Below are 57,671 nucleotides of genomic sequence, written 5' to 3'. Positions count from 1 at the left end.
CAGGAAGTTTGAAATCCTATTATGGTATTGCTCAAGGTCAAGCTTTAGAGTATGCGAATACTATGGGCGCGATGTTGAAAAATATTGGTGGGAAAAGTGATGCTGAAGCAGCCGAGATGAGTCAGAAGCTGGTTGCTCTTGCAGGCGACTTGTCTGCTATGTTTGGTGGCACAACCGAGTCTGCTGTTCTTGCTTTAACAGGCGCGCTTAAAGGTAATAATGCGATGCTTGACAATTATGGTATGGGTGTTAACGAGGCGACTATTAAAGCTAAAGCTCTTGCCATGGGTTTGCATGATGGTAGAGGCGCGATGAGCTTGCAAGCGAAACAGGCTGCTACTTTGGCTCTTATTATGGAGCAGACTGCTGACGCTCAAGGGCAGGCTGGGCGTGAAGCTGCGGGCGCTTCGGGTTCTATGAAGATTCTAAAAACAGAGTTGCAGAATATTGCTGCGACTATTGGTAATGTTTTACTTCCCGTCATAACACCATTAATGCAGAAAATTTCAGCATGGCTTTCTAAATTTAAACAGCTTTCTCCAGAAAGCCAAAAACTTATAGTGACACTTGGGCTGATTGCTGCGGCAGTCGGCCCTTTTTTAGTGGTTCTTGGAACGTGTATTTCTAAAATAGGTGTTGCTATACAAGGGTTTTCTAAACTAGCTTTGTTTATAGGTAAAATGTTCGCAAGTTTTACTTCCGGCTCTAGTATTCTTGAAGGGTTAGGCGCTGTTTTAGGTGGAGTATCCGCGCCAATACTCGCGGTTGTTGCGGTTATTGGTGTTCTGGTAGCAGCTTTTGTAACCTTATGGAACACTAACGAAGAGTTTAGAAACAGTGTTATTGCTGTTTGGGAGAAAATTAAGGAAACTTTCACCGGTTTTGTTAATGGTGTTAAAGAAAAACTGTCAAGCCTTGGTATTGATTTCACGAGTATTGTTGAAGGGCTTAAAACAGTGTGGAATGGTTTGTGTGCTATTCTAGCTCCACTGTTTGAAGGCGCTTTAAATTTAAGTTTTACTAGTTTCAAAACCGTTCTTGATTTAATCACAGGCGTTTTAGACGTTTTTATAGGATTGTTCACCGGTAACTGGTCTCAGCTTTGGAATGGTGTAAAAGAAATTTTTACCGCTGTTTGGAACGCGGTTAAAAACACGTTCATGACAGTATTTAACACGTTAAAAAACGTTTTTAACGTGTTTTTGTCTTTCTTTGGCACTAGTTGGAACAAACTGTGGTCGAGTGTGAAAAACTTTTTCATGAATGTTTGGAATAGTATCGTATCGTTTTTCACTAACGTTTTAAACGGTATTAAAAACACGGCAACAAGTGTTTGGAATGGTATTAAAACTGCGATCATGAGCGTGGTAAACGGTATTAAAACAAGCATTTCAACAGTGTTTAATTCAGTAGCAAACATGGTTAAGTCTGTGTTTAACGGTATTAAAAACACGGTTGTGTCAGTTTGGAATGGTATTAAAAACGCTATCATCACTCCGATTGAAGCGGCGAAAAACAAGGTTAAAGCAGTAATCGACGCTATAACAGGGTTTTTCTCTAACATAAAACTTAGTCTTCCTCATATTAAACTGCCGCATTTTAGTATTAAAGGACAATTCTCTCTTACGCCACCGTCTGTACCGTATCTTGCTATCGACTGGTATAAGAAAGCAATGAACAAGCCAATGCTGTTAAACGGGGCGACTATTTTCGGTGAGAAAAACGGGCGTATGCTTGGCGGCGGTGAAAAAGGTCCCGAAGTGATCATGGGGCTTGATACTTTGCAGAATATGAGCGCGGGAGCGAACACGCAAATGCTTAATGTTATGAACCAGATTCTAGCGATTATGGACGCGTATTTCCCACAGTTTTCCAACCAGAGTATTGTGCTCGACACTGGCGAACTAGTAGGTGGTATCGCGCACAGGATGGACAGTGAGCTTTTCAAGCTTCAAACAAGAAAAGCAAGGGGGTGGTAAAAGTGTATGGGATGCTAATAAACGGGTTGCATAGTTTTAACGATCTAGGGCTGGTTGCTACAAGCCGTCCGCTCGTTCAACTTCCAGAACCTAAATTAGAGTATTTGCAAATACCAGGCAGGCAGGAAAGTATTGATATTAGTGAAAGTCTTGCCGGTGAAGTGTTATACGAGATGCGTGAAGGCTGTTTCGAATTCATTGTCGCAAACAAAAACAAGTGGAATGAAACATGCCATAGTGTTAAAACGTTAATCCACGGCAAGAGTGTGAAACTGTCTCTTGATGATGAACCATTGTTCTACTATCAGGGTCGAGTGTGGGTTAGTGATTTTAAATCGGATAAAAACTATTCAACTCTCACACTCAACTATAAGCTGCAACCGTATAAGTATAGTGTAGATGATTCGGATGGGGTTCACACAATATGGGGTATGCAAGTAGATGATAAGCGTGAAATAACACTCGTTCACGATTTTGACATGACGCTGATCCCAGAATTTAACAACCTGTCATCTAACAGTATGCTACTGGATTCTAATGGTAAAAACTATGAGATTAAAACAGGCGTTAACCGTTTCCCACAGCTTCGTTCAAAAACAAACATGAGTTTAACATTCGTTGGAAACGGGATGGTAAATATTTCCTATAAAAGGGGGTGGTTGTGAGTGTACAGGATCATGCTTGATGATAATACGATTTACTATCCAAATGATGACAAAGCGGTACTTGATGATATCACGTTAAATTTGGAGCTTAATACTGCAGGAACGTTAACGTTTACTTGCCTGAGTCAAAACCCTTGCTATGAGCTTATTAAAAACCGGAAATCAATAGTAAGCGTGTTGCGTGACGATGAGGAGATTTTCTTCGGCGAGGTTAGAGAACAAGTAAAAGACTTGTATGGTAGTAAGAAAGTAACTTGCGTAGGGTTGTTAACTTACTTAGCTGATAGTATTCAACCTCAGAAAGAATACCATGATCAGAGTTCATACCAGCTTTTAGAAAAACTTTTACAAGCTCATAACAGTCAGGTAGATGATTATAAGAAAATAAGGATTGGTTTCGTCACAGTATCTGACTCGAATGATTCACTCTACAGGTTTACTAATTTCGAGACAACGCTTGAAGCGATTATGGGAAAAATGGTTGAAAAGCTTGGCGGATATTTGCGGCTTAGAAAAGAAGACGGGAAACTTTACTTAGATTACCTGCGTTTGGAGGAAATGGGTAAAGCTACAAGCCAGCATATTAGTTTCGGCTTGAACCTGCTTGAATACGCGGAAAACCTTTCAGCAGAGGATGTTACTACAGCGGTTATTCCTCTCGGAAAAGAGTTGGAAAACGAGAATAGTGAAAACGAGGTTCTTAAAAAGCATGTTGATATTACTTCAATAAACAATGGGAAAAACTATATAGTATCTCGTGAAGCGCAAAAAACATTCGGCTGGGTTTGTAAAGTTGTTAATTTCAATAATGTGACAGTTCCAACTAATCTTATGCGCAAAGCTACTAAATGGTTACAGGATAACCAGTTTGAGCATGTAGAAATAAGCCTTAGCGCGGTTGACTTATCCGAGTTAGGTTTATATTATGCGACGATTGAGTGTGGGGATAGGGTTCGTTGTCTCGCTCCACAATTTGGCATGGATCGCGTGTTTCCTGTAGTAAAACAGACTATACCGATTCAAAAACCAGGCGAAGTTAGAATCGTGCTTGCGAGCAGGATTTCTAAAGGGTATGTGCAAAACGTGTCGCATGCTGTTCAAACGTTAAAAGAAGAAGCGGTTGAAGCTAGAAAAATAGATAACGAGCGTGTTAAAGCTGCGATCGATAATATTAAAGCGCAAATGGGTAATTCTCAAAGCGGCTATAAGATAAGCGAATACGATAGTAAAGGCATGTGGGTTCGTGACCTTTACATGGATACGCCTGATAAGAACACTGCTACAAAAGTTTTACAGGTTAACATGAATGGTATTGCTGGAAGCCATAACGGTTTTTCAGGCCCTTACAATACTGCGATGACTCTTGACGGCATGGTGTATGGTGACAGGATTATCGGACATTCGATTGACGCGGAAAAACTTTCAGTCTCTTACACTTCGCAGGTAGAAAAGCAGATTAGTAAAGCAAAAAACGAGGCTATAAAAGACACTGGTAGGAGGCTTGAAAACTATTACACGATAAGTGAAATCAACACGAAACTGAATGTTACAGACGGTAAGATTGAGGCTGGTGTTGAAAGCGTTAACCATAGTCTTAAACAGAAAAACGGTAACTATTACGGCTCGTATACTCCAAGCCATTTTAACGCTCCTATGAGCTTGTGGCTGACTGATAGTGAAAAAATGCAGCATGTTGGTGATTTTTTCTACGACACGTCAACCGGCTACGCTTACCGGCTTATTGTTAAGCAGGAAAGTTTAGCCGTAAAATTTAATGAGAAGTCGCACACGGAATCAGCTTTTGACGATTTTGTAGACATTTTTTACAAGTATGAGGATAAAATTTACGCTATACCGGGTTTAACTGGTGAAAAAATTTCTGGCGCAACAGTGTTTATTCCATCAAACGAGTTTTGGCTACATTTTAGAACTAACTGGTCTCCGTTTGACAATTATGGTTTTAAGATTGATAGCATTAAAAAAGAGTATTCAGGAGAAATTTCAGGATACGTGTCTAAACTGCCTGAAGATATTAACATTATTGAGGTTGAAGGTGAAAATTATCCTGAGTCTGAACACCCGTATAAAGGTGGAACAAGCAAACTATGGCATTACGTTTCAGCTGACAGTATAAGTAGTTTTAGAACGTTCGCTTGGATCAGAGTTAAAGATAAAGACATTGAGGCTGCTAAATCCACGGCTGATAAGGCTATTTCTAAACTAACCATAGTAGAAGATTCCATATCTTCAATGGTTAAAAAAGGTGATTTTGGTAGTTTCATGCAGCAAAACTATAACAGTTTCCTTCTCGGGTTTAACCATTCGAGTAAATACGTGCAAATAACACCCGGGCAGATAGAGCTTTACGATGGTGAAGTTGATGAGGATCATAAAAGAGCTGTTTTTGATAAAAATGGGAACAACTTCTATCGTAACGGCGTGTATATTGGCTATGTTGGAACCGGCGAGTGGGAAGAAGATAATTCTCACAAGGGTCTAGTTTTTCATCTTACTAACGACGGAAAGTATATGGCTTTCGCGCAGCGTAAATCAGCTGATGAAGAAACATACGCTACTATGCTGTGTTTTTCACGTTCGCAAAGCATTTATAAAGAGTATGGTATTCACGCTGGATGCAACTTTTACATGCATGGTAACAAGATTATAGATCCTGTTTGGCAAGACGGTGCAGGAGTAGACGCGGATATTAACTATGTGCAGATTATTGAAATGAACCAGGATGGTAAAGCTTCAAAATGGGGTTCTAACGCTCACATGGTGTTTAAAAACGGGATACTCATGAAAGTTAAATACTATTAAAAAGCGCGGGTGTAAGCGTTAAGTAGCGTGAAGCGAACTTGAAAGAAGAATAAAGGGAGAATTTGTTATGGAAAAACTAATTATTCACACAAACAAAATAGTGGCTAATAAAGGCACGCGCTTAAAAGACGTGACAGAAAGTATTACGACACCTGTAGTTGATAATACGAAAATTTTATGCGAAATCAGCCACAAGCTGGATATTATTCTAAAAAAGATTGGAGGAGAGTAGTGGTAAAACCGACGATTAGCTACGCGGTAGCTGTGCAAAAATATAAGGCTGAGTTAAACGAAAAAATAGTCGAGTTGAATAAGCAAATACCAATACCTACTTACATGATAGAAGGCATTGTTGCAAGCGTATTATCTGATATGCGTTCGGCAGTGATTGCGGAAAACTCGATGGAATATGAAGCGTATGTGAAACAGTTAGAAGACTATTTTAATTCTAGAGAACGTGAACTTAACGACGAGATTTTGAAAATAAAAGCCGAAAAAGCCGAAAAAACTGAAGCGGCTGGGAAAGGTGTAAAAGATGGAATGGTTGATGAAGGTGAAAAAGATGGTAAGGAGTAGTCATGTGTTGAAAAATAATATCAGTTGAAATGCTGAAATGTTGAAATGCTAGGGCAGGTGTGGTTTAAACCATGCCTGCCCTTTTTTATTACTTTCTACTTTTTGTTTTTTGTTTTTATAAGAGTACTGGCAAATGTTAGGAAAACTTGTAAGGAGAATTATGAGAGGATTTTGGAATATTGCTCAACTGGCTTTCACACTGGTAGGCGGCTGGCTGGGATACTTTTTAGGCGGATGCGACGGGCTTATCCTCGCGCTCGTTTTATTTGTGGTTGCGGATTATATTACAGGCGTGATGTGTGCTGTTACGGATAAGAAACTGTCTAGCAGCATTGGTTTTAAGGGCATTTTTAGAAAGGTGCTCATTTTTATGCTTGTTGGTATAGCAAACATTATAGATTTTCATGTTTTGAAGCAAGGAAGCGTGATTAGAACCGCGGTAATTTTCTTCTACCTATCTAACGAAGGATTATCTTTAACCGAAAACGCGGCTCACCTGGGGCTTCCCGTGCCTGAGAAATTAAAAAACGTTTTAGAACAATTACACGACAAGAACAGGAAGGACAATACTCATGAGTAAAAAAGGAATAGATGTGTCAGAGTGGCAGGGTGACATTGATTTCAACGCGGTGAAAGCATCCGGCGTTGAGTTTGTGATCATTCGAGCAGGATACGGTATCGGATGCAAAGACAAGTGGTTTGAACAGAACTATCGTAAAGCAAAAACATGCGGTCTTGATGTTGGAGCCTACTGGTATTCGTACGCAAACTCTGGTTTTGAGGCGGCTGAGGAAGCTCAAAGCTGTGTGAACATGCTTTCAGGTAAGAGTTTTGAGTATCCTGTTTACTTTGATTTGGAAGAGAAAAGCCAGCTTAACCGTGGGCGAGCTTTCTGCGATTCGCTGATTACCAGTTTTTGCAATAAGCTGGAAGCTTGCGGGTATTATGCAGGTTTTTACACTTCGCTTTCAACTGCTAATAATCTTGTGTCCGCTCACATTAGAGACCGTTACGCTTTGTGGATTGCACAGTGGAACACGCACTGCAATTATCAGGGTTCGTATGGTCTTTGGCAATACTCGTCAAGTGGCAGTGTGCCTGGAGTAGCCGGCAGAGTTGACATGGATTATGCTTACGTGGATTATCCGAGCATTATTAAAAACGCTGGCCTAAACGGGTGTAAAAACGGCGGCTCTGACCAAGCTGCGCGCACGTCAAGTATTGATGAGGTGGCGCGAGAAGTTATTAACGGCGCTTGGGGTAACGGAAATGAGCGTAAACAGCGTTTAACTTCTGCCGGATACGATTATGCGAGCGTGCAAAATAAGGTTAATGAGCTTCTCGGTGTTAAAGCTTATAGAAAGTCGGTTGATGAGCTTGCCCGTGAAGTAATCCGAGGCACGTGGGGTAACGGAAATGAGCGTAAACAGCGTCTAACTCAAGCCGGATACGATTATGATACGGTACAAAAACGAGTAAACGAACTCTTGTAAAACAGTTTGAAACACTTATAAAGCCCGAGGCTTGTTTCTACATTGGAGCAATCCTCGGGCTTTTTTTATTTTTTAAGGTTAAATTGTCAAGTCAAGAGGTTAAAAAACACTGTTTTTTCTTTGCCTGTGATGTAAGGAGGCACAGGCAAATGAATATGGAAGAAAAACAGCAAGTCAAATTACTAAGAGATGAAGGTCTTAGCTATACGCAGATTGCAAACCGTATGGATGTTTCCGTTAATACGATTAAAAGCTACTGCAAACGTAACAGTCTAGGCGTAATCCAGTCCACGAAAATACAGACGGCATTATGTGAATCTTGTTCAAAACCAATCAAGCAAAACAAAGGAAGAAAAGTTAAACGTTTCTGCTCTGACGCGTGTAGAAACACGTGGTGGAGTAAGCATACACAGTTGGTAAAAAGACAGGCAAACTATGAGTGTGCTTGTCTTAACTGCAAAAATTCTTTTATCTCTTACGGTAATAAAACCAGAAAATACTGCTGCCACGCCTGCTATATAGAACATCGTTTTGGAGGTGAGCATCATGCAGATAAGTAATGATGCTCACGGGCTAACGGATGTTAAAGCGAGGGCTTGGACAAAAGAGAGTATGCAGGCGGATTTTCGTTTTGAAATAGCCGAAAAACTTACCGTTTCACTCTTTAAAAAAGGGCTTATCAGCGAGCAAGAAAAAGAAAAAATAAGCCGTCTTAACAGGGAAAAATTTCACCCGTTTTACAAGGAATTATTGGGTTAAAAGCTTGATAAATACTGCTTTTAGAGTGATGAATAGTATTAGCTGAAAGTGAGGGAAATAGTGAAAGAAATAATAAAAATAGACTCTACAATACGAAAAACTGGTTTTGAGAAAAAGACGCGGGTTGCAGCGTATGCGAGAGTTTCTAGTGATAGTGATGAGCAGCTTCTCAGTCTAGAAGTGCAAAAGGAGCATTACGAAAACTATATTAAGTCTAATCCCTGCTGGGAGTATGCGGGGCTTTACTTTGACGAGGGTATTAGCGGCACGAAAATCGGTAAGCGTGAAAGTCTTAAACAACTGCTTAAAGACTGTCAGAGCGGTCAGATAGACAGGATTGTTACAAAGTCTATTAGTAGGCTTGCAAGAAACACGGTTGACTGTCTTGAAATAGTTAGAAAACTTACCGGTCTCGGTATTTATTTGTATTTTGAGAAAGAAAACATTGATACCGAGCATATGAGTTCAGAGCTTATGCTTTCTATCCTGAGTTCCATTGCACAAAGCGAGTCAAGATCCATCTCGGAAAACAACACGTGGGCAATTCAAAAACGGTTCGAAAATGGAAGCTTCGTCATTTCCTGCCCTGCGTATGGGTATAAAAACGAGAATAAGAAAATGATTATAGTTCCCGAGCAAGCCAGGGTAGTGAAAGAAATTTTCAACATGGCTCTTTCCGGCATGGGTGGAGAAGCAATAGCACGAGTATTGACCGATAAAAAGATTCCAACTAAAAAGGGCGGAAGTTGGACTTCAAGTACCGTGAATGCTATTTTGACTAATAAAACATACACAGGTGATGTCATATTTCAGAAAACATACACGGATGATAGTTTTAACCGTCATAAAAACTGTGGCGAGAAAAAACAGTATGTTATTGAAAACCATCACGAGGCTATCATCAGTCATGAAACTTTTAATCTTGTAAAAGAGATTATCGCGTGGAGAAGAAGTGAAAATAACATAGTATGTGGTAGTGGTAAGTACAATAAGCTTTATGCGTTTTCAGGTAAAATTCGTTGTGGTGAGTGTGGAAGCAAGTGTAAAAGACGAATAATTTATCAACATAATAAGGCGTATGGCATATGGGTTTGTATAACGCATCTTGAAGATATTCATGCTTGTTCACAAAAGTCTGTTATGGAAAGTTATCTTAAAATTTCCTTCCTGCAAATGTTAAACAAGTTAAAAGCAGGATACGTTCAAATGTTGACTCCTCTCGTAGAAAGTTTGAGAGGTGTGAATAGTAAAGACGGTTTGAACAAGGTTATCGAACTCGAAGAAAAAATAGCTAAATTGCAAGAACAAGAGCAAGTACTCAGTAAGCTTTTAGCCGGTGGATACATTGAGATGGATTCCTATTATCTGGAAAGCAATCAGCTTAGAACGGAAATAGATACTTGTCTTAAGGAAAAACTTAAGCTTTCCAACAGTTTAAACGGTAACTTAACGCACTTAAACGAGGTGCAAAAACTTCAACGGTTCGTAAGTGTCACAGAAGTATTTAGCGAGTTTAAGGATGAGGATTTTCTGGATTTTGTAGACGATGTCGTAGTTAAAAGCAGAACAAGATTTCTTTTTATTTTGAAATGTGGATTGGAATTAGAAGAAGAGGTGAAAGAAACATGGCACGCATCCCATATGGTTACAGAATAGTAGACGGTAAAGCGGTTATAGATGAAGTAAAAGCTCAAGAAGTAAGAGAGTTTTTTTGTTTCTATCTTGAATTTAAAAATATTTCTCAAGCTGCTAAAAAATCAGGTATAAAAAGGGATTGGCCAGTCACGGGCAAAATTCTTAGCAAGAAATTGTATTTAGGAACAGAGTTTTATCCTCAGATTATCGATGAGGATATGTTTAGACAAGTGCAACAAATAAGGCATGAGAATGCTATCAGGAATCATCGTTATAAAGAGCCTAAGCCAATAAAGGAAATTCGGCTTATTACAAGCTACCAGTTAGAAAAGGTAGAAAAGAAATACGATGATCCTTATCGGCAAGCAGTATACGCGTACAGTCAAATCAAGGAGGTGTAAAATGAATGCCAACGTTACAATTATTCCACCAAGAAAAATAGCGGGGAATACGGTAGATAAGCATGAAGATAAGCCGAGGTTAAGAGTAGTAGCGTATTGTCGTGTTAGTACTGACAGTGAAGAACAGGCAACAAGTTATGACACGCAAGTTCAGCATTATACGGATTATATTTCAAGAAATCCTCTCTGGGAGTTTGCTGGCATTTATGCTGATGACGGTATTTCAGGAACTAGCACGAAAAAACGTGTCGGTTTCAACGACATGATCCACGATTGCATGAGTGGCAAAGTAGACATGGTTATCACTAAGTCGATTAGCCGTTTTGCGAGAAACACTATAGACTGTTTAAAGTTTGTTAGACAGTTGAAAGACAAAAACATTCCGATCATTTTTGAAAAAGAAAACATCAACACCATGGAAGCAAGCGGAGAACTATTACTTACTATCATGGCTTCTTTAGCTCAACAGGAATCAGCGTCGCTTTCTCAGAATGTGAAGCTTGGACTTAAGTTTCGCTACCAGGAAGGCAAAGTGCAAATCAACCATAACTGGTTTTTAGGATACACAAAAGACGATGAAGGGAATCTTGTAATTCTTGAACAGGAAGCAAAAGTCGTAAGAAGGATTTATAGAGAATATTTAGAAGGAGCAAGCCTTAGAGACATAGCGGAGGGCCTTGAAAAAGACGGCATTAAAAACGGTGCCGGGCATTTAAAATGGAATTTATCTAATATTAAAGGCATCTTGCAAAACGAAAAATATATTGGTGATGCTCTTTTACAAAAAACCATCACAACAGATTTTATCAACCATGTTCGTATAAAAAATGATGGAACAGAACCACAGTATTATGTAAAAGATAGCCACACTCCTATTATTCCAAGAGATATTTTCTTTAAAGTTCAAGAAGAAATGTTAAGACGAGCCAACATGTTTAGCGGTGAGGAGAACAAAAAAAGGAGAGTTTATTCCAGTAAGTACGCTCTATCCAGCCTGTGTGTTTGTGCTAAATGCGGGGATGTTTACAGAAGAATTGCTTGGAACAACCGAGGGGTGCATTCTGTTGTCTGGCGTTGTTGCACCAGAGTGGAAAACGGTCCTAGTGCTTGCGATGCTCCGACAGTACAAGAGAACGAACTGCAGTCTGCCATAGTGAAAGCCATAAACAAGGTGTTTAGTATATCGGATGAAGTATTGGATACGTTGAAGAATAATATTAGAGAAATTATCGCGGGCAACAACTTAAACGAGATTGAAACGGTTGATAAAAGAATTGCAGACAAACAAGCGATACTATTAACCTTGCTTAAAGCTAAAAAAGACTACACGAAAACTGCCAACGAGATTGATGAGCTTAAAGGTAAGAAACAGCAGCTTCTTATAGAAAAAGCAGGTCAAGAAGATGCTAAAAGACGAATCAGAGAAATGGAAGATTTTCTGAAAAGTGAGCGTCACGATATTAGTGAATATGACGAGAAGCTGGTAAGAAAGTACATCAAGAAAATAAAAGTTTACGAGGACAGGTTCAGCGTAACTTTTAAATCAGAGATTAGTGTGGATATTGAAAGGGCATCGTAAATTGAAAGGGAATCGTAAAAGCCAAAAGAATGTGAGCATTTGAAATGCTACAAAAGTCAGCCTAGTGGGCATCATCTCTAGGCTGTTTTTATGCTCAGAAATCAAGCTATTAAGCCAATCTTAAACCTTTTAACGATAGCTTTTTCTATCGTTAAAAAGTGCACCCAATATCCATAGTGTGCACTCAAAAAAGTGTAGATATACTACCCGTTCACTCAATCCACGTCGAGAGTGTTGTATTGATGTCAAAGGCTGATTAGGTGGGTGCAAGTTTGCCCTTGTGTAGCAGGGGTTAGCGAGGGCTATCGTTAAAAGGTTTAATGCGAAGCGGCTTTAAGCTGGGTTCTCGCGGTTTTTGAGCGTGATTTTGCTGTATGAGGGAACATGTCGACGCTTTAGGGTCGAGTGCACAGGATGTTAACGTTAAAAAGTGCACCCACTTTGCACCCAGCTGGTGAAGTGGGGAATGTCAATCAACGTTGAAGCTCTAACCCTGCTATCGCGCGATTAGCAAAGCTAATCGATGCGAAGCAGAGGTAGGTCTCATGTCAAGAATCTCCAAGAGAAGCGACCGAATAGGAAGCTTCGATTGGAAAGATTCGACGGCGGAGGCTCTAGTATTGATGACAAGAATAAATTAGAGTTTGTGGAGGACTGGATTGAATATAAAAGTAAAAGAAATTGAGAATAAACTAGAAAAGGAATCTGTATCGAGAGAAGTATTGTATGATCTTCAAGAATGGTTTGGAATGCCAGAAAGTACAGAAGAATATATTCAAGATTCACAGGAAAAGCCTTTTCTTGCTTGTTATATTAATGATAAACTTGTTGGGTTTATTGTGTTAAACGCAACCAGCAAGGATTGTGCAGAGATTTTTGTGATGGGTATAAAAAAGAAATTCCATAGAATGGGAGTTGGCTCGGTACTTAACAAAGCATACGAAGCTATGGCAAGGAAGATGGGTTACACATACTCACAGGTAAAAACTGTTCAGATGGGACACTACAAAGAATATGATATTACAAATCATTTTTATATCGCGATGGGATATAAAGAATTGGAATGTTTTCCAACTTTATGGGATGAGTGGAATCCGTGTCAAATATATATTAAATATCTAGGAGTGTGAGAACTCTAAGTTTATTTGCTTGAAACCTTTTAACGATAGGCAGAGATAATTGTTAAAAGGTTCATGGATATGTTTCTGCATACGAACATGTCGATAAGACATACCTAGTGTTTACTCGTTTAATGTGAAAGCTGCGGCGGAGGCTCTAGTATTGATGACAAACGAATAGAAAAAAAGAGAATTGAGGGAAAGTGTATGTTAGAAAGTAGACCTGAATTTAAAGATATAAAATCATTTGAAGAATTCAACAAATATTATTGGTATCGAGAGGAGTTATCAAAAGTTTGTAAGTCTCTTGGATTAGAATATAGAGGAACAAAAAAGGAACTGAATTATATTATAGAAGAATATTTTAAGGGAAATAAAATAAAAAAATCTTCAAGGAATAAAAATAAAAAGATAACTGATAATATAACATTAAATACTCCATTACTAGAATGTGGATTTTCATTCAATCAAAAATTTAGAGACTATTTTTCAGAGCAAACTGGAATTAAGCCATTTAAATTTAATGCGAATATGGCAGAAGCTTGGCGAAAAGTAAAAAGAAAGAACGACAAAAATTTTACAATTAAAAATATGCTTGATGTATATAATGGAGACTCTGATTACGCAAAATATGATAATACTACTAACCAATGGAACCAGTTTGTAAAAGATTTTAACTTAGATGAACGTAGTGATAAATTTTCTAATAAGATGAAAGTTGCTGCAATTCTTTGGAACGAAGTGAGAGAATCTAACCAAAGTAAAGTATATTCAAAAGAGCTTTTAAGCAAATATGCAGATAAAATAAAAGGATATTGTAAATGAGTAAATTCTACATTATATAATGTGCATTATATATCAAAAATATAAAACTAGATATGTTTCCAAATACGTACTAGTATAAAAAACCTATGATATGTTTACCAATACGAGGAAAACATTAAAAAAAGTCAATGATATGTTCGCGAAAACGAAAAAATGAACTTTTTATCCATAGTGTTGACTCCAGGCAACTGGCGACAATGAGTTTAATGTAACCTACAGTGTAGACCAGCTCATTACAGAGGGAGAAAATACAAAGACCGTCCACTCTGCTTATATAGTGAGTGTCTATGTAGATGGTTCTGGAAATATGGTACTGGTTAAGAATCCGACCATTACCAACATACCTAAGAAATCAAGTTATAAACCAAAAGCCATTGAAAGTGAGGGGACGGTTGATTCCATTACAACCAATGAAATCAATGAGTTTTTAACGACGTTCTTCAAGCTCTATCCTACAGCGACAGCCAGTGAACTTTCCTACTATGTGAATGACGGGATATTAAAACCAATCGGAAAAGAGTACATCTTTCAAGAACTGGTAAATCCTATTCACAATCGTAAGGATAATCAAGTCACGGTATCGCTGACAGTGGAGTATATCGACCAGCAGACCAAAGCAACGCAGGTATCTCAATTTGATTTGGTACTTGAAAAGAACGGGAGTAATTGGAAGATTATAGAATAACAAATATTGGTACATTATTACAGCTATTTTGTAATCACGTACTCTCTTTGATAAAAAATTGGAGATTCCTTTACGAATATGCTCTTACGTGCTATTATTTAAGTATCTATTTAAAAGGAGTTAATAAATATGCGGCAAGGTATTCTTAAATAAACTGTCAATTTGATAGTGGGAACAAATAATTGGATGTCCTTTTTTAGGAGGGCTTAGTTTTTTGTACCCAGTTTAAGAATACCTTTATCATGTGATTCTAAAGTATCCAGAGAATATCTGTATGCTTTGTATACCTATGGTTATGCATAAAAATCCCAGTGATAAAAGTATTTATCACTGGGATTTTTATGCCCTTTTGGGTTTTTGAATGGAGGAAAATCACATGAAAATTATTAATATTGGAGTTTTAGCTCATGTTGATGCAGGAAAAACTACCTTAACAGAAAGCTTATTATATAACAGTGGAGCGATTACAGAATTAGGAAGCGTGGACAAAGGTACAACGAGGACGGATAATACGCTTTTAGAACGTCAGAGAGGAATTACAATTCAGACAGGAATAACCTCTTTTCAGTGGGAAAATACGAAGGTGAACATCATAGACACGCCAGGACATATGGATTTCTTAGCAGAAGTATATCGTTCATTATCAGTTTTAGATGGGGCAATTCTACTGATTTCTGCAAAAGATGGCGTACAAGCACAAACTCGTATATTATTTCATGCACTTAGGAAAATGGGGATTCCCACAATCTTTTTTATCAATAAGATTGACCAAAATGGAATTGATTTATCAACGGTTTATCAGGATATTAAAGAGAAACTTTCTGCCGAAATTGTAATCAAACAGAAGGTAGAACTGTATCCTAATATGTGTGTGACGAACTTTACCGAATCTGAACAATGGGATACGGTAATAGAGGGAAACGATGACCTTTTAGAGAAATATATGTCCGGTAAATCATTAGAAGCATTGGAACTCGAACAAGAGGAAAGCATAAGATTTCAGAATTGTTCTCTGTTCCCTCTTTATCATGGAAGTGCAAAAAGTAATATAGGGATTGATAACCTTATAGAAGTGATTACGAATAAATTTTATTCATCAACACATCGAGGTCCGTCTGAACTTTGCGGAAATGTTTTCAAAATTGAATATACAAAAAAAAGACAACGTCTTGCATATATACGCCTTTATAGTGGAGTACTACATTTACGAGATTCGGTTAGAGTATCAGAAAAAGAAAAAATAAAAGTTACAGAAATGTATACTTCAATAAATGGTGAATTATGTAAGATTGATAGAGCTTATTCTGGAGAAATTGTTATTTTGCAAAATGAGTTTTTGAAGTTAAATAGTGTTCTTGGAGATACAAAACTATTGCCACAGAGAAAAAAGATTGAAAATCCGCACCCTCTACTACAAACAACTGTTGAACCGAGTAAACCTGAACAGAGAGAAATGTTGCTTGATGCCCTTTTGGAAATCTCAGATAGTGATCCGCTTCTACGATATTACGTGGATTCTACGACACATGAAATTATACTTTCTTTCTTAGGGAAAGTACAAATGGAAGTGATTAGTGCACTGTTGCAAGAAAAGTATCATGTGGAGATAGAACTAAAAGAGCCTACAGTCATTTATATGGAGAGACCGTTAAAAAATGCAGAATATACCATTCACATCGAAGTGCCGCCAAATCCTTTCTGGGCTTCCATTGGTTTATCTGTATCACCGCTTCCGTTGGGAAGTGGAATGCAGTATGAGAGCTCGGTTTCTCTTGGATACTTAAATCAATCATTTCAAAATGCAGTTATGGAAGGGATACGCTATGGTTGCGAACAAGGATTATATGGTTGGAATGTGACGGACTGTAAAATCTGTTTTAAGTATGGCTTATACTATAGCCCTGTTAGTACCCCAGCAGATTTTCGGATGCTTGCTCCTATTGTATTGGAACAAGTCTTAAAAAAAGCTGGAACAGAATTGTTAGAGCCATATCTTAGTTTTAAAATTTATGCGCCAAAGGAATATCTTTCACGAGCATACAACGATGCTCCTAAATATTGTGCGAACATCGTAGACACTCAATTGAAAAATAATGAGGTCATTCTTAGTGGAGAAATCCCTGCTCGGTGTATTCAAGAATATCGTAGTGATTTAACTTTCTTTACAAATGGACGTAGTGTTTGTTTAACAGAGTTAAAAGGGTACCATGTTACTACCGGTGAACCTGTTTGCCAGCCCCGTCGTCCAAATAGTCGGATAGATAAAGTACGATATATGTTCAATAAAATAACTTAGTGTATTTTATGTTGTTATATAAATATGGTTTCTAGTTTCTTACCCATTTGGATACAATGAAACTTTTCCTTCTGAACTCTGAAACTGTTGCTTTTGTACTCTGAAACTTTTCCTTCTAAACTCTGAAACTGTTTGCTTTCTGTGTTATATATTCCAACACTCATCACGTTGAGAGTGTCGTGTTGATGTCAAAGGCTGATTAGGTGGGTGCAAGTTTGCCTTTGTGTAGCAGGGCTTAGTGAGGTCTATCGTTAAAAGGTTTAATGCGTGGCAGTTTTAAGCTGGGTTCTTGCGGTTTTTGAACGTATTTTGGCTGTTTGAGGGAACATATCAACGGTGTAAGGTCGAGTGTACAAGATGTTAACGTACTTCGCTTGCGTTGAAAGCACACTGTGCTTTCAACTTTGAGTAAGCTCAGCGAATCGAAGTGCATTCGCGAATTATGCAGCTCGAAATCGTCGACTCGCACGCAAGTTAGCTGCGATCACGTCTTCGCCACGCAGAAGCAGTGCTTCTGCCTTGAGTGGCTCAGCGCTCCGAATTACCTTTTCGCACTACGCTCTAAGCGAAAAGGCAGGTCGTCGCGCACGGCTATTAGTAGCCGTTCGGCTGATTTGGCATGTAAAGTCCACTGGACTTTACATTTGAGCCAAATCACGCTTTGAAGGAGCTTGAAATGCGTTATGCAATTTCAAGCTCTGTCAAAGCGCCCATGCAAGTCGATTCGCCACTTTGCACCCAGCTGGTGAAGTGGTAAAATATAGCTCAAAAGGTAAAGTGAAACCTGATTATTAGTATGTGAACGAGGAGGTGCTTAAGGAAATGGACAAGCTCGTTCGTTTTTGCCGTGAAGTAGCGACATTCGGCTTGACGGTTGCCTTAATCGCGATGCTGGTTGCCTTAATATGGGATGGCACACTTGCTATTAGAATTGGTTTTACCTCTTTTGCTATTGGTGTCACAGTGATCTCGCTTAAGACTGTCCTTCGAAAGACTGATTGAATTTTGTGAGGTTGAATCTGATTCTAATCGAGTGCTCATCACGGATATTGAGATTGGTAAGCTTTATGTAGAAGTGAACAATGGCAAGGTAGAAGTTGTTAATTTGAAGGCGGATGATGTCTTTCTTAAATGTTGTAATGGGTCGGCTTCAGCAACAAACGTAGAAGTAACTCATGTTTGTACGCTTGATACGTTAAATGGCATGAGTATTTTAGAAGGAACAATCACCAAGGATGCAAGCCTTGAAGTAGATTGTGAGAATGGTGTCACCGAGGTTTCAGATAAGAAGAAGGTAAATTGTAAAAACGATGGATTTGCGCATTACATGGTGCACTGTCTTAATGGGAAAGCTATTGCGAAGTAGCAGACATATAGATCAAAAAAGAAGCAATAAAACTTGATATAAGTTGGAATTAGAGCGTATATAGACATACCAAAATGAAGGAGGAAGCCGTATATGCTCTATGTAAAATTTGATGATTTCGAAGATGTTAGCGTCATGGGAAATGAGAAAGATCATGGAATGTTTATTCCGATTAAGGATGGGAATGTGTATGCTGAGTGCGAACGGTGCGGTGTAGTTGAAAGGATCTCCTCACCATGCGAATTCATTGCTAGTACATTTAGGTCAAGAGTGAACTTCGATGAAGGTTATGAACTTTGCGAGAAGTGTTTGCAAGAGGTTGAGTTTGTTACTGTTGCTTTGAGAACTGGAAAATTATCTAATCGAGAATTGAAATAACTGAAAAAGCAAAGCAGTGATAACCGTAGTAATACAGGAAAAACTAAACGTTAAAAGGTGCACACACTTTGCACCCGGGCGGTAAATGATAATTTAGGGAGGCGTTTTATGTCAGTAATTAAAATTGAAAACCTCACTTTCTCATATTATGGATATGTAAAACCCATATTTAAAAATGTATCGTTTTCCTTTGATACAAACTGGAAAACGGGTTTGATAGGAAGAAATGGAATCGGTAAATCAACTCTATTTAAGTTACTTTTAAATCAAGAAACTTATCAAGGTAAAATAAGCAAGGATGTTGAATTTATTAAATTTCCACCAAATATAAGCGATACTTCAAAATTAGGAATTGAGTTATATAAAGAACTAATATCAGATGATGAAGAATGGAAGTTATTTAGAGAACTCAGTTTGCTAAATGTAGATGAGAACCTTGTTTACAGAGAGTTTGAAACGCTTTCTAAAGGGGAACAAACAAAAATCCTTTTAGCTATTTTGTTTACAAGAGAAGATGGCTTTTTACTTATTGATGAACCAACAAACCATTTAGATATGGACGGAAGAAAAATTGTAAGTGAATATCTGAAAAGTAAAAAAGGATTTTTGCTTATATCTCATGATAGAGATTTTTTAGATGGTTGTATCAATCATGTTATTTCTATTAACAGGAATTCTATTGATGTCCAATCGGGAAATTTTACATCATGGTATGAAAACAAAGTGATGAAAGACCAATTTGAAATTAGTCAAAATGAGAGATTAAGAAAAGATATTAAACGATTAAAAGAGTCTGCAAGACAAAGTCAAATTTGGTCTGATAAAATTGAAAATACTAAAAATGGTGTAAAAGTATCAGGTGTAAAACCAGACAAAGGACATATAGGTCATCAATCAGCCAAGATGATGAAAAAATCTAAGAATTTGGAGAATAGACAAAACAAGGCAATAGAAGAAAAACAGAGTTTACTAAAAGATATCGAAACAAAGGAAAGTCTATTATTGCATCCATTACATCATCATAAAAATCCTCTAATATCGGTTAGCAATTTATCATCATGCTATGGAGAGAGACAGATCCTAAATAATGTAACTTTCGAGATAAAGCAAGGCGACATAGTGGCTATATATGGGGGTAATGGTAGCGGAAAATCAACCTTGATTAAAATTTTATTAGGTATAAATCACGAGTATACAGGTGAGATAAAATTAGCAGGTAATTTAAAAATCTCGTATATTCCTCAAGACACATCTAATTTAACAGGTAGCCTAAATGAATATATTCACGAGCAAGATGTTGATGAAACATTGTGTAAAACAATTCTAAGAAAATTAGATTTTTCAAGAGAATTATTTGAAATGGATATGAAGAATTATAGTGATGGACAAAAAAAGAAAGTTTTAATTGCTGTAAGTTTCTCAAAGCCAGCTCATATATTTGTTTGGGACGAACCACTGAATTATATAGATGTAATATCAAGAATACAGATTGAGGAAATTATAAAAGAAGCAAAGCCTACACTCATATTTGTGGAACACGATAAGCGATTTGTAGAAGATATCGCTAATAAAATAATACAATTTTAAGTAAAATCCAAATTCCAGTTTGTAGTGCCTTAGACTTTTATCATCATACGACATTCCCCTTGCCAGCTTCTCTCCTGCAATGAACGTTAAGGCTCTTTTATTGATGCATGGTTATCATAAGGGTAGTCTTGATACATGATGAAGTTGAATATTTTATCGAGGACTTGAAAAAGCAGGACTTGTTAACAGTGTTCGATGAAAACGTCTTGCTTAGCATGGTTGACTATCTAACTGTGCATCAAGATGGAAAGGTTGAGTTTACTTTCCTTGATGGGAGCAAGACAGAACTAAAGCGTTAAGTTTGCAGGAAATGAGATAAGTCAAAATAAAAGCACATCAGCAAGTCACTGACGTGCTTTTTTGTTGTTAAAAGAGTTACACGTTGAGTATAATAGGATTAGTTGAGTATCGATGGAGAGAAGGGGGTGTGGCTGTCTAAAAAAATGTCCGCACCTCCTGTAGACAAATTTGAATTTTTGGAGGAGAAAATGGTGGATGAATTAAGAAAAGAAATTGCAATTCAGCAGAAAAAAGGATTGCCATTTATCATGGCATCGGTGATTATATGGCTTCTGATAGTACTTGTGTCGATTTTAAATATCAATATGGATATGAAAAATTTATTGGTATTTTGCTGTTCATGTCCATTATTACCGCTGGCTTGGCTCATTGGTAAACTTATAAAGGTTGATATCTTTTCAAAACAAAATCCACTTGGACAATTAGGCTTCATTTTCACCTTAAATCAAATGATTTATTTATTAATCGTTATGTGGGTGTTTAGTGCGGTTCCGGAAAAGATGATTATGGTGTATGCAATGGTCTTTGGCGCACATTTACTGCCGTATTCATGGTTGTATAAATCAAAGGGGTATACAGTTGCTGCAATTTCTATTCCGATGATTTCCTTGATTTTAGGATGTGCATTAAACGGGACAACGGTTGCTGTTGCGGCATGTATTATTGAGATAGTATTTGTTTGTGTATTACATATGGAATTAAAGAAAATGGGAGATAACTACAACAAATCCCAGTTTGTAGAGCTTAGCAAGGATCAAGTTTCTATGAAATAGAAATCTAGATCTAAAAGCGTTATGTGTAAATAATTAAGGCGGTAGTAATACCGTCTTTTTTGATGCCTGAAAAAGTTTCAGAGTTCAAAGCTAAGGTTTCATTGTATCCAACACGTAATGAAACTAGACCACTCAATCTCATGTGGAGATGTTATAAAATCCAGACTATTGAATTTTCTTTAGTCTATTCTTATGTTCAAAAATCAACCTATAGAATAGATGGAGTTATCTCCGGCATCATGGCACTTGACTGTGCTATAAAAAGCGGTAATACAAAGGCAATGCGAAGGTAACACGAACACGAAAAACATGTATGGCAGCTGAGGGATCTTATTCATATAAATTGTGTTGCAATATGCGATACAGTATTTTATGATGTGTGTATGGAGGTTGGTTTATATGGCAGTTACTAAGACAGCGAATGTGAATGTGAGAATACAAGAAAATATTAAGCAGCAGGCGGAGCAGATTCTGGAAACGATTGGAGTTCCTAGGGCTACGGCTATTGACATGTTTTATCGTCAAATCATTCTTAATAAGGGTATTCCGTTTTCGCTTACTATTCCAAAGTCTCTTCCAGCACAAGATGATATGGATGAGAAAACGTTTAACGCGTTGATGGCTAAAGGTTATGATCAGGCGGTTCGTGGTGATAGTTATTCGATAGATGATGTTTTTGAAGATCTTGAACGAGGTCTTTAATGGATGAGTATAAGATAAAAGTCACTCGTCAGGCGAAAGAGCATCTTGCACTTATTCGAGAATATATCGCCACGGAGTTACAAGCACCGATAGTGGCTAAAAGAATGCTCGAGCTGTTGAAGTCGGAAATGATGTCTTTGCAGACGATGCCTTATCGTGTGAAGTTAATTAGTGAGCAGCCGTGGTGTGAACTTGGTTTTAGAAGAATACGCGTAAAAAATTATTACGTTTATTTTTGTGTTGATGATAGTAGAAAAGAAGTTCAAATACTCGCGGTTATCTACGTGAGAAGAGACCAGACTAAACAACTGGAAGAATTGTAATGTAACGCGCTATTAAGCCAATCTTAAACCTTTTAACGATAGCTTTCCCTATCGTTAAAAAGTGCACCCACTATCAATAGTGTGCACTCAAAAAAGTGTAGATATACTACCCGTTCTCTCAATCCACGTGGAGAGTGTCGTATTGATGTCTAGGGCTGATTAGGTTGATTTATAAATGCGGCATGATACAATCGTATTAACAGAACCTCTCCACGCTTAATGTAGTTCTTCTACATGCGGACCACGGAGAGGGCTTTTTGTATGAAAGAGTATACGTATGACATTGAAGCCAGCTTTAACGTATGATCAACAAATTGCAAGACTTGTAAATGACCATCATTTAAAAATTTCTAACATTGAATTTGCAAAAGGAATTTTGACGAAAGTCAACTATTACAGACTTTCTGGTTATGGTGTAGGGTTGAAGAATGCTAATAACAAGGAGTATTATCAAGACACTGTTAGCATAGAACAGCTATTTAATCTTTATTGCTTTGATAGTCAATTTAAAAATAATCTAATGCGAACTATAGAGCAAATTGAGATAGAACTTAGAACTCAGATTGCCTATTACTTATCTATCAAATACGGTCCTGAAGTATTGATGAGTGAGACTAATTTTGTTTACAAGACAAATAAACAAGGACAATCTATTTACTCTATTCTTATAAAAAGCTTGAATAAAGAAATTGAACGACAAAAAAATAAACCTTTTGTTAAGCATCACATAGAAAAATATAATAGTCAATTTCCTATATGGGTTTCTGTGGAATTAATGTCTTTTGGGAGTTTATCTTCATTGTTTAGCATTTTAAAAACTGAAGATCAAAAAAATATATCTCGCTATTACAATACTGATCCTAAATATTTAAAAAACTGGATTTTATGTTTAGTAGAAGTAAGAAATATTTGTGCACACTATACCAGACTTTATAATATGCCTTTAAAAGAAAATCCGCGCCTTTATAAAGAGAATCTTCAATATAAAGGGAAACAAAATAAAATATTTCCTGTACTTTTAATTACTAAAAGAATGCTAAAAGCAAATGAACAGTGGTGTTCTCTTTTGAAAGACTTGAAAAATACGTTTGCTAAATATGAAGGTTCGTTTAGATTTGATTTTATGGGATTTCCTAAAAATTGGGAGGAAATCCTTTAAGTGCTGGTTTAAATTGCTATAGATTTAAATTTAGCTAAGAGTGTTATTGTGCTCTAGTTGCTTGTGTTCTTGGGGAACAAATCGGTGGAATAATCGTAAAAAAATTCCCTACACTGTTTGATTTCTCATGGTAATGGCTTGTTGGTTATTCCAGAAAATAAGGTTCCTGAGTTTAAGAAGTTGCTTGTTTGGGATTATGAAGGTGAAGATTCGCAGGTGATTGCTTCGTTTATGAGGGAATATTGTTGGAAGCATTAAACGTGCATGATGATATTGATTCTTCTGGTTCTTCTGTTTCTTCGAATCTTGCTGTTTATAAAAATTATAGTTTGCTAGTGAACGAAGAGATTAGTGTCGATAATCTAGACAAATTAATAAAAAAAAATAATATATTTATTAAGATTATTATAGTAATCAGAGCGAATGGTAGATCTTGTTTGCTTAATAATCTGTTTTATGATCATTTGATACAGAGTCGTGTTAACGAAAAGGAGGCTAGTAGTGTTATGAGAAGTAAAACTATTTTTTGTAAAACCATTTTTCAAAGTTGTCTTGTTGTGCTTCTGCTGCTAGGTTCTCTTTTTTCTCTTGCGGGATGTGCCGGCGATGATGAGAAGGCGGAGCTTGCGTCGTATCATTGGGAGACGGTAGCGGTATCTCGGGAAGAGTTTCGTATACCAGAAAACTATATGAATAAGGATGAGTTGTATCTCTTTGTGTCACGAGATATTCTGGATTCTCATTATGATTTGTCTAAAGTCACTCTTGGAGATAAGCGTATTAAGTTAGTTGAATCATCGTTCAATTTACCTGGTACAGGACTTAAAGCTTTATTTTTAGTTGGTAAATTTGATTTAAAAGACAAGCCAAGCTCTTGTAAGTCAGGCTCTTGTGTTCTTAAAGTGCCAGGGATTAATAAAACAGGTAATGTTGCTATAGGTTATAAGGAAAAGTAGTAGTATTTTGCACTCAAGAATCAAGTTATTAAGCCAATCTTAACCCTTTTAACGATAGCTTTTTCTATCGTTAAAAAGTGCACCCAGTATCCATAGTGTGTACTCAAAAAAGTGTAGCTATACTCGTAAGTTTCCTAAATCTCACGTTGAGACTGTTGTGGTGATGTCAAAGGCTGATTAGGTGGGTGCAAGTTTGTCCTTGTGTAGCAGGGGTTAGTGAGGGCTATCGTTAAAAGGTTTAGCGTTTGTAGTCATGAAAGGCTTCGTGTTAGTTTTTTAAGCAGCCGATAGGAACTACGCAAACACCGTCTTTGCGGAAATACGCAAAATCGCCTGTTCCAGTTAAAACCATAAGGAAAGATGGCTCGTTCATTTTACTGGTGTCGATTTTTTCTTTCATCGCTTTAAGGCTTTTTACTCCTTCTTCAATGAGCTTTTCGCCTCCGAGTTTAATTTCAATAAGACCGTATTTACCGTTTCTTAAATGAATAACCGCATCGCATTCCTGTCCGTCTTTATCTCTGTAGTGGTAAACTTCGCCGCCTAGAGAATCTGCAAAAATTCGCAGATCTCTGATGCAAAGTGTTTCAAATAGAAAACCGAAAGTATTTAAGTCGTTTATTAAGTCGTTTGGTCCAATTCCCAAAGCCGCTGCAGCAATAGATGGGTCAATATAATAACGCGTATCGGATGAACGAATGGCAGTTTTTGATCTTAGATTTGGATTCCAAGCAGGCATATCTTCTACAACAAATATTTTGCGAAGCGCATCAACGTACGACGCAACGGTTTCCTCGCTAATTGTCTTATCTTCATTAGCAGAAATATCTCGCGAAAGCACAGTATTTGGTACTTGTGCTCCTTGATTCCTTGCGTATGAGCGCATAAGACGCTTAACTTTTTCAGCATCTTTTTGTACGCCGTCGGCACGATTAATGTCGGAGTGTACAACAGCATCGTAGTAATCAAAAGCTTGATCTAAAGCAATTTCATTACGCATATCCACCGATTGTGGCCATCCTCCACGGCATACAAGAAAAGCTAGGCGGTCAATACTTAAGTTTGAATCACCCTCAATACTTTTAGTTCCCGCAAAAAGGTTTTCCAAGCTAGCTTCGCCCGTGGAATCACCGGATTCATATAAGCTCATTGGTCTCATTGTTAGCCACGTGAAGCGCCCAGTACCAGAGTGAGTAATTTCTGTAGTGTTTGCAGGAACAGCAGAACCAGTTAGTATAAATTGCCCAAGCTCACTACGATGATCAACCTCAAACCGTATTGCATCCCAAAGTTTTGGAGCAAGCTGCCATTCGTCAATTAATCTTGGGGTAGCTCCCTTCAGTAATCGCTTTGGGCTTAGTTCCGACATAGCGATATTCTGTTCTTTCTTTTCGGGGTTGTCCATATATAAAACGCTTGCTGCAAATTGTTCTGCAGTAGTGGTTTTCCCACACCATTTCGGCCCTTCAATCAGTACCGCGCCTTTGCCTTCTAGCTTTCTTTTCAAAATATCGTCGGCAATTCTTTTCCTATATTTTTTCAACTCTGTCACCCTGTTTTTTTAATTAAGTCTGCTCGTATTTTCTGCTGATAATATGAATTCTATCATCATTTTCCGACGATTGTCGGAATTCTGTCCCGACGATTGGCGAATTTTCATTCCGATGATTGGCGGGATATTAGTACGACGATTGGCTTTGTTTAGAAATGTGGTTGTAAGGACTAAATGTTAAAAGGCATAGTTTGTGATGGTAATTCGTGACTCCCATTTGTTTTTAACATGCGCTAAGTCGTATATGGTGAACTGTAAGCAATAAGTTTTAATTTTCGTACATTAATATGTTTTATCGATGGATACAATGAATTTATCGCAAGAAGGGATTATACACAAATATTTACCAGATTTTCTAAAGGAATAAACTATGGAACATAATTGCGGATTTATTAACGATAAAAAAGCATTTAGATATAGAGCAGCAGCCATCATAGTTGAAGAAGGTTGTGTGCTATTTGCAAGAAATGATGAGGACGACTATTTCTACTCAGTTGGCGGAGCGGTTCACATGGGCGAGACATCAGAAGAAGCCGTTAAGAGAGAAGTATTTGAAGAGACAGGTCTTAATTACGAAGTAGATCACCTTGCCGTCATACACGAGAACTTATTCATCGGCAGCTCTGGGTTAAAAGGAGTAGACTTCCATGAGCTGACATTCTACTACATGATGAAGCCCATGGGAAAAAGAGATTTTACGAGCCAAAGCACTACAGAGTCAGGTTCTAAAGAGACAATGCATTGGTTACCTATAGATGAGCTTGATAAGTGCAAGGCTTACCCGACATTTATGAAAGAATATCTTAAATCGGAGCATAGTGGAATAGAGCATATAATTTCAGATGAAAGATATTAATGAATCCCGCTATTATAGCGAGAGATCTTTCCATGGAAAATTTGATTTAAAAGACAAGCCAGGCTCTGATGTTCTTAAAGTACCAGGTATTGATAGCAGGTAATGTTGCTGTAGGTTATAAGAAGAAATAGTGATATTTTGCACTCAAGAATCAAGTTACCAAGTCAATCTTAACCCTTTTAACTATAGCCTTTCCTATCGTTAAAAAGTGCACCCAGTATCCATAGTGTGCACTTGAAAAAAATAAAAAATTTTTCTTTAATAAAGCTTGTATGTGTGGTTTTTTTTTAAAATGGTAATACTATTAAGGCTAAACAGCCTGGTACGGATTCTAATTTTAATAGAATTGCATTCTTATTAGAATTGCATATTAAGAATAAGGGGAACTTATGAAATTAATTAGACCAGATAGTAAATATATTCAAGGTTATATAGAAGCTAATGAAGAAGATGAAATTTTTAGGCCGAATGCAGAAAGACGTTTTATACACCCTGAGACAATTATAGAGAGTTCTTATAACTATGAACATGGTATAAATTTGCCTGAAAATTATGTTAGAGCTACTACATTTTGGTTGATAGATAATGAAAAATTTATTGGTGAAATTAATATTAGGCATGAATTAAATTCTTTTTTAATTAACTATGGTGGTCACATAGGGTACGAAGTTAGACAATCTGAATGTATGAAGGGCTATGGAACAAAAATGCTTTCTATGGCACTTACATATTGTAAAGAGACTTTGAATCTACATAAAATTTTGATTACATGCGATGATGACAATATTGGCTCCATACGAGTTATAGAAAATAATGGTGGAATTTTAGAAAACAAAGTGAAAAATAGCTTATCAAGAGGAAACGTTACAACAAGAAGGTATTGGATTAATATATAGAGGAAAGATGATGAGTGAGACGAATGTAAGGCCAGTTCTTTTCAAGCATGCTTTTTGGGGTCATGTGATTACAGAAACTGTTGCTGGCATTTGCACGCTTATTATTGCGTTGCTTGTACAGCAGTTCGTAGGGCACCGCGTACTAGGTTGGGAAACTGTGGTCATACTCGCGCTGAGTGTTGTGGTGTTTTCGCTGCTAAGCACAGCGTATCTGCAATGGGATAGGCATCGAAGGCCAGATGACGGGTCTGGCGATTTGCTTATCGGAATCATCGATTTTGTGCTCAGGCTTCTGGTGACCTCTGGTATTGCTTTATTGCTTGTTTCCGATATCACGTTGCTAAGCATTATTATTGGTGCAGTGATCACTAGTGTGTTGCTGTTTGTTTTTGAAAAGCCTTGGCAGCCAGGTATGACGGATGCGCAATTACAGGAAGCTTCAAAGAAATCGGTTGAGCTTGGCGTTCAAATGCTTGAAGAAGAGCGCGTAAAGCGCGCCGAGGCGAGAAACAAGATTGCATTACAGCATGCGAGCGAAGGTAAAACAGACACTTCTAGAGGCGTGTCTCTAACATTCTCCTCGTTAATCGTTGCGAATATGCTGATGGAAGCAGTATATGCTGTTGTTACATTTTTGCTTGCATTGATGTTGCAATGGTGGATGCTGGGTAGTATTGCTGGCTGGCGAACGCTACTCGTCATATTCTTGGGCAATATGCTATTTTCTTGCGCGGCGTCTGCGATTATGGTTCTGATGGGCGCATTGAAGGCTGATCAACAGAAATGCCTAACAAAAAGTTGGCCTTTCTTAGTTATTGTTGTACTGCTTCGACTGCTGATCTTCGGTGTTCTCGCTTGGCTTCTTACACCGAGTTTGGCATGGGTAAGCGTAGTCGTTGGTATTGTGCTTACCAATATTGTTCTCGTTATCAAGTGGCACCCACGGAGAAGAACCGCAGTAGCCGCATAAGATTTTATAAGACTGTTTTCTTCTTCTTTAAGCAAAAGGCTCTACGTACGTGGAGAGCGTTGTTTTTATGCTGATAGTTACGCAATACATAATAATGTGATAAAAACACTAAAATACGTATAATTATGTGATTAAATACACCAAGACATACATAATAGTGTGATATTCACTAAGATATAATGCAATTTTTGCTTTTTTTTTAAACAAGAGTATTGTGTTATTAAATTTGTCAAATAAGCTATTGGATTTGTGTAGTTTGTAGTGAATTATTTAAGTTTGATAGCGATTTGAAGGTAGTTATGTAAGTTTGCATGTAAGCCTGCGTGTAAGTAGTTATGTAGTCTTGCATGCAAGTTTGCATTGTTTGGAAAGAGTTTTAGGGGAGAGATGGTTGCTGTGAAGTCAATTTTTAGTAAGAATAATATTTTTATTCGCATGAGATCTATTAGTCCTGCATTGCGATGGGCTCTGGTTGGCTTCTGTTTTTCTATGCTCGGCAATCAAGCGTATGAAGGCTCGGTTTTGCCTTCTATTATTATTGTGGGCTTGCCTGCTTGGGTGATTGGTTTTCGTAAGACTTTCATGACGGTTGCCGATTTTCTTTCGCCATGCTCTGGTTGGATTGTTGATAAGCTTGGCGGTTTTCGCGCTCTTGCTATGACCGAAGGTGTAGAAGGCGTGCTCAGTTTACTACCGCTTCTTATGTTTGGCTCTCCTGCGTGGAAGTGGTCGCTTGTTGCTCTTTCTTGTGCGTTGTTGATTACTGGTCAAGTGATTGATATTGCTAGCGAAGTTTTCGAGGTTGATGCTGCAGGTGGTGATGACAGCATGATTGTCAACTACAGCGGCATTGTGAGTATTTTGGCGAGTATTACAGGAACCTTGCTTGGCTCTCCATTGGGATCTTGGATTGCAAGCTGGTCGATTCCTGCGGTTTTGATTTTCTCGTCCGTGACTTCTTTTGCGGCTTGTGCTACGCGATTTATTATGAAACAAGACATTGCGCAAGCGTCTTGCGTAGAAGAGGAAGCGTCGCAAGATGCAGAGAATGAATCGCAAGAATCGCAAGAATCGCAAGCAAATGATGTGACTAACAAATCTACATCTAAGCAATCTACAAATCCTCAGCTCAAGAGTAAAATCATGCTTCTTGCTGGATCTCTTTTGGTTGCTTTTATTCCTGCATGCTCTGTTTCCTATATTCTTCTTGGTATTGGTAAGCAATATGGCTCTCAATCTTTAACAATACTGTATATTTTCACTGGCATAGGAAGCGTACTTGCGTCCGTTTTATATGCGCATTCGTCTCAAAAACTCGGTTTAAGAAAAATAGCGGTTTTAGGAATTGTTGTGAGCTTAGCTGCTTATTGCCTTATGTTTATTAATCTTTTGCCAATAATGTGCTTCGCATTATTCCTTCAAGCGATTGGCGGAATGTTGTTAGTGGAGCCGATTATTGTTGCGCGTCAGATTCTGTTTAAAGGAAGTACGCTCGCTAAGTTCTCTGGTTGGGCGCGCCTCGCGTTTGCGATTGGTGCTACTACTGGTTCTTGGATTGGATTTGCATTCTCGTCTACGTTCCAATGGCAGCTTTTGCCTATACTAGCGCTGATTTTTACTGTCGGTTTGCTGGCTGTTTTGCCTCAGTTGCCAAACACTAGTTACGCTAGAGATTAGGGATATAGTGGTGATTTTGACATTTTTTATCGCTGGATAATTCTTAATAATTTATTATGTTTTCGCTTGCTGCTTAGATTATGTGTCTAGGCTTGTGTTCGGCTACAATCTCTTAGCTGTAGCAGAATTAAGCCATCTGACTTTAATTTTCTAATCAAGATGATATATCAGTTCTTGGGTTCTAAAAGTCCGCAATAAATTACTATGATTGGTACTAATATCAGAGAGGAAAAATGCTAAAAATGTTATAATATAAGCAATTTATCTATAGTTACTTGGGGGAATTAAGATGGCAATAAAAAATCAAGATTATATAAAAAATTTGATAAGAGAGTTGATTTCTTTACCAAATGAAACAGAATGGGTTGAATTTAAGCACAATAATGATGAGCCTCAGATGATAGGTGAGTATATTTCTGCTTTGAGCAATTCTGCGACTTTACTGGGAAGACCTAAAGCATATTTACTTTGGGGTGTTGATGATAATACACATAAAATTTTAGGGACTACATTTGATTATAGGAATAGTAAAAAAGGCTCAGAAGAATTTGAAGCATGGTTATCGAGAATTACAAATCCAAGGATAGATTTTAGATTTTATAAAACAGAAATTGAGAGTAAAAACGTAATCTTGCTCGAAATTCCATGTGCAGAAAAGCAGCCGATTAAGTTTTCAGGTGAAGAATACATTAGAATTGGAACAAATAAGAAGAAGTTGAAAGAATATCCTGATAAAGAGAGATCTTTATGGGCAGCATTTGATACAACTCCGTTTGAATTAAGAAATGCAAAAGATAATATTTCGTTTAATGAGATATTAGATGTGCTTAGCGCATCGGGATATTATGAAAAAATGGGGTTTGCTCTACCACAAAATATAAATAAGATATTGGATGATTTCGCCAATGAAAAATTTATAAAAAGAAATGATTCTGGAAGCTATGACATTACTAATTTAGGAGCATTACTTATTTCAAAAGATTTAAAGAATTTTGATAGTTTGGCTCATAAATCTGTAAGGGTAATTTGGTACAAAGATAACGATAGGCTCGAAACGATAAGAGAAAAAGTATTTAGTGAAGGTTATGCAATTTCATATGAGAAAATTGTAGACTATGTTTTGACTGTCATTCCGCAAGAGGAGATAATTGAAGATTCTATAAGAAAAACTAATCTTGGTTATCCTGAGATAGCTATTCGTGAATTAATTGCCAATATTATGATTCATCAAGCTATTGAACAAAAAGGGACAAGCCCTATGATTGAGTTATTCAAAGATAGGATTGAATTTTCAAATGCAGGTTCACCCTTGGTTGCGATAGATCGCATTGTTGATACAGTTCCAATTTCAAGAAATGAAAATCTTGCAGGATTTATGCACAAATGTGGGATTTGTGAAGAAAGAGGAAGTGGTTTTGATAAAATAATTGATTCTACAAGTAAGAGTTCTATGCTTGCTCCCAAAATCGAAAATCAAAGTGATAAATTCACAAAAGTAACTCTTTATATGAAAGCTCCTTTTGATTTGATTAGTAAAGAAGATAGAGTAAGGACTTGTTATATGCAAGCCTGTTTTTTGTATGTTAAGGGAGAAAGCATATCGAATAATTCTCTTAGAGATTTATTCAATATAAATGATAAAGATAAATATAAAGCATCGAGAATTATTAAGGATGCTTTGGAAGCAAAACTTATTAAGCCTGTTGATGAAAATACAGCTCCAAGATATATGAAGTATATTCCGTTTTGGGCTTGATTTAAGTTGCAGTAAGTTGCAGTAACTTGCAAAAGTGTGATCTATTTGGAAAAACCTGTGATATAAGCCTAGTAAAATAGGGCTTTTTTAAAAGTTAGAATAGAAAATTTAAGTTGCAGCAAGTTGCGGAACGCAGAATTAAAATATTGTTAGAGTAAAATCCGAATGTGGCTGTTCTTTTTCCTCAGCAATTTTAAGAATTTGCTGTTTTTCAAAATACTGGGCAAATTAGTGTGTTTATTTTCGGTTTTTATTGGTCGTTAGAGTTTTTCTATAATTCTGCCGAATTGCATTATTTTTGGTTAATTTCAGTCTAAGTAAAAATCTTAATAACGAATCGAATAATTTATATAATTTGTTCAAAAACGTACTGTACTACTAACTTGCGTAACCTCAAGTGTTCAACTAACTTTTAGAATCAACTGTCTAGAAATAAACTTTATTGAATTAACCGGTTAGTTATAAATCAATTTTAAGCTCAGAGAAATCTGATCTTTTTAGATTCAAAAATCAAGCTATCAAGTCAGTCTTAAACCTTTTTGCTATAGCACATTCCTTATCGTTTAAAAGCATGCACGCATTATTTCGTGTTAAATACTTTATTTAGATAGGTTCTTATAAATGTTTTTATTCTTTTTAATAAATATGTCGGATAAAGACATGACTTCATCATTGTTTGGAATAGAAATTTCTTCATCTTGAGATTTTGGAAATTCTAAAATTATGTAGCGAGGAGCATTATTTTTTAAAATAATAGCTGAACCGTATACGTCAACAATGTGTGTAACTTTAGAAAAATTCTGATTTGCTTCGGAAATAGAAACGAGCGTATCTGCGTTTATATTCATATTCATACCCCCTTTTGAGGAGATTATAGTATGTGTTTCAAGATAAATAAATCCTATGCATTTCGAGAGTTATGGTATGTTGACTGATATGTTTTTCCTACTCGGTATTTTTTGGTGGGATAAAAAATTTCATTACATTTAGATGAAGAGCAATTTCTTGTAGATTCTTCTTGTAGATTCTTTTTAAAAATGACTTTTCATCATCGTATGGTTTGTAATGCGTTAGTTTGTTCGCTTGCGAAACTTGTGTTGAAAGCAAATTGTGTTTTTTGTTTTTGTGAGCTTCAATATTTAAGCATTTTTGTATGCTGCTGTTTAATCATTCAAAATCAATTAATGTGCCAATACTGTCATAAACATACAAACTTGTACAAGTTGACTGGAAGTTTATTTAGCTTTCAATGTGAGTTATTTACAAAAGCTTAAATGGAAATAGTTCTTGTTGTGGTAAGCAGTAGATTTGAAAGTATATTTGAATATTAAATTTTTTGAAATATATTAGCATTTTCAACTGTATTTCAAACTTATTTATAGATTATTTTTAAACTTTGTTTTATAAAGAAAAATAAAGTATTTAGAGTTAGAATTATTCCAATTGAGTTGTTACTAACATTGCTTGTGAGGTAAAGAGCAGATGGAAGCCAAACAATTAATTGAGTTATCTAAGCGTATAGATAAGTGGGCAGAACAATTATTGGATACTGGCAAGCGAAATAATCTTGTAAGTTTTAAAGATCGTAAGTTGTCTATAGAAATATTGAAGCCAAGTGGCAAAGAGATTTTCCAAGAGTTCTCTTCAGATGATCCAAAGCCTTTTGAAATATTTAATCCTCCGCAGATTTTTTACGCTGATAATAGTAATAACGACTCTTCTGTACAAAATACAGGCTTAGATAGTAAGAGAAATAAACGTATTTATAACAAGAACGATTTTCTTAATAAATTCTCTAATGAAATAAATTCCTCACAAGTTCTTGCGTATAGCACTTTTGGTAAGCCTGTAGCTGCTGCAAGAAAGATTATGAAAACTTCCAATGAAATTATGAAGGAAACAGGCATAAATGTTGCGTATATAGCATTTGGATTTATTCATTGGAAAGATACTAATTACGCTGATACCGTTCGTTATGCTCCTATACTTTTAATTCCTATACAGATAACAAATAAATCTCTTACTGATCCGTACATAATATCTGTACTTGATGATGAAATTCTCATAAATGAAACATTTTCGCTCAAACTCAATAACGAGTATGGCATAACTCTTCCGGAATATAAAAATGGAACAACTCTAGAAGAATATTTTGAAAGTGTTCAAGATTTAGTTTCTAAATTAGGTTGGGAAATAAGCAAAGAATGTAAAATCGGACTTTTTTCTTTTGCAAAAATAAATATGTATATGGATCTTAAGAATAATAAAGATAAGATTCTTAATAATTTAATTGTCAATAAGCTTTTAGGCGGTTCTACAGATTCTTATGATGAATCTGATGAAGATATAGATGGGTCTGAGGTTGGGAAGGATTCAATAATTGATTTATGCAATGTCGTTGACGCTGATTCTAGCCAAATTGATGCTATAGAAATGGCTAAATCTGGTAAAAGCTTTGTTTTGCAAGGCCCTCCAGGAACTGGTAAAAGTCAAACAATAACAAATATCATCGCTGAATGTCTTAATGATGGTAAAAAAGTACTATTCGTTTCAGAAAAACTTGCTGCATTAAAAGTCGTATATAACAAAATGCAGCAGGTAGGTATTGCTGACTTCTGCCTTCAACTTCATTCAAATAAAGCCAATAAGAAAGATGTTATTAAAGATATTTGTAATAACTTCGATATTCAAAAGAATGAAATTAATCAACTAAAAGTTGATGAGGAAATAAATGTTAAAGTAAAAGCAAAAGAGAAATTGGATTCTTATGATTACAATCTTCATAAAATAAATCCTGTAATTAATAAGAGTTTGTATGATTTATATGAGCGTCTTGCAAAATTTGATAAAGATCCTGATGTTATATGTGAGGTTCAAGATATATCTAAATTAGGATCAGATTATCTCGATGATGCCACTAATCTTTTAACAAAATATGTAGATTATCTTCCTACTATCGGATATGACTATCATGACAATCCTTGGTATGGGTATTTGAATCGAAATCTTTCCATTATGGAAGAAATGCGGATAAAGAATAGTGTTTCTTCTTCTGTTGATACGTTAGAAAAGTTGTCGCAAATATCGAATGATATTTCTAAGCGTTATAATATTTGCTGCAAAAATTTGGTAGATATTTTCTTCTGGAGAAGTTTCTTTGAACTTGTTGGTGGCTCGTATTTAATTACTCCTGTTCTTCTAAATAAGCGTAATTTCGATATAGCTTATGATTCTTTGCAAAAATTGCAGTCAATTAGCAATGGGGTACATGCTTCGATGCAAAATCTATCTGATTGCAATGATGATATTTATAAGCTAAATGGTGTAGATAATTACAGTGATCTGAAACATTTTAGTGGTGCATTATCTAGAATTTTTAACTCGGATTATAAAAAGATTGTTTCTGATATACGATTGTGCAAAAAAGTAAATAAAAAACCTAAATATTATGAATCTGTTCTTTTAATGAAGAACTTATCGGAATATCAGAAGGCAATGAGTGAATATGCTCATATTGAATCCTCTGTAAAATCATTACTCGGCCCTGCATATAAGGGAATTGATACTGACTGGGATTATGTTAATAATCAGATGGAAGCTCTTAAAAATGTTATTGATAGTGGATACTCATTTGAGCCATTAGAAAAATATCCAAGTTTCTTATCTGAGAATAAATACTTCATTGAATATTCTAATCAGATTGCTGGTATTTTAAGTGAAAATAATCTTCAAAATCTAAATTATATTTTCAATAGTTTTGACAAGAGAATTGTTGATTTTAATGTTTTAACTTTTGAAGATGCTAAAACTAGACTGAACTGCTGTCTTTCATCTATTAGTGTATTGAAGTATTGGTGCGTTTTTAGAGATTTACTTGTTGATCTTAAAGAGATTGGGATTCTTACATTTATTAACGATGTTATAAAGAATAATGTTAATAAAGATAGCATTGTTGGAACCTTTAAGAAGCAGTTCTATTTGCAGTGGATTGATTTGATTATTAGACAGAATAGTTCTTTGCTGCAATTTAGTAGGCTTTCTCAAGATAGAGCAGTGAAAGAATTTGCAGAAAAAGATATTGAGCAGTTTAAAATAAACCAAATAAAATTACGTGAGAATCTTTCATCTGCATGCCCTGAGTCTAATTGCGCTTCATATGGAAGTCCTCTAATCATGCTACTGCGTGAAAATCAGAAATCAAGAAGCAAAAAGAATATACGCGAACTTATTAAAGAAGCTGGAGAGCTTGTTCAGAAAGTTAAGCCATGTTTTATGATGTCACCTTTAAGTGTGAGTACGTATCTTGACTATGATTCTATGCAATTCGATATTGTAATATTCGATGAAGCTTCGCAGATGTTTCCATGGGATGCTATTTGCGCAATAAGTCGCGCGAAGCAAGCTATTATTGTTGGCGATTCTAAGCAAATGCCACCTACTAATTTCTTTACTACTGTTATAAATAATGGTGAAGATGATGACGAAGATGATGATGATGTAAGAAGCTTTGATTCTATATTGGATTTAGCTTCTGTTGTTTTGCCGCAGGTCAGATTGAGCTGGCATTATCGTAGTCGCTGTGAACAACTTATTGCTTTTTCTAATAAGAATTTTTATGATAACAAGCTTATAAGTTTCCCATCTGCTCAGTCTGATTCTGAAGGTTTAGGTATTGATTATTACTATGCAAATGGCGAATTTGATCGTTCTTCTCATAACAATAGAAAAGAAGCTGAGTATGTTGTTGATTTGATTTATAAGAACATTGATAAATACCCTAATAGAAGTTTGGGCGTTATTGCATTTAGTCAAAGTCAGCAGGATCTTATCGATAAATTATTGCTAAGACGACGTCAAACTACTCCCGAAAAAGAATTTTTCTTTGATGAGAACAAAGAGGATGCGTTCTTCATAAAGAATCTTGAAACTGTACAAGGAGATGAGCGCGACACTATCATATTCAGCGTTGGCTATGGTCCAGATTCTAAAGGTATAATTTCGCTTAATTTTGGACCTTTGAATCGAGATGGCGGTGAAAAACGTTTGAATGTTGCCGTTACAAGAGCTAAATATAACATTCAAGTTGTTTCTTCTATGCATGCGATGGATATAGATTTAAGTCGCACTGGATCAGAAGGTGTTAGACTTCTGAGGGAGTATCTTGATTTTGCTGAAAATGGTGAGATTGCTTTAGAGCGCAATGAGAGTGTAGGAAATATAGATCAGTTTGATTCAGATTTTGAATTCGAAGTGTGTGAATTCTTACGAAATCATGGGTTCTCTGTAGATACACAGGTAGGATGTTCTGGATTCAGGATTGATCTTGGATTAAAAATGCGCAATAGTTCCGACTATGTTTTGGCGATTGAATGTGATGGTGCTACATATCATTCGTCTAAGAATGCTCGTGATCGTGATAGGCTTCGACAGACTATTTTGGAAAATATGGGTTGGAAATTCTATAGAATTTGGTCGACTGAGTGGTTTAAGAACAGGATAGTTGAGCAAGAGAAGCTTTTGGCTGCTGCTAACGAAGCTATAAAAATGAAATGCATTCATGAAGAAGATTCTTCTGATAGTAGTGATGCTTTGTCTGATAAACGTATAGTTTCTTTGGATAATAATTCAGTTGATTTACTTGATTCCGTTCACGGTAAGCATGTAACTCATGCAGAATCTAATCATGAATATATGGGGAATATGAGTAGACTAGAAGAAAAATCTTCAGCAAATCTCAATAATATTACACAACCGGTTGATACTAATCATTTTTCTTTTGAAAAATACAAGATGGCTGATTGCAAAAATATTTTTGATGAGCATAAAAACATAGGTTTTAAAGAAATTGTTAAGGATATTCTAGAAGTTGAAGCTCCTCTTTCAGAAAACCTTCTTTTGCAGAGGATTGTTTGGTATTTTCAACGTGAGAAAGTTACTTCAGTCGTGCAAAAAAGTTTTGATATAAAAATGCGAGGATGTGAATATTTCGGTATTATTCGTAGGAATGGCTTTATGTATTTAGAAAATAAACCTATTGTTTTCAGATTACCTGGCGATATTGTTCGTGATTTTAGTCAGATTTCACCTGAAGAGATTGGTGAAGGAATGCTTGAGATTATTAGTAAAAATGTTAAAGTAACAAAAGATGGTTTATATAAATTTATGGCCGAACTATATGGAAAAAAGAGAATAGGAAAACACGATACTGAGGCTTTAGATAATGCTTTATTCGCGTTGATTAAATCCTGTAAAATCGTTGAAAATGATGGTCAGATAATGTTGAGGTAAATATATCCTGACGTATTACATAAAATACGTCAGGATATATTGTAAAACAGTTCTACCATAAAGCATTTGGACTTATGAAGATTGTGAAATTCCAAGTTAGTTCAAGATATTTTCAGTGGTTCAAGATAAATAAATTCTTTGCATTTCGAGAGTTAACTTTACATATGAATCAATCTTGTGCAACATGAATGTATAGTTCACTATCGTGAGTTACTACAACAATTGTTGTATTCATAGACTTAAGTTTTGATAATATCTGTGCTAGTTCTTGCATATGCGCATAGTCTAATCCGCTCGTCGGTTCGTCTAACGCTAGAATTTCTCTACCTGTTGCCAGCGCGCATGCAGTTGTTTTGCCGCAGTCGTCAAATAAAAATCATGCAGATTAGACGATTTGCATATAAATACATAGCTGTGTATAATATGTAAAAAATAAAAATCTTGCAAATGTGAACGCACGAGTGTGAATGCATAAGTGTGAATACACATAAAAGAGTATAAAATATTCTGCACAAATTACTATACAGGAGACTCTCATGCACAAGATTGTTCAAAAATGGAATAACATTGACCTTATTTTGCGTATCGTAATTGGTCTTTTTCTCGGTGCAACGCTTGGTATTTTTGTGCCATCTCACGTCTACGTGCTCGATCTTATTGGAAAGCTTTTCGTAAGTGCGCTTAAATCCGTTGCTCCAATTTTGGTATTTTGCCTAGTAATAGGTGCGCTTGCTCAGGCAAAAAGTGTTGGTAATATGAAAGTTGTTATAGGACTGTATGCGCTGTCTACTTTTAGTGCAAGTCTTATAGCAGTTTGTGCAGCTATCATATTTCCTGTAGATTTCACATTTGCTCATGTTGCAGCAGCATCTTCTCCGTCTCCTCAAGGAATTGGTGAAGTACTTAATTCTCTTGTGCTAAATATTGTCGTCAATCCTGTAGATGCTCTTGTTAAAGGCAACTTCATTGGTATTCTCTTCTGGGCGATTGCTTTCGGTGTTGCTCTCCGCTTAGCAGAGCCTTCTACCAAAGCGTTCTTCGATAACGTTTCGTCTGCTATCGGAAAAATTGTTCACTGGATTATTAACGCAGCACCTTTTGGCATTATGGGTCTTGTTTATACAACAGTTGCAAGTAATGGTCTTCGTATTTTTAGCGAATATGGTTTCGTTATTGCTTTGTTAGTAGGAACTATGGCTGTTGTTGCTCTGATTGTTAATCCTCTTTTAGTTTTTGTACTTACACGCAAGAACCCATATCCGCTTGTTTTTAGAACTTTGCGTGATTCAGGTGTTACAGCCTTCTTCATGCGTTCTTCTGCTGCAAATATTCCTGTAAATATGAATTTGTGCGAAAAGCTTGGTTTCAACAAAGATAATTATTCGGTTTCTATACCTCTTGGCTCAACTATTAATATGAGCGGAGCTGCTATAACGATTTCTATTATGTCTTTGTGTGCTGCTCACACGCTTGGTATTTACGTTGATATTCCAACGGCAGTGATTCTTTCTGTTCTTTCTGCAGTTTCTGCTGCAGGTGCTTCTGGTGTTGCAGGTGGTTCGCTTTTGCTTATACCTCTTGCCTGCTCGTCGTTTGGTATTTCAAACGATATCGCTATGCAAGTAGTTGCAATTGGTCTTATTATTGGCGTTATTCAGGATTCTTGCGAAACTGCTCTTAATTCTTCCACGGATGTTCTCTTTACTGCGGTTGGAGAATACCGTATGTGGCAGCGTGCAGGTCTTAAGTTTAAGATGGGCAAGGATCACGAACCAGTGCAGCTTTCAAAGCTTGGTGGCGAGTGAATCAGCAAATCTGAAACGAAAATGCTATTAGATAATAAATAGTAGAAGTAGTAGAAGCTGTATAAGTGGAGTTTGTATTTTAATCGTGTATTAGGCTTTAGGGAAGTGGTAGGTTGTGTTTGCAGGAATGCTGCGGTTAATCCACGCATTTGCTGCGATTACACTTCCGCTGCCGATTGTGGTTTCTCCGCCTAAAATTGTTGCGTTTGCGTAAATTACTACGTTATCGCCAATATTCGGATGCCGCTTTCCGCCTTTTACAGGATTTCCGCAATCGTCTAGCGCAAAACTTTTCGCACCCAGCGTTACGCCTTGGTAAAGCTTAACATGCTCGCCGATTACAGTTGTTTCGCCGATTACAATGCCAGTTCCGTGATCAATGCAGAAATATGCGCCAATTTTTGCTCCTGGATGAATGTCGATTCCAGTTTTTCTGTGCGCGTATTCGCTCATAAGTCTAGGAATTAGCGGTACGTTAAGTTCGTAGAGTGCGTGCGCTGTGCGGTGAATAAGCATTGCATAAAAACCAGGGTATGCGAGCGTGACTTCTACTTTGCTTGTGCAAGCGGGATCGCCTTCATATATTGCTTGAATATCTGTTAAAAGTAACTTTTTAATTGTAGGAAGAGTATTTATAAATTGATCGCAAATTTCTCGAATTTTAATTGTGTTGCTTGTGTAGCATTGAAGTTCGTGTAATATGATGCGTTCTATAGTGTCTAACGCGTTTGAAGTAACGTTATTCAAACTAGTGTTAGTGCTCAAACTAGCGTTGAGTTGTGTAGTTTCGTTGCTTTCATTGCGCACATGCAACTCAGGTAAAAGTAACACCTGAGTCGCATGTATGAGCGCAATAATATTTCGGTAATTAGGTATGAATGTAGCTTGCCTTATGTCTGAATCGTGAATTGAGTTTAGTTGATTTATAAGATCAAGGCGATCATTCATACATTTCTCCTGTTATTTTTGCTATTTTTTTATTTTATAGTTTTGATCATTATCTAATAATGTTATTTATTATTCTTTTATTATTTAATCAAAACTTGCGTATTTAAAATAGTGCTCCTAAATGTAATTAGTCTTCAAATAATGCGGTAGACAAGTATCGATCTCCTGAATCTGGAAGTATTGCAACGATGGTTTTGCCACTGTTTTCTTCTCTTTTTGCTTCTTGGATTGCTGTCCAAATTGCAGCTCCGGAAGAAATACCAACGAGGGCGCCTTCTTTTTTGCTTATAAGCTTGCCGTTTTCGATTGCGTCTTCATTCGTTACGTGAACAATGCGATCATAAATGTTTTGGTTGAGCACATCCGGCACGAATCCTGCGCCGATTCCTTGAATCTTGTGCGCTCCCGGCTTGCCGCCTGCGAGCACAGGGGAGTCGGCTGGTTCTACTGCGATTACTTCAAGATGCGGATTTTGCTCTTTTAAATATGTGCCAGTACCGGTGATTGTGCCGCCTGTTCCAACGCCTGCAATAAGAATATCCACGTTTCCGTCAGTGTCCTGCCAAATTTCTGGACCGGTTGTGTTGTAGTGTGCATGCACATTTGCTTGATTGGTAAACTGTCCTGGAGTCCACGCGTTTGGCGTGTTTTCAACGATTTCCTTTGCTTTGGCAATTGCTCCTTTCATTCCATCTTTAGCAGGTGTTAGCACGAGTTCGGAGCCGTATGCTTTCATAAGTTTTCGGCGTTCAATAGACATGCTTTCTGGCATTACAATAATGCTTTTGTATCCTTTTGTTTGCGCAATCATTGAAAGGCCAATGCCAGTATTTCCGGAAGTTGGCTCAACAATTACTGAGCCTGGTTTAATTGTTCCTGCGGCTTCTGCTTCTTCAATCATTTGCTTTGCGATGCGGTCTTTTACAGAGCCTGCTGGGTTAAAGTATTCGAGTTTTACAAGGATTTTTGCTGCTAGATTGTACTCTTTTTCAATGTGCGTAAGCTCCAGAAGTGGAGTGTTTCCTACGAGTTCTTGCACGGACTTGTAGATATTAGACATAATATTTCCCCTTACTTGTTTGTTTGTTTTGTTTTGTTTCTGTTTTGTTTTAATTTTTAAAAATAATTTTTATTAATAAAGCGATTACTGTTTTATTAGTTGTTTCTAAAGATGCCATTTATTCGTTTTAATATTTAATTCGCGTTAAATTGTTATCTTTTAACGTTTTACATTCGATTTTTGGCATAAAAAAAGAAACAGCGCGCTGTTTCTTGAATCGTAATTTGCTGTGTTCTAACGTAAATGCTTTTAACACAGGCTAGATGTTATGCATACTTAGTGCTTGCAAACATCATTTCGATTAAGAAATGCGCAACAGCATACGTTACAACAACAATTTGTCATCATATTTGTATGATACATGCGCACTCCTTTACTCGTCGAAATGGTGATAAGTGAAGACTATAGCGAATGGACTTGTGTTTGTCAAACTTAATTCGTGTTTGCTAGTTCTTGATATGTATTCCTTTTCTGCGCGAGTGTCTGATTCTGTCTGTTTTGGGACACTAGTGCAGTTGGTGCTCGCGCTGATTACGCGCTCGCTTACGAAACTCGCGTTGGAAGTCCACTGGACTTCCAACTTAAGCGAGTTTCCGCTCCGAGTTGCCTTCGCTCGATACGCTCTATGCGCTCAGGCAGGTCGTCGCGCTGCGCGAGTGTCTCTGTTTGGTGGTTTATCGCTTGCTTGTTAGCTTGCTTACGAAACTCACGTTGGAAGTTCAGTGGATTTTCAATCCGAGTTAGTTTTCTCATTGAATGAGATTGAAATCTCAATAATTTCAATCTCGGTAAAAGTGCTATCGTAGTACACAGATGCGCGCTAATATTTGGTGCACTAAAAGCTTATGTTAAAAGGCGGGATAAGTAACTTGATATACTGAGTGATTACGCTAAAAAATTTAGGGTTTTAACGTTGATTTCACAGTATTTGGAGGTGTTATTGTAAATGAATTTAGTAGATGTGCAAATCAAAGAGTACGAAAAGTATGATAGCAAAGATATTCCAAAGCTGTATGATTCCGTTGGTTGGTCTGCGTACACAGATGATTTAGTCGCTCTGGAAAATGGTTTTAACAATTCGCTCAAGGTTTTAGCTGCGTATAAAAATGATGAGCTAGTTGGCATTGTTAGGGCTGTTGGCGACGGGTATACGGTTGTTCTTATTCAGGATATTCTTGTTTTGCCGGAGTATCAACGCCAGGGGATAGGGTCTGCATTGTTAAAGGCGATTGTGGATTATTATCCTAATGTTCGTCAAATTCAATTGACCACGGATTGTACTGAAAAAACTATTGCTTTTTATAAGTCTGCTGGTTTTATTGAGCTTTCAGAAATCGAGTGCTGCGGTTTTATAAAAGACAGGACATGATGCAAGAAAATATGATTCTCTAGTGGCCAATCGTTGCGAATTTGCAGCGATTGGCAACTTTGGGATTTGGTTAAATGTGGTTTGGTTATTTACACTTTACGATTTGCTTGCGCATTTGATACGTTTATGCTGATATTACATATGGAATCAGTGTTTTAATTTGTTTTTTTTTTAAAACTCTATGCTTATTATTTCCAGCAAGCATTACGTATAAGTGTGTTTAAGCATTTATATGTGTTGTCAAGTAGATAAGCATGACCAATCAGGATAAGTATGATAGTGTATCTTTCAATGCTTTGTAGCGAGTGAATAAGCAAATAGCTTATGAAGATGCTAACTGCGAAAATGCTATTAGAGAAGAGATAGTAGAAATAGTATAGATATAAAGGAAGTGAGAGGTAGTGAGAATGAGCAAAATTGACAACACAGCGAATCAGCAATCGTCCGCAAATCAGCAATCATCCAAACTGCATCACGACGTAAAAAATTACGTAAAACTATTTTTCAAGGAAAACAAGCTTGTAGCTTTTCTTTCGATGATAGTTTTTATTGCCCTGTCTATGATTTACACTGCTATTTCCTGGATTTTGCAAATTATTTTCGACTATATGGCAGGTAAAGGATCCTTCTCTTTAACTACTATTTTGCTGCTTGTCGTTTCCTTTATGCTGGCAATCTCTCTGATTTTCGCGTTGAAGCGCAGCGCGTACCCTCGCTTTCTTGAAAAAGCAATGAATCAGTATAAAGAGTCTGTTATTAAGAAGCTTTTAAAGAAGAGTTATAGTGATTTTTCGCTTGCTAATTCCGGCACGTATCTTTCTGTGCTTACTAATGATTGTGAGCGTATTCAAGAAAAGTATTTGAAGAAGATTTTTGACTTCGTTCAAGACGTTCTTATGCTTGTAAGCTCTCTAGCTCTTATGATTTACTACAGTCCGCTTCTCACTGTTATTGCTCTTATTATTTCTGTGCTTCCTATGGTGTGCTCGATTCTTACAGCTAGCGGAATTGCCACTCGCGAGGAGCAGGTTTCTAAGTCGAATGAGTCTTATACGGCCCTGACGAAGGATGTTTTGAACGGCGTTTCGGTTATTAAGAGTTTTAAGGCGGAGCAGGAGGTTATTAACCGTTATCAGAATCAGTCGAAGGAGCTTGAGCATACGAAGAATCTTCGCGAAAAAACGATGACTACTGTTTCTGCTCTTGGAACGATTTCAAGTCTTGGAACTCAGCTTGGCGTGATGCTTGTTGGCGCTTGGATGGTTAACGCTCACGTTGGTGTTATTACTGCTGGCATGGTTTTAGCTTTCACTAATTTGATGAATGGTGTGCTTCAGCCTATTGCAAGTATTCCGCAAATGCTTGGCGAGATGAAGGGTGCTAAGAAGCTTATTAGTAAGATGGCTGATTATATGAGTAACGCTAAGGAAGATTCTGGCGAGAAAATTGACGATTCGATTAAAAGTGTTGTTTTGCGAGATGTTTCGTACGCTTATGATGCGGATCGTAAAGTCTTGAAAAACGTAAATCTAACTTTGCAAGCTGGAAAATCTTACGCGATAGTAGGGCCTTCTGGTGCTGGTAAGAGTAGTTTGATTAATCTGCTTATGGGCTACTACAAGGATTATAAGGGTAGCGTGCAACTGAATAATCACGAGCTTAGCAATGTGAGCAAGAGTTCGCTTTATGATAAGACGACTCTTATGCAGCAGTCTGTGTTTATGTTTGATGCTTCGATTTTAGATAATATTACGCTTTTTAAGCCGTTCCCGGACGCGGAAGTGGATCGCGTGATTCATTTGGCTGGTTTGGATGATTTGATTGCTGCTAAAGGCAAGGATTATCAGTGCGGCGAGAACGGTAGTCATCTTTCTGGCGGCGAAAAGCAGCGTATTGCTATTGCGCGAAGCTTGCTTAAAAAGTCCGAGATTCTGCTGGTTGATGAGGCAACGAGCGCGCTAGATAATGAGACAAGCGCGAACGTAACGCAGTCTATTTTGGATTTGCAAGGAATTCTTCGACTTGTTGTAACTCACCGCTTGGATGCTAATTCACTTAAGCAATATGATGAGATTCTTGTGATGAAAAGCGGAGAGCTTATTGAGCGCGGAAGCTTTGAGGATCTTATGAATCAGAAGGCTTACTTCTACTCGCTTTACACTGTGTCTATGTGAGTATGTGACGCTGATTGTAGGAATGCTCTGGCTTGTGCTTTGCTTGCGCTGGTTTGTTGAAATGTGCTGAGCAATTTTAAGCTTGGTAAAAATATTAACGCAACATGCTTTCTGTGATAGTAGCCAATCGTTGCGAATTTACAGTGATTGGCTACTTTGCAGTTTGGCTGACTGTTGGGTTTGTTTACGTTCCGGGTTGCGTTGGTGAAGAAAATTGCCGTAAATGGCAAAAATCTTCATTTTGATTGGCTATTTTGTGATCTTTGCGTACTAATGCGTGTATTTGTATATAGGATTGAGTTGCTTGTAGGATGGAGCTGATTGTATGACGGAGCTGATTGTATGACAGAATATGATTTGCCGATTTTAGAGTATGATTCCGATAAAAGTGCAGTTTTAATGCCAAATCACGATAATATTTCTGTTCAGCTTCCATCTAAAGCGGTTTTTGCTTTCTTAGGCGATGAAATCGATCAGTATGCTTTAAGTAGGAAAGCTACGATTGTAGCAAATTTTGAATCTGCAACTAAAGTATATCCAATATATGTTTTGGAAGAGAAAGTAGAGAAAAAAGTAAGAGAAAATACAGGCAGCGAAGTAGAAGAAGAGACGCAAAAAATCTGCTTAGTGCAGGCTCCAGTTGGTGCTCCTGCCGCTGTTCAGATCTTAGACTGGTTGATTTCTTACGGTGTTAGCGAAGTTATTAGTGCTGGTTCGTGCGGATCGCTAGTTGATTATGCGGAAAATGTTTTCCTGGTTCCGTATAAAGCTTTAAGGGATGAGGGAACTTCTTATCATTATTTGCCTCCAAGTCGTTATGTTGACGTTTCAGAGCGCTCGAGACGTGCTATTTTACAAACTTTGCAAGCGCACAATTTGCCTTATCATGAAGTTAAAACGTGGACTACGGATGGATTTTTCCGTGAAACTAAGACGAAAGTTGCTAACCGTAAGCAAGAGGGATGCGCGGTTGTTGAGATGGAGTGTTCTGCTTTAGCGGCTTGTGCGCAAATGCGTGGGATTGTTTGGGGTGAGATTCTTTACACTGCAGATACTTTGCACGATGTTGAAAATTATGATGAGCGAAATTGGGGTGGAGACTCTAAAGCGTATGCTCTTGAGCTTTGTATTGAAGCAGCGTTGCGCATTTGATACGTTTATGCTGATATGATGTATAAAATCAGCATAAACGTGTCATTAAGTAGGTGGGCAAATGTTAAAAGATCAATTGCGCAATTACATAGAGAAAAAGCAAGTTCTAATCATTGATAGTGTCATCAAAGAACTTGGAATTAGCCCGTCTAGTGTTTATCGATTTATTAAAGATGAAAGCTTAGAACGCGTATCAAAAGGTGTTTACGTTAAGAGCAATTTGTGGAATGATGAAATGAATTTATTGTCAAAGCGCACATCTGTTGCTGTTTTTTCACATGAATCTGCCCTTCTTCTACATAATTTAACTGATAGAGAACCTTCTTCTTTAACAGTGACTGTTCCGTCAACTTATAATGCAAGTAGTCTAATTAAGACTGGTGCTAGGGTGTTTTATATAAAACCAGATTTTTTAGGAATTGGTAAGACGAATCTTATGTCGCTTGAAGGTAATCTTGTGCCTTCTTATGATTTAGAGCGCACAATTTGCGATATTTTGCGTTCTCGTTCTCAAATAGATGCACAGGTGGTATTTGGTGCGTTAAAAGCTTATATTAAAAGAAAGGATAAGCGACTTGATATACTAAGCGATTACGCTAAAAAATTTAGGATTTCAAAGTTGATTTCACAATATTTGGGGGTGTTGTTATGAGAATGAAGGATGCTAATCAGCTTAAAGCAAAAATAAAGAATGTTGCACTCCAAAAGGGTGTAGATCCTCGCGTGCTAATGCGCGTATATATGATGGAGCGTTTTTTAGATCGTGTTTCCCGCTCGCGCTATAAAGACAATTTTGTTCTAAAAGGTGGAATGCTGATTTCTTATCTTGTTGGCGTAAATCTTCGTACAACAATGGATATTGATACAACTATGCAAAATATTTCTCTTAGTGAAGATGATGTGCATATTTTTATATCAGATGTAATATCTATCAATATCGATGATGGTGTTAAATTTACGCTACAAACGCTTGATTCTATTATGCAAGAATCTGACTATCCAGGGGTTCGAGCTAGCCTAATTGCAGATTTTGATGGTACAAAAACTCCTGTTAAAATCGATATTTCAACTGGGCATGCTATTACTCCATCTGCTATGGAAGCAGAATTGCCTTTAATGTTTTCAGAATCTATCTCTTTATTGACTTATCCAATTGCAACGATTTTAGCGGAAAAGTTGCAAACAATTCTTGTGAGGGAAGAATTTAACACGAGAATGCGAGATTTTTATGATTTGCATGCTCTTAGAGTGTCTCAAGGGGATAGCGCTTTTAAGAGAGAAGAGATCGCTCAAGCTTTTTACGCTACTTCTCAAACGAGAGATACCCTTTATTTACTGAGTAACGTGAATGAAATTTTCGATAGGATCAAAGATAGTGAAGTGTTGAGAATAAAGTGGAAGGATTATAAAAGTAAAGCACCTTGGGCTAAAAGTCTTTTGTGGGAAGAAATAATGCAAGATATGAATTTCTTTTTGATGTTCTTTCATAATGAGATTGTAGATTAAGTTTTTTTTTATTATTTGAATGGCTTTTATAAATCGTTTGGAATCTTGTTTTAGTAGCCAATCGTTGTAAATTTGCAGCGATTGGCTACTTTGTTGCCATGAAGAAAATTGCCGTAAATGGCAAAAATCTTCGCCGGTGTTTATTGGATGTGTATCTCGATAGTAGGTATATACCAAAATAACAGGTTAGTATTCCAACAACTTTAATTACAATATGTCAACCCAGTTTTGTCTAGCATGAAGTATTCTATGCACCATAACCGTTTTGTTCTCTTCGCAAATTTTATAGAAGATTACATATTTTTTCACGAAACATCTTCTAAAATTTTTGCTACTCAGGTAATCATCGTTCACCAATCGGTATCGATATGGCATTGTAGATAGGCTTGAAACAGTGGCTTCTACGTTATCGAGGAATTCGTATGCTGTAATTGGCGAATCTAAATTGTGCGCAATGTAATGGACTATGTCTTGCAAATCTTTATGGTAACTTTGCGAAACAAGAATTGTGTATTTTGGGTTACTTTGCGCCATTGTTGAGTTCTTCTCTTAGGTTTCGCATTGATTCTTCAAAAGATAATGTGCGATTGTTGTTAAAATCAGACTCGCTTTGAGAGAGTGAACTGTATAGTTCATATTTGCTCATGAACTTGTTGAATAATTCAATGCTCATTACTGCTAAGTCTCCGCGACCGTTTTTTGTAATGAAGACTGGTTCTTTTGTTTCGTGGCAGAATGTTGATATCTCGTTGTAGTTATTACGTAAATCTGTGCTTGACTTAATAGTTGGCATCATGCAAGTCCTTTGAGTGATTGTTATTTTGTTATTCTATTATCTTGTCATTTTTGGTTTTGGCTATTTTATTATTTTTTTTAAAATTAGCTTGTCTAGTTTGCTTTATGTATATAAATAAATTATCAACATAGTTTAATGTAATCTAAAGATATTATATGATTATTTCTTTAGATTATTGCCTTTATAGTTTCGATTTTCATGATTTTAGTAGCCAATCGTTGCGAATTTGCAGAGATTGGCTACTTTGGGATTGATTGGTGTTTAAAAATAAACGCCAGTGAGTTTATTTCAACTCGTCTGGCGTTTATTAGTTAGCTGTGTTATTCGCTAGTTGCGTTTTTACTTGCTGTGTTTGCCAATGCGCGTGCGTTTAAGCGAAAGTGCGCCGAAAGCGGACAGGAAGAACGCTAATCCAGCGCTTGCAATGGTTGATGTTTCAGAGCCAGTGCGAGCAAGCGGTTCGTGCGTTTGCGGAGCTGGTACTTCTTCCACAGTCTCTTCTTGTGCTGGCGCTGGTGCTGTCTCTGGTTCCGGTTCTGGTTCCGGTTCTGGTTCCGAAATTATAGGCACTGGAATAGGCTCAGGCTCCGGCTCTGGAGTTGGAACTGGAGTTGGAACTGGAGTCGGAACAGGAGTCGGAACAGGAGTCGGTTTCGGTTCTGGTTCTGGTGTAACCGGTGTTGGCTCTGGTTCCGGTTTAGGTGGTTCCGGTTTAGGAGGCTCTGGTTTTGGTGTCTGCGACTTAGGTTTCGTAACTCTAATCACTACGTTCTTTATTAATGATATGTTCTCAGGATGATTCTTTTCGTGCAATGTTATGCCGTCTTCATATGTATATGTTGGCGTAGCATTTGGATCAAAAATAGGAGGCAAGCCGTCTAACTTCGAACCGTACGTATTATAAGAATCACCGTCCTTAGCGTCATCATTCGCTGTAAATGTGATTGAATAGTCTGTATTCAACGTATATTCAGTATTCATTTCAATCACAGTTGTCTTATTTTTACGGAAAAGTTGAACCTTTTTCAGTCTCACTTCCCTTGGTTCTGGATTGAGTACCTTCATAAATTCGTCAGTAATTTCCTGAGTTGGCTGCCGATTGTCGTTCAACAAATAGAACCTGAGCTTAACTGTCTTTGTTTCACCTGGCTTGATGTAAAAAGGTATTCCATAAGTACCGCTGTTATATTCACCTATTACCGTCTGTTTAACGTTATTAAGACCGAGATCATCGAACTTGTATGCTTTGTTCGTTCGCGGATTAGTTCTAGGTTCGCCTTCAAAAATATCATTTCTATTTTTATATGCCTTGAATTTCTTAAATTCACCTACCGTCATGTAGTCTGAACCATTTTTACCTTTATGAATCGCTGCTATATACACAGGAATCTCGCGGATTTTTTCATCGCCATTCCAGGCAATCGTAGGAGCGCCATCAAAATTCTTATTCAAAAAGTCGTAGCTCAAACCTTCTAGTCCTGCGCCACCAACCTTTTGTTCAAGGTTGTATTTTGCAAAGGTATACGTGCCGATTGTTGTTTTATTAATTGAGTCCCATATCTTCTTCGAACTTTGATCTTTGAAGAACCAAGGCGTTTCTTTAATGTTTTCTTCTGTTGTTTTTCCGTCCTTAGTGATTTTTAGCGTAATATTGCTGAATTTTCTTGCGGAAATAGCTTTACCGTCTTCCGTAAACGCTGCAACATCTGTCATTGTCAACGCGTCTGTAGCGGGATTATAGTTTAAATACTGAGCGTACGCCCTTATTTGTTCAGTATTAGTATTTTTATCGTTATTTATTACTTGCCACTGAATCTGCTTGCCGTTCTGATCGGTTGTCGTTCCCGATGCTAACTCATTAGCAGCAGGCTTGTGCTGTGGCTGTGGTGCTGGTGGAACAACAGGTGGTTGTGGCTTATTTACTGTAAATTCCTTCAATTTACTGAGCGTTATATAATCCGAATCAGTACCTTTGTGCGTTGTAGCCATATATACTGGAATCTTACGGCTTGTTTCGCCTTCTTCCCAATCTATAACTGTTGGTGTACCCAAAACTTTACGCGAATTAAAATCATAAGTCAGACCGCTTAATCCTTCGCCGCCAATAACTTGCGATAGACCAAAACTTGCCCAACTATGCGAACCAATCTGATTGCCATTGATTTCGTCCCAAAGGTCCTTCGAATGTTGATCTTTATAAATCCATGGCGTTTGCTTAATATAGGTTATAGTTGTAGGCACAGTTTCGTTACTGTTCGTAGTTTGTAGTGTAATGTTGTTATATTTCCTTGCCATAACGTTCGACGCTTCGCCGCTAACTGACGTGTCACTTTCGCTTGCAACTAACTGCCTATTATCGAAATCATAGCTCAACTGTTTACCATATTCGCGCATCAACGCAGCATTAAAATCTTTGGCGTTAGTAGAATTATCCGTTACTTGCCAATTGTACTGTATGTTACCCTTATTTACGGTTCCGGATGCCAATGTGTTGTTTGACTGCGGCACTTCTTGTTGTATGGTCTGGCCCGCTGTTGCGGTTGTATTTGCTAATTCTGTACTGGCTTCACGATTTTCTATGTAAGCTTTATTATCTTCATCTTTATTATTGCCAGTTTTTGCGCTATTTTCTAAAGTACTTTGATTAGTGAAATTGGCAGGGGGGTAGTTGTTTTTATGTTATTTGCATCAGTACTAGCAGCATAAGCTGTTTGGCTCATGCATACTGCGCAAGCTGCGGTCGCAATACCCATCATTGTCGAAGTTAGAATAATTTTCGCTGTCTTATTCATAAAACACCCAATTAATTAACTAAACTTTTGTTATTTTGTTTCATAAAATATAACAAATACACAATTGCACATTACATTATAATGTTTTCAATAAAAAATAAAAGTGTTTATTGATAAAATTATCAATAAACACTTTTATTTGCGTTTCTAAATACTTTAATCCCAGTTTAAATATTTAGTTAAATAAACTGCGAAAGAACGATTCCAGCAGCCATAAGCGGAATATTGAAAATAAGGAACGTTGGAACGCAAGTATCCCAAATATGACTATGTTGACCGTCCGCATTTAAGCCAGCAGTAGGCCCGAGCGTGGTGTCGGAAGCAGGGGATCCTGCGTCGCCAAGAGCTGCAGCAGAAGACATAAGAAGAATCGTTGCAGGAGTGCTGAAACCAATGCTCTGGCAAAGTGGCACAAATAAAACCGCAAGAATAGGAACTGTGCCGAACGAAGTGCCGATGCCCATAGTCACAAGCAAACCAATAATCGTAATAACAAACGCAGCAACAAGCTTGTTCTGTCCCATAGAAGCAACGCCGATGTTTACAAGCTCCTCAACTCCGCCCGTCGCTTGAATAACGTTAGCGTAGCCGCCTGCAATAAGCATAACGAAAGCAATAAGCCCCATGAGTTTTACGCCTCCGGCAAGCTGCTTATCGATATCTTTCCATGCAACTGCTCCAAAAATAATCATCGTTGCAAGACCTGCAAGAGAAGAAAGTGAAAGATCCTTACTAATAACTTGAACTACTACAACAACAATAATCGCAAGAATTGTTACGTAATGGTTCTTGTTAAGAGGTCCAACAACAGCATCCGCAGCGCGAGTATCTGCTTCTGTAGTTTCGTATTCTCGAGGCTTACGGTAAAGCACAAAAACGGCAAAAAGTAGCGCCGCAAACATGGCAGCACCCAAATACCAGTTCACAGCGCTAACGTCTGCAACACTAACTTTCATTCCGTTTTTAGAAAGATTTGTAGCGATAACAGTTTGGAAAATGAGACCGAAGCCAAACGGAATAGCAATGTACGGAACTTCAAGACCGAAAGCGGTGCAGCAGGCTGCTGCGCGGCGATCTAACTTAAGCCTATTCATAATAGAAAGAATAGGTGGAATAAGAATAGGAATATAAGCAATATGAACCGGCACAATATTTTGAGACATGCATGCAATTACAGTTAAAACAGCAAGAAGAATATATTTGTTAGTTCCAATAATTTTGCTTATTTTTTTAGAAATAATCTGAGCTAAACCGGTAGTAGTAATAGCTTCAGCAAAAGTTCCAAGAAGAATATAAGCTAGCGCGGTTTGAGCATTAGTTGAGAAACCATCGCAAAGCAGCGCCATAATCGTGTGATTTCCGTCGCCAAAAAGAGGAATATTTCCAGCAACACCACCCGCTATGCAAGCTACAATCATTGCGAGCAAAACATTAAGCTTAGCAAGACTTAATGCACACAATACAACAACCGACACAATAACAGGGTTAAGTAAAACATGTAAAATTTGCATTGCCTTCCTCTCTTGAACAGCGAAATATTTAATGTATACGGTCTATGTCAACAATTAAATAATTAAAGACAATATAACATGAAAGTCTTTAATATTTCTATTTACAGTCAATTAAAAATATTATTTTTATTATCAGCAAAGAAACGTAATTTGCAAATGTGACATTTTGTCACTTTTTAGCTTGTTTTTACTGCTATAAAATAAACAAATGAACAAAAAGTTCAAAAATAAGTTCATATTTGTTCACCCAGAAGAGTAGTCTAAGTGCTTGTGATGAGAAAATAGTTGCAGTCGTGAACTGCAAACAGATGTGTATGTTTGCAAAAAACTGCGCGATTTTACGCTACTTTTACTGCAACACTGGTTGAATTGCAAAATTAGCAAATAGAAAATCTCACAAAGTGATGTGGAAAATAAAAATTAATTATAAAGATCAATTAAAAATCAAGAAAACAAAATAAAAGTCAAAACAAAATAGAAAAAACAAAAACAGAAAATTGGAAAAAATAAAACACTAGAAAGTATGGTGTTTAGATTCAGAAAGTCTTAACAAATAATCTGCTAAGACTTCAACATTCATATACCCCATACTCTGACAGTGTAAAAACAATATAGTAAGGAGGAATGCCTGACGCGCACAGTAATAAAAACATAGTAATCTATTAGCAAACTACTAGTAGATTATCGTATTGTTTTGCTAACAAATAAGGCACTATACCTTATAGTTTGGGCTGCTAACGTCACGTAACAAATCATGCAAGAAGAACAAACGCTGCTAGAAGCTAAAGAATTAGGATTAAAAAGATTTAGAAGAACACCATTCTCTAACGTGTCACTAAAAGTCACTCCACACAAAATTTTCGCAATATCCGGAGAGCACGGTTCAGGAAAATCAGCTTTGCTGCTTTCATTATCTGGCTATATGAAATTTACAAGTGGAAGCCTTAAAATTGTTGACGCAAACCTTCCAAGCGAAACACAAAAATCAAGGCAGTACGTTGGAATAGGAATATTCAACGGAATAAACGAATTCTACAAAACTCAGACAATAGACGAGATATTAATGAGCGAATTAAAACTCGCATTGCATTCGCCACTATTTAGGTCACAGTATAGAAACGATATTAATAATCGCGAAGCATTACAACAATACGCGTACAACGTTTTAGCATACTGGAAAGTTTGCTCACCTCGAAAAACAGAAGTAGGAGAACTAACTCCATGCGAGCGCATGAGACTAGGAATTGCTTTAGCCTTACTAAAACAGCCGTGGCTGCTTTTTGTAGACGAAATTGAGACCGAACTTACCAGCGAACAAAGCGATCTACTAATTAAAGATATCCGTTCATATGTAAGTGAACATTACTGCTCATGCCTTGTTGGAGTCTTGCAAAGTGATCTCGAAAAACAAGCTGATCAAGTCTTAAGACTCATACCAAATAATGAGAAAGCAGAAAATTCTCATACTGATTCTCAGCTTGGTGAACGTGAAGCAAATGGTGGTGAAAACAATGCGCGTTAATACTATTGCTCTTGCATTTCGTGAGCTTAACAACACGATGAAAGGAAAAGCTAGAAAATTAATAATAGGAACAGTAGCTTTAATACCACTTTTGTACGGAGCCTTATACTTATGGGCGTTCACTAATCCTTACAAAACATTAGACACTGTGCCAGTTGCGGTAGTTGTAGAAGACAATGGCGCTATGATTAACGGCAAAATGCGTAATGTTGGCGACGAAATTAAAAACCGCTTGAAAAACCAAAAAGATGGTAGCGAAGGATTCCAATGGAACTTCGTAAATTCAGACGAAGCAAGCAGAGGACTTCGTGACGGAAAATACTTTATGGTAGCAACAATTCCGTCATCATTTAGTAAGTGCATTGCTTCTGCAGAATATGGCACACCAACTAAAGCAAAACTTCACGTAAAGTATGATCAAGCAAGTAACATGCTGGCTTCGCAAATCGGTAAAACTGCTTTCCACACAATGCGAAGCGAAATCAGTGAAGCTATTGCGCAAGAATATTGGGAGAACATGTTTGCTAAAGTAAACTCCGCTTCAGATTCGCTTGGGGACGCTGTAAACGGAGCAAACGCATTACATAATGGTTCCAAGTCGTTACAGAGTGGAATAAATCAATTAGCTGACGGATCTAGCCAACTTTCGCAGTCATTACGTCAACTGCAAAACGGTTTAGGAGATTTACAAAAAGGTGCAAATACTCTTACCCAAGCTAACGCACAAAGTAAAGAAGGAGCGCAGTATCTTGCGCAAAAAACGCAAGATTTAGCAAACGGAGCGCAACAGCTAAACGAAGGAACTCAAAAATTATCTGCAGCAACGGGTGAATTTTATGAAGGTGCTCAAAAGCTTGCTTCTTCTAGTGGAGAGTTAGAAGAACACGTAAAAGCTGGAAATGCTGCAACAAAAGCGAAAATAACTAATCTTCTTATACAAGCGCAAAATCCTGCAGTAACTAAGGAAGATGTTGTATCTAATTTACAAGCTTTAGCAGAAGGATTAGGCGAAAACTCTGAACTTCTAGAAACAAATCTTTCTGCTTTAAGTGCTGGTGCTGACATGTTATCTTCTGGTAGTTTGCGCATAAAAGGTGGAGTGAATGCGCTCGCTAAAGGAATCGAAAATGTTAATGCTGGATCAAATAAATTAGCTGAAGGAGCAAATAAGCTTGCAGATGGACTTAGCAAAGTGAGCAGTGGTAGTGAAAAACTTAATAATGGTATTAATAACGCAGCTCAAGGTTCAGCGAAAATAGCGAACGGCTCGGATCAGCTTAATTCCGGCGCTAAGAAACTATCTGATAATACTCCAAAACTTGTTGAAGGAGCAAAGAAGTTACATGACGGGCTTCAGAATTCTCAAAAGTCTGGAAAAATCAACAATATTGTTCAAAAAAGTAAAGTAATGAGCGCACCGGTTGCGTTGGAAGAACACGAGTATTCGCACGTTGAAAATTATGGAACTGGTTTTGCTCCTTACTTTATTTCCATAGGACTCTGGGTCGGTGCTCTTATGGCAACGTTCGTTTTGAGAGTTATGGATAGGCGAGAAATACTTAACGGTATGAACCCGGTAAAGAGTACGCTTATTAGCCTCACGCCATTTATTATTATGGGTGTTGTGCAGACTGTGATTCTTATGGGTGTTGTTCACGCTGCTCTTAAGCTGCAAATAGATAATGTGCCTGCGTTTTACGCTGTGGGAATTATTACAGCGATAACATTTATGGCAATTATGCAAATGATAATAACTGTGTTCCACATACCTGGACGAGTTGTTGCAATCATTATTCTTATGCTGCAAATCACAAGTTCTGCTGGAACGTTCCCTGTAGAAATGACGCCAGCATTCTTTAGAGCTGTTCATCCGTACCTGCCAATGACGTACTCGATTATGGGGTTGCGTCAAGCAATGGCTGGAAAGAACAGTGGTGAAATAGTTTTCGGTATTGGAATGCTAGTGCTTTTCGGCGTAGTTGCGATTGCTATTACAAGCATTGTTGCGCGTATGAAGCGTACTGTAACAATGTTTGACTTGCATCCTGTAATAACGCTTGAGGCATAAGTTTTAGCGTAGGTGCGATATTCGATATTAAAATCCCCGCAGCTTTTATTAGTTGCGGGGATTGTTTTTGGTGAAATATGACTTTTTAGTGAAATATGACTTTTTAGTGAGATCTGACTTTAGTGAGATCTGACTTTAGAAAGTAGATGCGTAGACTTCAGCAATTGCAGACTCATCCATGTGCATGTAGGAATTCTTTAAAAGTCGCTGCTGCTCTTTAACAACGCTTGAAGCCCAGCTTTGAATCATATCCTCGCTCATGCCATACTCGTGAAGCCTGTGCTTAGGAAGAATTGTATTTAGCACTTCGTCGAGCTTATCTAATACGTCTGCCTTCTGGCATTCGAGAATATTTGCCATAAAGTCAAAAAGCTTAGAAAGCTCAGTGTTTTCTGTGCTATCGCTGTTGGCATCGTGCTTAGCATAGTATCGCAAAACGCTTGTAAGAAGAGCTGCATTCGTTTCGCCGTGAGCCACGTGGAAGGTGCCACCAAGCGGATAAGCCATAGCGTGCACGCAACCGCAGCCAGCGTTACCAAACGCAATGCCAGCGTAAAGACTTGCCGAAACCAAGTCGCCTACAACTTGGGCTTTTGCG

51 protein-coding genes and 2 pseudogenes (2 of these 53 cut by a window edge) are annotated in these 57,671 nt (G+C 37.3%); 42 read left to right on the top strand and 11 right to left on the bottom strand.

Features of this window, described 5'->3' with window-relative positions; translation table 11 throughout:
* The 27 genes and pseudogenes from ACNEUN_RS02160 to ACNEUN_RS02030 form a co-directional block, all read left to right on the top strand.
* Positions 1-1,979 carry the 3' portion of a hypothetical protein gene (locus ACNEUN_RS02160; RefSeq protein ID WP_463630525.1) on the top strand. Its footprint begins 589 nt before the window's first position, so only the last 1,979 of its 2,568 coding nucleotides appear in the window; its start codon lies beyond the left edge, outside the window; its stop codon occupies positions 1,977-1,979.
* 2 nt (positions 1,980-1,981) lie between these two features.
* Positions 1,982-2,644: a hypothetical protein gene (locus ACNEUN_RS02155; RefSeq protein ID WP_463630806.1), complete on the top strand. Its 663-nt coding sequence runs from the start codon at positions 1,982-1,984 to the stop codon at positions 2,642-2,644.
* A gap of 12 nt (positions 2,645-2,656) precedes the next feature.
* A complete protein-coding gene (locus ACNEUN_RS02150) occupies positions 2,657-5,464 on the top strand; it encodes a phage tail spike protein (RefSeq protein ID WP_463630804.1) in 2,808 nt (935 codons plus the stop codon).
* A 67-nt stretch (positions 5,465-5,531) separates the two neighbouring features.
* The gene (locus ACNEUN_RS02145) at positions 5,532-5,696 is read left to right on the top strand and encodes a hypothetical protein (RefSeq protein ID WP_019260890.1); all 165 of its coding nucleotides are present in this window, start codon (positions 5,532-5,534) and stop codon (positions 5,694-5,696) included.
* Positions 5,696-6,040 carry a toxin gene (locus tag ACNEUN_RS02140; RefSeq protein ID WP_463630523.1) on the top strand — a complete coding sequence of 115 codons (345 nt, stop codon included), beginning with the start codon at positions 5,696-5,698 and terminating at the stop codon, positions 6,038-6,040. The genes ACNEUN_RS02145 and ACNEUN_RS02140 overlap by 1 nt, the downstream gene beginning before the upstream one ends.
* 160 nt (positions 6,041-6,200) lie before the next feature.
* The gene (locus ACNEUN_RS02135; protein WP_004118368.1) at positions 6,201-6,620 is read left to right on the top strand and encodes a phage holin family protein; all 420 of its coding nucleotides are present in this window, start codon (positions 6,201-6,203) and stop codon (positions 6,618-6,620) included.
* Complete coding sequence (locus tag ACNEUN_RS02130; protein WP_463630521.1) at positions 6,613-7,533, top strand: GH25 family lysozyme; 921 nt, start codon at positions 6,613-6,615, stop codon at positions 7,531-7,533. The genes ACNEUN_RS02135 and ACNEUN_RS02130 overlap by 8 nt, the downstream gene beginning before the upstream one ends.
* A 149-nt stretch (positions 7,534-7,682) precedes the next feature.
* Positions 7,683-8,093 (top strand): RNA polymerase subunit sigma-70, encoded by a 411-nt coding sequence (locus tag ACNEUN_RS02125; protein ID WP_463630519.1) that lies wholly within the window; start codon positions 7,683-7,685, stop codon positions 8,091-8,093.
* Positions 8,080-8,292: an SHOCT domain-containing protein gene (locus ACNEUN_RS02120; protein ID WP_101889401.1), complete on the top strand. Its 213-nt coding sequence runs from the start codon at positions 8,080-8,082 to the stop codon at positions 8,290-8,292. The genes ACNEUN_RS02125 and ACNEUN_RS02120 overlap by 14 nt, the downstream gene beginning before the upstream one ends.
* A gap of 60 nt (positions 8,293-8,352) precedes the next feature.
* The gene (locus ACNEUN_RS02115; protein ID WP_463630517.1) at positions 8,353-9,948 is read left to right on the top strand and encodes a recombinase family protein; all 1,596 of its coding nucleotides are present in this window, start codon (positions 8,353-8,355) and stop codon (positions 9,946-9,948) included.
* Positions 9,918-10,328, top strand: coding sequence for a serine integrase family protein (locus ACNEUN_RS02110; RefSeq protein WP_103084289.1), 411 nt, complete (start codon positions 9,918-9,920; stop codon positions 10,326-10,328). Before ACNEUN_RS02115 ends, ACNEUN_RS02110 begins: the two co-directional genes overlap by 31 nt.
* Position 10,329: 1 nt before the next feature.
* Entirely contained in the window at positions 10,330-11,907 is a 1,578-nt protein-coding gene (locus ACNEUN_RS02105; protein WP_463630514.1) for a recombinase family protein, read from the top strand.
* Between the two features lie 659 nt (positions 11,908-12,566).
* Positions 12,567-13,037, top strand: a complete 471-nt coding sequence (locus tag ACNEUN_RS02100) for a GNAT family N-acetyltransferase (protein ID WP_004111719.1) — start codon at positions 12,567-12,569, stop codon at positions 13,035-13,037.
* Positions 13,038-13,232: 195 nt separating this feature from the next.
* A complete protein-coding gene (locus tag ACNEUN_RS02095) occupies positions 13,233-13,850 on the top strand; it encodes an SAP domain-containing protein (protein WP_004574894.1) in 618 nt (205 codons plus the stop codon).
* Positions 13,851-14,052: 202 nt separating this feature from the next.
* A pseudogene (locus ACNEUN_RS02090) lies at positions 14,053-14,535 on the top strand (conjugal transfer protein); the annotation flags it as partial.
* Positions 14,536-14,809: 274 nt separating this feature from the next.
* Entirely contained in the window at positions 14,810-14,896 is an 87-nt protein-coding gene (locus ACNEUN_RS02085) for a tetracycline resistance determinant leader peptide (RefSeq protein ID WP_011058339.1), read from the top strand.
* Between the two features lie 15 nt (positions 14,897-14,911).
* Positions 14,912-16,831: a tetracycline resistance ribosomal protection protein Tet(M) gene (gene tet(M), locus ACNEUN_RS02080; RefSeq protein WP_116691960.1), complete on the top strand. Its 1,920-nt coding sequence runs from the start codon at positions 14,912-14,914 to the stop codon at positions 16,829-16,831.
* Positions 16,832-17,653: 822 nt separating this feature from the next.
* Entirely contained in the window at positions 17,654-17,833 is a 180-nt protein-coding gene (locus ACNEUN_RS02075) for a hypothetical protein (protein ID WP_004128547.1), read from the top strand.
* Positions 17,829-18,197: pseudogene (locus ACNEUN_RS02070) on the top strand (DUF4097 family beta strand repeat-containing protein); the annotation flags it as partial. The gene ACNEUN_RS02075 and the pseudogene ACNEUN_RS02070, both read left to right, overlap by 5 nt.
* 93 nt (positions 18,198-18,290) lie before the next feature.
* A complete protein-coding gene (locus ACNEUN_RS02065) occupies positions 18,291-18,575 on the top strand; it encodes a hypothetical protein (protein WP_463630511.1) in 285 nt (94 codons plus the stop codon).
* Between the two features lie 108 nt (positions 18,576-18,683).
* Positions 18,684-20,162 (top strand): Lsa family ABC-F type ribosomal protection protein, encoded by a 1,479-nt coding sequence (locus ACNEUN_RS02060; RefSeq protein ID WP_463630509.1) that lies wholly within the window; start codon positions 18,684-18,686, stop codon positions 20,160-20,162.
* A 488-nt stretch (positions 20,163-20,650) separates the two neighbouring features.
* Positions 20,651-21,235 carry a DUF7010 family protein gene (locus tag ACNEUN_RS02055; protein WP_463630801.1) on the top strand — a complete coding sequence of 195 codons (585 nt, stop codon included), beginning with the start codon at positions 20,651-20,653 and terminating at the stop codon, positions 21,233-21,235.
* A 399-nt stretch (positions 21,236-21,634) separates the two neighbouring features.
* Positions 21,635-21,937, top strand: a complete 303-nt coding sequence (locus tag ACNEUN_RS02050; protein WP_463630507.1) for a type II toxin-antitoxin system RelB/DinJ family antitoxin — start codon at positions 21,635-21,637, stop codon at positions 21,935-21,937.
* The gene (locus ACNEUN_RS02045; protein WP_004133090.1) at positions 21,937-22,260 is read left to right on the top strand and encodes a type II toxin-antitoxin system RelE/ParE family toxin; all 324 of its coding nucleotides are present in this window, start codon (positions 21,937-21,939) and stop codon (positions 22,258-22,260) included. Before ACNEUN_RS02050 ends, ACNEUN_RS02045 begins: the two co-directional genes overlap by 1 nt.
* A gap of 277 nt (positions 22,261-22,537) precedes the next feature.
* Complete coding sequence (locus tag ACNEUN_RS02040) at positions 22,538-23,419, top strand: Abi family protein (protein WP_463630505.1); 882 nt, start codon at positions 22,538-22,540, stop codon at positions 23,417-23,419.
* 117 nt (positions 23,420-23,536) lie between these two features.
* Entirely contained in the window at positions 23,537-23,677 is a 141-nt protein-coding gene (locus ACNEUN_RS02035; protein WP_463630504.1) for a hypothetical protein, read from the top strand.
* 248 nt (positions 23,678-23,925) lie between these two features.
* A complete protein-coding gene (locus ACNEUN_RS02030) occupies positions 23,926-24,375 on the top strand; it encodes a hypothetical protein (protein ID WP_463630799.1) in 450 nt (149 codons plus the stop codon).
* A gap of 268 nt (positions 24,376-24,643) precedes the next feature.
* On the opposite strand, the gene ACNEUN_RS02025 is transcribed toward ACNEUN_RS02030, so the two are convergent.
* Positions 24,644-25,918 carry an ATP-binding protein gene (locus ACNEUN_RS02025; protein ID WP_463630502.1) on the bottom strand — a complete coding sequence of 425 codons (1,275 nt, stop codon included), beginning with the start codon at positions 25,916-25,918 and terminating at the stop codon, positions 24,644-24,646.
* 379 nt (positions 25,919-26,297) lie between these two features.
* On the opposite strand from ACNEUN_RS02025, the gene ACNEUN_RS02020 reads away from it, so the two are divergent.
* The 5 genes from ACNEUN_RS02020 to ACNEUN_RS02000 all read left to right on the top strand — a co-directional run bounded on the left by ACNEUN_RS02020 (position 26,298) and on the right by ACNEUN_RS02000 (position 32,082).
* The gene (locus ACNEUN_RS02020) at positions 26,298-26,783 is read left to right on the top strand and encodes an NUDIX hydrolase (RefSeq protein ID WP_463630501.1); all 486 of its coding nucleotides are present in this window, start codon (positions 26,298-26,300) and stop codon (positions 26,781-26,783) included.
* Positions 26,784-27,172: 389 nt separating this feature from the next.
* A complete protein-coding gene (locus ACNEUN_RS02015; RefSeq protein WP_415695539.1) occupies positions 27,173-27,679 on the top strand; it encodes a GNAT family N-acetyltransferase in 507 nt (168 codons plus the stop codon).
* A 10-nt stretch (positions 27,680-27,689) separates the two neighbouring features.
* Positions 27,690-28,649 carry a hypothetical protein gene (locus ACNEUN_RS02010; protein ID WP_463630500.1) on the top strand — a complete coding sequence of 320 codons (960 nt, stop codon included), beginning with the start codon at positions 27,690-27,692 and terminating at the stop codon, positions 28,647-28,649.
* A 387-nt stretch (positions 28,650-29,036) separates the two neighbouring features.
* Complete coding sequence (locus ACNEUN_RS02005; protein WP_463630498.1) at positions 29,037-30,326, top strand: MFS transporter; 1,290 nt, start codon at positions 29,037-29,039, stop codon at positions 30,324-30,326.
* A 289-nt stretch (positions 30,327-30,615) separates the two neighbouring features.
* On the top strand, positions 30,616-32,082 hold the full coding sequence (locus ACNEUN_RS02000; protein ID WP_463630496.1) for an RNA-binding domain-containing protein: 1,467 nt from the start codon (positions 30,616-30,618) through the stop codon (positions 32,080-32,082).
* A 599-nt stretch (positions 32,083-32,681) separates the two neighbouring features.
* On the opposite strand, the gene ACNEUN_RS01995 is transcribed toward ACNEUN_RS02000, so the two are convergent.
* Positions 32,682-32,930, bottom strand: a complete 249-nt coding sequence (locus tag ACNEUN_RS01995; protein WP_463630494.1) for a type II toxin-antitoxin system Phd/YefM family antitoxin — start codon at positions 32,928-32,930, stop codon at positions 32,682-32,684.
* A 634-nt stretch (positions 32,931-33,564) separates the two neighbouring features.
* Between ACNEUN_RS01995 and ACNEUN_RS01990 the strand changes: the two genes are divergently transcribed.
* Positions 33,565-38,370 (top strand): DUF4011 domain-containing protein, encoded by a 4,806-nt coding sequence (locus ACNEUN_RS01990; RefSeq protein WP_463630492.1) that lies wholly within the window; start codon positions 33,565-33,567, stop codon positions 38,368-38,370.
* A 169-nt stretch (positions 38,371-38,539) separates the two neighbouring features.
* On the opposite strand, the gene ACNEUN_RS01985 is transcribed toward ACNEUN_RS01990, so the two are convergent.
* Complete coding sequence (locus tag ACNEUN_RS01985; RefSeq protein ID WP_463630491.1) at positions 38,540-38,644, bottom strand: hypothetical protein; 105 nt, start codon at positions 38,642-38,644, stop codon at positions 38,540-38,542.
* Between the two features lie 262 nt (positions 38,645-38,906).
* Between ACNEUN_RS01985 and sstT the strand changes: the two genes are divergently transcribed.
* The gene (sstT, locus tag ACNEUN_RS01980) at positions 38,907-40,175 is read left to right on the top strand and encodes a serine/threonine transporter SstT (RefSeq protein WP_463630489.1); all 1,269 of its coding nucleotides are present in this window, start codon (positions 38,907-38,909) and stop codon (positions 40,173-40,175) included.
* A 90-nt stretch (positions 40,176-40,265) separates the two neighbouring features.
* Here sstT and epsC read toward each other — a convergent pair whose 3' ends face one another.
* Positions 40,266-41,123 carry a serine O-acetyltransferase EpsC gene (gene epsC, locus ACNEUN_RS01975; protein WP_463630487.1) on the bottom strand — a complete coding sequence of 286 codons (858 nt, stop codon included), beginning with the start codon at positions 41,121-41,123 and terminating at the stop codon, positions 40,266-40,268.
* A 127-nt stretch (positions 41,124-41,250) separates the two neighbouring features.
* Entirely contained in the window at positions 41,251-42,183 is a 933-nt protein-coding gene (gene cysK, locus ACNEUN_RS01970; protein WP_463630485.1) for a cysteine synthase A, read from the bottom strand.
* A gap of 946 nt (positions 42,184-43,129) precedes the next feature.
* Here cysK and ACNEUN_RS01965 point away from each other — a divergent pair.
* The 6 genes from ACNEUN_RS01965 to ACNEUN_RS01940 all read left to right on the top strand — a co-directional run bounded on the left by ACNEUN_RS01965 (position 43,130) and on the right by ACNEUN_RS01940 (position 48,384).
* The gene (locus tag ACNEUN_RS01965) at positions 43,130-43,552 is read left to right on the top strand and encodes a GNAT family N-acetyltransferase (protein ID WP_463630484.1); all 423 of its coding nucleotides are present in this window, start codon (positions 43,130-43,132) and stop codon (positions 43,550-43,552) included.
* Between the two features lie 407 nt (positions 43,553-43,959).
* The gene (locus tag ACNEUN_RS01960; protein WP_463630482.1) at positions 43,960-45,726 is read left to right on the top strand and encodes an ABC transporter ATP-binding protein; all 1,767 of its coding nucleotides are present in this window, start codon (positions 43,960-43,962) and stop codon (positions 45,724-45,726) included.
* Between the two features lie 113 nt (positions 45,727-45,839).
* Positions 45,840-45,971 carry a hypothetical protein gene (locus ACNEUN_RS01955; protein WP_463630480.1) on the top strand — a complete coding sequence of 44 codons (132 nt, stop codon included), beginning with the start codon at positions 45,840-45,842 and terminating at the stop codon, positions 45,969-45,971.
* Between the two features lie 97 nt (positions 45,972-46,068).
* Positions 46,069-46,878, top strand: coding sequence for a nucleoside phosphorylase (locus ACNEUN_RS01950; protein ID WP_463630478.1), 810 nt, complete (start codon positions 46,069-46,071; stop codon positions 46,876-46,878).
* 61 nt (positions 46,879-46,939) lie between these two features.
* Entirely contained in the window at positions 46,940-47,530 is a 591-nt protein-coding gene (locus tag ACNEUN_RS01945) for a type IV toxin-antitoxin system AbiEi family antitoxin domain-containing protein (protein WP_427876619.1), read from the top strand.
* Positions 47,527-48,384 carry a nucleotidyl transferase AbiEii/AbiGii toxin family protein gene (locus ACNEUN_RS01940; RefSeq protein WP_427876621.1) on the top strand — a complete coding sequence of 286 codons (858 nt, stop codon included), beginning with the start codon at positions 47,527-47,529 and terminating at the stop codon, positions 48,382-48,384. Before ACNEUN_RS01945 ends, ACNEUN_RS01940 begins: the two co-directional genes overlap by 4 nt.
* A 207-nt stretch (positions 48,385-48,591) precedes the next feature.
* On the opposite strand, the gene ACNEUN_RS01935 is transcribed toward ACNEUN_RS01940, so the two are convergent.
* From ACNEUN_RS01935 to ACNEUN_RS01915, 5 genes are all read right to left on the bottom strand, one after another.
* Entirely contained in the window at positions 48,592-48,918 is a 327-nt protein-coding gene (locus tag ACNEUN_RS01935; RefSeq protein ID WP_427896778.1) for a type II toxin-antitoxin system RelE/ParE family toxin, read from the bottom strand.
* Positions 48,905-49,180: a type II toxin-antitoxin system Phd/YefM family antitoxin gene (locus ACNEUN_RS01930; protein WP_463630475.1), complete on the bottom strand. Its 276-nt coding sequence runs from the start codon at positions 49,178-49,180 to the stop codon at positions 48,905-48,907. The genes ACNEUN_RS01935 and ACNEUN_RS01930 overlap by 14 nt, the downstream gene beginning before the upstream one ends.
* 339 nt (positions 49,181-49,519) lie before the next feature.
* Positions 49,520-51,688 (bottom strand): hypothetical protein, encoded by a 2,169-nt coding sequence (locus ACNEUN_RS01925; RefSeq protein ID WP_463630473.1) that lies wholly within the window; start codon positions 51,686-51,688, stop codon positions 49,520-49,522.
* A 122-nt stretch (positions 51,689-51,810) separates the two neighbouring features.
* Positions 51,811-51,972: a hypothetical protein gene (locus ACNEUN_RS01920; RefSeq protein ID WP_463630472.1), complete on the bottom strand. Its 162-nt coding sequence runs from the start codon at positions 51,970-51,972 to the stop codon at positions 51,811-51,813.
* Positions 51,973-52,151: 179 nt separating this feature from the next.
* The gene (locus tag ACNEUN_RS01915; protein WP_463630470.1) at positions 52,152-53,483 is read right to left on the bottom strand and encodes a Na+/H+ antiporter family protein; all 1,332 of its coding nucleotides are present in this window, start codon (positions 53,481-53,483) and stop codon (positions 52,152-52,154) included.
* Positions 53,484-54,237: 754 nt separating this feature from the next.
* Here ACNEUN_RS01915 and ACNEUN_RS01910 point away from each other — a divergent pair.
* Positions 54,238-55,005, top strand: coding sequence for an ATP-binding cassette domain-containing protein (locus tag ACNEUN_RS01910; protein WP_427876631.1), 768 nt, complete (start codon positions 54,238-54,240; stop codon positions 55,003-55,005).
* Positions 54,995-57,073: a YhgE/Pip family protein gene (locus ACNEUN_RS01905; protein WP_463630468.1), complete on the top strand. Its 2,079-nt coding sequence runs from the start codon at positions 54,995-54,997 to the stop codon at positions 57,071-57,073. Before ACNEUN_RS01910 ends, ACNEUN_RS01905 begins: the two co-directional genes overlap by 11 nt.
* 135 nt (positions 57,074-57,208) lie before the next feature.
* Here the strand turns inward: ACNEUN_RS01905 and ACNEUN_RS01900 are convergent, their stop codons facing one another.
* A protein-coding gene (locus tag ACNEUN_RS01900; RefSeq protein ID WP_463630467.1) for a 4-hydroxybutyrate dehydrogenase crosses the window boundary here: on the bottom strand, positions 57,209-57,671 show its end. The gene runs 668 nt beyond the window's last position; 463 of the gene's 1,131 nt are visible here — the last part of the coding sequence; the start codon falls outside the window, past its right edge — the gene reads right to left on this strand; the stop codon is at positions 57,209-57,211.

The organism is Gardnerella sp. C0684A1 (assembly GCF_055326835.1).
The sequence above is the reverse complement of the archived record's forward strand: the minus strand, read 5'-3'. Positions and strand labels throughout refer to the sequence as shown.

Coding starts and splice junctions, on each gene's coding strand:
- ACNEUN_RS02150 (WP_463630804.1), top strand. CDS start 2,657: ATGCTTGATGATAATACGATTTACTATCCAAATGATGACAAAGCGGTA.
- ACNEUN_RS02145 (WP_019260890.1), top strand. CDS start 5,532: ATGGAAAAACTAATTATTCACACAAACAAAATAGTGGCTAATAAAGGC.
- ACNEUN_RS02135 (WP_004118368.1), top strand. CDS start 6,201: ATGAGAGGATTTTGGAATATTGCTCAACTGGCTTTCACACTGGTAGGC.
- ACNEUN_RS02130 (WP_463630521.1), top strand. CDS start 6,613: ATGAGTAAAAAAGGAATAGATGTGTCAGAGTGGCAGGGTGACATTGAT.
- ACNEUN_RS02125 (WP_463630519.1), top strand. CDS start 7,683: ATGAATATGGAAGAAAAACAGCAAGTCAAATTACTAAGAGATGAAGGT.
- ACNEUN_RS02120 (WP_101889401.1), top strand. CDS start 8,080: ATGCAGATAAGTAATGATGCTCACGGGCTAACGGATGTTAAAGCGAGG.
- ACNEUN_RS02110 (WP_103084289.1), top strand. CDS start 9,918: ATGGCACGCATCCCATATGGTTACAGAATAGTAGACGGTAAAGCGGTT.
- ACNEUN_RS02105 (WP_463630514.1), top strand. CDS start 10,330: ATGAATGCCAACGTTACAATTATTCCACCAAGAAAAATAGCGGGGAAT.
- ACNEUN_RS02095 (WP_004574894.1), top strand. CDS start 13,233: ATGTTAGAAAGTAGACCTGAATTTAAAGATATAAAATCATTTGAAGAA.
- ACNEUN_RS02085 (WP_011058339.1), top strand. CDS start 14,810: ATGCTTTGTATACCTATGGTTATGCATAAAAATCCCAGTGATAAAAGT.
- ACNEUN_RS02075 (WP_004128547.1), top strand. CDS start 17,654: ATGGACAAGCTCGTTCGTTTTTGCCGTGAAGTAGCGACATTCGGCTTG.
- ACNEUN_RS02065 (WP_463630511.1), top strand. CDS start 18,291: ATGCTCTATGTAAAATTTGATGATTTCGAAGATGTTAGCGTCATGGGA.
- ACNEUN_RS02060 (WP_463630509.1), top strand. CDS start 18,684: ATGTCAGTAATTAAAATTGAAAACCTCACTTTCTCATATTATGGATAT.
- ACNEUN_RS02055 (WP_463630801.1), top strand. CDS start 20,651: ATGGTGGATGAATTAAGAAAAGAAATTGCAATTCAGCAGAAAAAAGGA.
- ACNEUN_RS02050 (WP_463630507.1), top strand. CDS start 21,635: ATGGCAGTTACTAAGACAGCGAATGTGAATGTGAGAATACAAGAAAAT.
- ACNEUN_RS02045 (WP_004133090.1), top strand. CDS start 21,937: ATGGATGAGTATAAGATAAAAGTCACTCGTCAGGCGAAAGAGCATCTT.
- ACNEUN_RS02040 (WP_463630505.1), top strand. CDS start 22,538: ATGACATTGAAGCCAGCTTTAACGTATGATCAACAAATTGCAAGACTT.
- ACNEUN_RS02030 (WP_463630799.1), top strand. CDS start 23,926: ATGAGAAGTAAAACTATTTTTTGTAAAACCATTTTTCAAAGTTGTCTT.
- ACNEUN_RS02020 (WP_463630501.1), top strand. CDS start 26,298: ATGGAACATAATTGCGGATTTATTAACGATAAAAAAGCATTTAGATAT.
- ACNEUN_RS02015 (WP_415695539.1), top strand. CDS start 27,173: ATGAAATTAATTAGACCAGATAGTAAATATATTCAAGGTTATATAGAA.
- ACNEUN_RS02010 (WP_463630500.1), top strand. CDS start 27,690: ATGAGTGAGACGAATGTAAGGCCAGTTCTTTTCAAGCATGCTTTTTGG.
- ACNEUN_RS02005 (WP_463630498.1), top strand. CDS start 29,037: ATGGTTGCTGTGAAGTCAATTTTTAGTAAGAATAATATTTTTATTCGC.
- ACNEUN_RS02000 (WP_463630496.1), top strand. CDS start 30,616: ATGGCAATAAAAAATCAAGATTATATAAAAAATTTGATAAGAGAGTTG.
- ACNEUN_RS01995 (WP_463630494.1), bottom strand. CDS start 32,930: ATGAATATAAACGCAGATACGCTCGTTTCTATTTCCGAAGCAAATCAG.
- ACNEUN_RS01990 (WP_463630492.1), top strand. CDS start 33,565: ATGGAAGCCAAACAATTAATTGAGTTATCTAAGCGTATAGATAAGTGG.
- ACNEUN_RS01985 (WP_463630491.1), bottom strand. CDS start 38,644: ATGCAAGAACTAGCACAGATATTATCAAAACTTAAGTCTATGAATACA.
- sstT (WP_463630489.1), top strand. CDS start 38,907: ATGCACAAGATTGTTCAAAAATGGAATAACATTGACCTTATTTTGCGT.
- epsC (WP_463630487.1), bottom strand. CDS start 41,123: ATGAATGATCGCCTTGATCTTATAAATCAACTAAACTCAATTCACGAT.
- cysK (WP_463630485.1), bottom strand. CDS start 42,183: ATGTCTAATATCTACAAGTCCGTGCAAGAACTCGTAGGAAACACTCCA.
- ACNEUN_RS01965 (WP_463630484.1), top strand. CDS start 43,130: ATGAATTTAGTAGATGTGCAAATCAAAGAGTACGAAAAGTATGATAGC.
- ACNEUN_RS01960 (WP_463630482.1), top strand. CDS start 43,960: ATGAGCAAAATTGACAACACAGCGAATCAGCAATCGTCCGCAAATCAG.
- ACNEUN_RS01950 (WP_463630478.1), top strand. CDS start 46,069: ATGACAGAATATGATTTGCCGATTTTAGAGTATGATTCCGATAAAAGT.
- ACNEUN_RS01945 (WP_427876619.1), top strand. CDS start 46,940: ATGTTAAAAGATCAATTGCGCAATTACATAGAGAAAAAGCAAGTTCTA.
- ACNEUN_RS01940 (WP_427876621.1), top strand. CDS start 47,527: ATGAGAATGAAGGATGCTAATCAGCTTAAAGCAAAAATAAAGAATGTT.
- ACNEUN_RS01935 (WP_427896778.1), bottom strand. CDS start 48,918: ATGGCGCAAAGTAACCCAAAATACACAATTCTTGTTTCGCAAAGTTAC.
- ACNEUN_RS01930 (WP_463630475.1), bottom strand. CDS start 49,180: ATGATGCCAACTATTAAGTCAAGCACAGATTTACGTAATAACTACAAC.
- ACNEUN_RS01920 (WP_463630472.1), bottom strand. CDS start 51,972: ATGAATAAGACAGCGAAAATTATTCTAACTTCGACAATGATGGGTATT.
- ACNEUN_RS01915 (WP_463630470.1), bottom strand. CDS start 53,483: ATGCAAATTTTACATGTTTTACTTAACCCTGTTATTGTGTCGGTTGTT.
- ACNEUN_RS01910 (WP_427876631.1), top strand. CDS start 54,238: ATGCAAGAAGAACAAACGCTGCTAGAAGCTAAAGAATTAGGATTAAAA.
- ACNEUN_RS01905 (WP_463630468.1), top strand. CDS start 54,995: ATGCGCGTTAATACTATTGCTCTTGCATTTCGTGAGCTTAACAACACG.